This is a genomic window from Nocardia sp. NRRL S-836, from assembly GCF_001279525.1.
GTDB lineage: Bacteria > Actinomycetota > Actinomycetes > Mycobacteriales > Pseudonocardiaceae > Lentzea.
The window spans coordinates 1-57671 of the sequence record NZ_LGDY01000036.1; the positions used below are offsets into that span (position 1 = coordinate 1).

Consider the following 57671-nt stretch of genomic DNA (forward strand, 5'->3'; position numbering starts at 1 on the left):
TGCGGTGATGGTGGGGTTGGCGGCGTTGTGGCGTTCGGTGGGTGTGGTGCCGTCTGCGGTGGTGGGTCATTCGCAGGGTGAGATCGCGGCTGCGGTGGTAGCGGGTGGGTTGTCGTTGGTCGACGGCGCACGGGTCGTGGCGCTGCGCAGCCTCGCCATTGCCGAGGAACTGAGCGGCAAGGGCGGCATGCTCTCGCTCGCCCTCTCCGCGCAGGAGGCCACCGAGCTGGCCGGGGGACTGGCCGAGGTGGCGGTGGTCAACGGCCCGACCTCGGTGGTGGTCGCCGGTACGCCCGACGACCTGGCCGTGCTCGCCGCGCGGTGCGCCGAACGCGGTGTCCGGCACCGGTTGCTGCCCGTGGACTACGCCTCCCACAGCTCCCAGGTCGAGTCGATCGAGACCCGCTTGCGGGGCCAGTTGGCGGATGTCGTTCCCGGACCGGGCACGACACCGCTGTACTCCACGGTGACCGGCGGCCTGGGCGACACGGCCGGGATGGACGCCGGGTACTGGTACCTCAACCTGCGCCGTCCGGTGCTGTTCGCCGACACCGTGCGCGCCGTCGCCGCGGCGATCGGACCGGCGGTGTTCATCGAGGTGAGCGCGCACCCGGTGCTGGTCGCCGCGATCGAGGACACCCTGGCGGACGCGCCGGTGGCCGCGCTCGGCACCCTGCGGCGCGACCACGGTGACCAACGCCAGTGGCTGATGGCGGTGGGTCGCGCACACGCGTGCGGCGTCACCCCGGACTGGCCGGCCCTGCTGGGCCAGGCGGCCCGCGTGGAGCTGCCGACCTACGCCTTCCAGCGGCAACGCCACTGGCTCGCGGCTGTGCGCCCCGCCGACCCCTCCGGCCTGGGACTGACCCCGGCTGAACACCCGCTGCTGGGCGGCGTGCTGCACCCGGCCGAGGGCGACGGGGCGGTGTTCACCGGCCGGATCGGTCTGGCGACCCACCCGTGGCTGGCCGACCACACCGTGCTCGGCACCGTGATCCTGCCTGGTTCCGCACTGGTCGACCTCGCCTTCCACGCGGGCGACCAGCTCGGCGCGCCGGTGGTGGAGGAGCTCGTCACGGAGGCGCCCGTGGTGCTGCCCGCCGACGGGGCGCTGCAGCTCCAGCTCGTGGCCGTGCCGGCAGAGGACGGCGGGTGGACCGTGACCGTCCACTCCCGTGTCGACTCGGCGGACACGCCGTGGGTCCGGCACGCCTCGGTGACGCTCGGTCCTGCGGCCGGCGCCCCCAGCGGGGCCGTCGCCGATCTCGCCGCCTGGCCACCGCCGGGCGCCGAGGCGGTCGACATCGGCGACGTCTACCCGGACCTCGCCGGGCACGGCCTCGACTACGGGCCGTTGTTCCAGGGCCTGGTGGCGGGCTGGCGGCGGGGTGAGGAGCTGTTCGCCGAGCTGGAGCTGCCTGCGGAGGCAGGCGGCTTCGGCCTGCACCCCGCGTTGCTCGACACGGCGCTGCACCTGTACGCGCACGAGGAGCTGGGCTCCGGGCAGGCCGCGCTGGCGTTCGCGTGGTCGGGCGTCCGGCTGCACGCCACCGGCGCCACCGCTCTGCGCGTCCACCTGGTCCCGCAGGGCCCGGGCCGCGTGCGGCTGCACGCCGCGGACCCGACCGGCGCCGCGGTGTGCACGGTGGAGGCGTTGACCACGCGACCCGTGGCGGCGGACCGGTTGAAGGCTCCCACCGCCGCCCGGCCGTCGCTGTTCCGGATGACGTGGTCCCCGGTGCCCACAAGCGCCGAACCGGTCGGCGAGCACACCGTCTTCACCCCCGACACCACCGGCGACACGCTGGCCGCCACCCACGCCGCGACCCGCGAGACCCTGGCGGCGTTGCGGGAACTGCTCTCCGGCGACGGGCTCGTCGTGGTGCGCACGGAGAGCGCGGCGGCCGTGCACGCGGGGGAGACGGTCAACCCCGCCGCGGCCGCGGTGGCCGGACTGGTGCGCACCGCGCGCACCGAGCATCCCGACCGCATCGTCCTCGTGGACACCCTGCCGGGTGCGACCGCCGACCTCGATGCCGCGGTGGCCACCGCGCTGGCGCTGGACGAGCCGCAGGTGGCGATCCGGGCGGACGCCGTGCTCGTGCCCCGGCTGGCCGCGCACGACGCGACCGGCAGCGGCACAGGCGTGGTCGATCGCGGGACGGCCGGACGTGGCACCGGTGAGGGGCGGGGGCCCGGCTCCGGCCTGGACGCGCGTGGCGCCGGCAACGGGCGGGCGCTCGACCCCGACGGCACCGTGCTGGTGACCGGTGGCACCGGTGCGCTCGGAGCCATCACGGCCCGCCACCTGGTGGCCGAGCACGGCGTCCGGCACCTGGTGCTGACCAGCCGGCGTGGCATCGATGCCCCTGGCGCGACCGAGCTGGTGGAGGAACTGGCCGCGTTCGGCGCGGAGGTCGCCGTGGCCGCCTGCGACGTCACCGACCGGGCGGCTGTGGCCGAGCTGCTGGCCGGTGTTCCCGACGCGCACCCGCTCACCGCCGTCGTGCACGTCGCGGGCGTGGGGGACAACGCCCTCGTCACCGCCATGACCGAGGAACAGCTGACCAAGGTGTTGCGGGCCAAGGCCGACGCCGCCTGGCACCTGCACGAGCTGACCGAAGGGCACGACCTGGCCGCGTTCGTCCTGTACTCCTCCACGGCGGGTGCGATGGGCAACCCCGGCATGGGCAACTACGCCGCGGGCAACTCCTTCCTGGACGCGCTCGCCGCCCACCGGGTGGGTCTCGGCCTGCCCGGTCTGTCGCTGGCCTGGGGCCTGTGGGACGTCGCGGAGGGCATGGTCGAGGCGTTGACGGCGGCCGATCACGCCCGGATGGCCAGGGACGGGCTGCGGCCCGTCACCGCAGGGCTGGGCATGGCGATGCTCGACGCCTCCCTCGACACGGCGGAACCGGTGCTCGCGGCGGTGCCGGTGGACCTCGCGGCGCTGCGGGCCCGCCCGGACGTGCCCGCGCTGCTGCGTGGCCTGGTACGCGGTGCGAGGCGGACGGCGGCCGGTCGTGGGCCCGGTGGTGGCGCGCTGGCCGAGCGGCTCGGCCGGCTGGCTGAGGCGGAGCAGCGCGATCTGCTGCTCCGGCTGGTCACCGAGCACATCGGCGCGGTCCTCGGCCATGCCGACCACACGGCGATCCGGGCCGACCAGGCGTTCGGGCAGCTCGGTTTCGACTCGCTGACGGCGGTCGAGCTGCGCAACCGGATCGGTGGCGTCACCGGGCTGCGGCTGCGCGCCACGATCGCGTTCGACTACCCGACACCGGCCGCGCTGGCCGACCACCTGCGTGCCGTCCTGCTCGGCGAGCAGCGACCCGAGCAGCAGACCGCCACGACGACCGCGGGTGCCACCGGCGAACCCATCGCCATCGTCGGCATGGCGTGCCGTTACCCCGGCGGTGTGCGCAACCCGGACGATCTGTGGGTGCTGGTGTCGGAGGGGATGGACGCCATCGGCGAGTTCCCCGCCGACCGCGGCTGGGACGTCGAGGGCGTCTACGACCCCACCGGTGAACGTCCGCGCACCACCTATGCCCGCACCGGCGGATTCCTGTACGACGCGGCCGACTTCGACAGCGACTTCTTCGGCATCAGCCCCCGTGAGGCGGCGATCATGGACCCGCAGCAGCGGGTGCTGCTGGAGTCGGCCTGGGAGGTGCTGGAGTCCGGCGGGATCGACCCCGCCGGCCTGCGCGGCAGCCGCACGGGTGTGTTCGTCGGCCTGATCCAGCAGGAGTACGGCCCGCGGTCGGACGTGATCGCCGACCAGCACGAGACCCACTTCCTCACCGGCGGCGCGGCCAGCATCGCGTCCGGCCGCATCGCCTACGCGCTCGGGCTGAGCGGCCCGGCCATGACGCTGGACACGGCGTGCTCCTCCTCGCTGGTCGCGACGCACCTGGCGACGCAGTCGCTGCGGACCGGCGAGTGCGACCTCGCGCTGGCCGGCGGTGCCACCGTGATGGGCACGCCCGGTCTGTTCACCGGGTTCAGCAGGCAGCGCGGCCTGTCACCGGACGGCCGCTGCAAGGCGTTCGCCGCCGCCGCGGACGGGACCGGGTTCGCGGAGGGTGTCGGCTTCCTGCTGCTGGAACGGCTGTCCGACGCACGGCGCAACGGCAGGCGGGTCCTCGCGGTGATCCGGGGCAGCGCCATCAACCAGGACGGTGCGAGCAACGGTCTCACCGCGCCCAACGGTCCCGCGCAGGAACGGGTGATCAGCCAGGCGCTGGCCGTCGCGGGCCTGCGGCCCGAGGACGTGGACGCGGTGGAGGGGCACGGCACCGGTACGACGCTGGGTGATCCGATCGAGGCGCAGGCGTTGTTGGCGACCTACGGGCAGCGCCCTGCGGACCGGCCGTTGTGGCTCGGCACGGTCAAGTCCAACATCGGTCACACCCAGGCCGCGGCCGGTGTTGCCGGGATCATCAAGATGGTGCAGGCGATGCGGCACGGCGTGCTGCCCCGCACCCTGCACGTCGACGAGCCGACCCCGCAGGTCGACTGGACCGCGGGCGAGGTGGCGCTGCTGACCGGCAACCGGGAGTGGCCGGAATCGGGTCGTCCGCGCCGGGCGGGGGTCTCCGCGTTCGGCATCAGCGGTACCAACGCGCACCTGGTGCTGGAGCAGGCGCCGGACCAGCCCGCACCCGAGGCCCCAGACGAGCGGGAACAGCCGGGACCGGCGCTGTGGGTGCTCTCGGCCCGCACCGACGACGCGGTGCACGCCCAGGCCGCCCGGCTGGCCGACCACGTGCGGCGGCATCCGGACCTGCGGCCGTCGGACGTCGGCTGGTCGCTGGCGGCCACCCGCACGTCTTTCGACCGCCGCGCGTTCGTGGTCGGCGATGACGTGGATGAGCTGGTGGCGAACCTGGCCACCGTCACGCCCACCACCCCGGTTTCCGGTGGGCTGGCCTTCCTGTTCTCGGGGCAGGGCGGGCAGCGGGTGGGGATGGGGCAGGGGTTGTGCCGGGCGTACCCGGTGTTCGCGCGGGCGTGGGACGCGGCGCTGGACGCGGTGGACGACGAGCTCGGCTACCCGGCCGAACACTCGGTGCGCACCGTGTTGGCGCAGCGGCCGGACCTGCTCGATCGCACGGACTACACCCAGACCGGGTTGTTCGTGTTGCAGACGGCGTTGTTCCGGCTTTTCGAGTCGTGGGGTGTGGTTCCGGACTGGCTGGTGGGTCATTCGGTGGGGGAGATCGCGGCGGCGCACGTTGCCGGGGTGTTCTCGTTGCAGGACGCGGCTCGGCTGGTGGCGGCGCGTGGTCGGTTGATGGCGGCGTTGCCCGAGGGCGGCGCGATGATCGCGGTCCAAGCCACCGAGGACGAGGTACGAGCAGCGCTCGACGGCGTCCGCGGAGCCGCTGTCGCGGCGGTCAACGGCCCGGACTCGGTGGTGTTGTCCGGCGACGAACAGGCGGTCACCGCCATCGCCGCGACCTTCACCGCACGGCGGACCAAGCGCCTGCGGGTCAGCCACGCGTTCCACTCGCCGCTGATGACGCCGGTGCTGGACGAGTTCCGCACCGTCCTCGAAGGACTGTCCTACGCAGAACCGCGGCTGCGCATCGTGTCCACGGTGACCGGTGACCTCGCCACGGAGGGCCTGCTGACCGGACCGGACTACTGGGTCCGGCACGTCCGCGACACCGTCCGCTTCGCCGACGCGGTGCGCGTGGTGGCCGACGCCGGCGGCACCAGGCTGCTGGAGCTGGGGCCCGACGCCGTGCTGACCGCGCAGGGCGAACGTGTCCTGGACGGCGGTGACCACGTCCTGACGGCCGCGTTGCGCGCGGGCCAGGACGAGCCGCGCACCGCGCTCGGGGCGCTGGGCACGCTGCACACCGCCGGGGTGCTCCCGCGGTGGCGCGCGGTCTTCGGCGAGGACTCCGCCGTTGTTCCGCTGCCCACCTACGGATTCCGCCGCAAGCGGTTCTGGCTGGACGTCGACGGGCTGCCGGTGCCGGCGAGTGGCTCGGTACCGCGGCAGCGGCGGGCAGCGGCGGACGGGGTGACCGCGGCGGAGGTGGCGGACTATGCCGGGGAGCCCGAGCCGGCACCGGCCACACCGGACCTCGCGGCCCGTCTCGCCGGGCTGTCCGTGCCCGAACAACGCGACCTCGTGCTCGCACTGGTGCGCACGCAGGTGGCGGACGTCCTGGGGCACGACGGCGCGGCCGACGTCGACCCGGACCTCCCGTTCCAGGACCTCGGGTTCGACTCGGTGACAGCGGTGGAGCTGCGCAACCGCCTCAACGCTCACGCGGGCGTGCGGCTGCCCGCCACCACCGTGTTCGACCACCCGACACCCAGCGCGGTCGCCGAGCACCTGCGGGTGCTGCTGGTGCCCGACGCCGACCCGCTCACCGGCTTGAGGACCGGCCTCGACGAGTGGGCGACCAGGCTCACCGGCGCCGAGTTGGAGCCGGACGACCGCGCGGCCATCGCGGACCGGTTGCGCGACGTGCTCACCGTGCTGACCGGCGAGCGGGCCGTGCCGGGTGAGCTCGCGACGGCGTCCACCGACGAGATCTTCGACTTCATCGACAACCAGCTCGGACGAGCGACCCACTGACGAGCCAGCCAGAAGGAGAACGTGCCCGGTGTCCGATGACAAGAAGGCCGTCGAGTACCTCAAGTGGGTGACCGCGGACCTGCAACGAACCCGTGAACGCCTGTCCGACCTGGAGAACGCGCGAAGCGAACCGATCGCGATCATCGGCATGGGCTGCCGGTTCCCCGGCGGTGTCACCGGACCCGACGAACTGTGGCGGCTGGTGGCGGACGAACAGGACGCGATCACCGAGTTCCCCGCCGACCGCGGCTGGGACGTCGCCGGGCGGTACGACCCGCAGCCGGGTAAACCGGGGAAGACCTACACCAGGCACGGCGGCTTCCTGCACGACGCCGCCGAGTTCGACGCCGAGTTCTTCCGGATCTCACCGCGTGAGGCCACCGCGATGGACCCCCAGCAGCGGCTGCTGCTGGAGGTGGCCTGGGAGGCGGTGGAGCACGCGGGCATCGACCCGAGGTCGTTGAGCGGCAGCAAGACCGGCGTGTTCGCGGGCATCGCCGCCCAGACCTACAACCAGTCGCTGGACCAGCAGGACTACGCGGGATACCTGGCGACGGGCGTCGTCAGCAGCATCGCCTCCGGGCGCATCGCGTACTCGCTGGGACTGGAGGGGCCCGCCGTCACCCTCGACACCGCGTGCTCGTCGTCCCTCGTGGCCATGCACCTGGCCGTCCGGGCGCTGCGCGCGGGCGACTGCGACCTGGCGCTCGCGGGCGGTGCGTCGATCACCGGCAGCCTGGACGGCTGGCTCGAGTTCAGCGCTCAGGGCAACCTCGCACCGGACGGCCGGTGCAAGTCGTTCGCCGGCGCGGCGGACGGCACCGGCTGGTCGGAGGGCGTCGGCCTGGTGCTGCTGGCCCGGCTGTCCGACGCGCGGCGGCTCGGTCACCCGGTGCTGGCGGTGCTGCGCGGCAGCGCGGTCAACCAGGACGGCGCCAGCAACGGACTGGCGGCCCCCAACGGTCCCGCACAGGAACGCGTCATCCGTGCGGCCGTGTCCGACGCCGGGATCACCACCGCCGACGTGGACCTGCTGGAGGCGCACGGCACCGGCACCACCCTGGGCGACCCGATCGAGGCGCAGGCGCTGCTCGCGACCTACGGCCGGGACCGGGCTGCGGACCGTCCGCTGTGGCTGGGCTCGCTGAAGTCCAACATCGGCCACACCCAGGCCGCGGCGGGCGTCGGTGGCGTCATCAAGGCGGTGCAGGCGATGCGGCACGGCGTGCTGCCCAGGACCCTCCACGTGGACGAGCCGACACCGGAGGTGGACTGGTCCACCGGCGCCGTGGAGCTGCTGACCGAGGCACGGCCGTGGCCCGAGCTGGACCGGCCCCGGCGGGCGGGTGTGTCGTCGTTCGGCATCAGCGGCACCAACGCGCACATCATCCTGGAACAGGCCTCCGAACCTGAGCCGCGTGAGCGGAAGCCGGGCCCCGCCGTCGTGCCGCTGGTGCTGTCCGCGCCCACGGACCAGGCCCTGCGCGCGCGGGCAGGCCGCCTGGCCGAGCACCTCACCGGGCGGGACGTCAGCCCGGTCGACGTGGGCTTCTCCCTGGCCACCACCCGGACCCACTTCGACCGGCGGGCCGCGGTGGTGGGCGGCGACCGTGCGGCTCTGGCCGAGCGGCTGCGGCAGGTGGCGGAGGACTCGCCGGAGGCGTTGACCGGCAACCGCAGGGCGGGTGGACTGGCGTTCCTGTTCGCCGGTCAGGGAGGCCAGCACGCGGGCATGGGACAGGGCCTCCGCTCCGCCTACCCGGTGTTCGCGCGAGCGTTGGACGACGCGATCGCCGCGCTGGACGCCGAGCTCGACGGCCACGTCGAGCACTCGGTGCGTGACGCGCTGGTGGACCGCGACGACCTGCACGACCGCATGGTGTACGCGCAGACGTCGTTGTTCGCCTTGGAGACCGCTCTGTTCCGGCTGGTCGAGAGCTGGGGACTGCGACCCGACTGGCTGGCGGGCCACTCGGTCGGTGAGATCGCCGCGGCGCACGCGGCCGGCGTGCTGTCGCTGACCGACGGGGCGCGACTGGTCGCGGCCAGGGGCCGGTTGATGGACGGCCTGGCGCCCGGTGGCGGCATGATCGCCCTGGAGGCGACCGAGGCGGAGGCCGAACGCGCACTGGCCGACGAGCCGCTGGTCGGCATCGCGGGCATCAACGGGCCGCGCTCGGTCGTGATCTCCGGTGACGCGAGGCGTGCCGAGGCGGTGGCGGCGGGGTTCGCGGCCACGGGCCGCCGGGTCAAGCGGCTGCGGGTCAGCTGCGCGTCGCACTCACCGCTGATGGAGCCGATGCTGACCGAGTTCCACCGGGTGGCCGAAAGCCTGTCCTACTCCGCGCCGCGCATCCCCATCCTGTCCACGGTGACCGGCCGGCCCGTGGGCGAGGGCCTGATCGGACCCGGCTACTGGACCCGGCACGCACGCCATGCCGTCCGGTTCCTCGACGCGGTGACCGCACTGGACTCGGCGGGCGTGACGGCGCTGGTGGAGCTGGGCCCCGACGGTGCGCTGACCGCTCAGGCACAACGGGTCCTGGACGACTCGCCCCGCGACGGGTACCTGGTGGTGCCGGTGCTGCGGGCGGGCCAGGACGAGCCGGACACCGCCGTGGGCGCGCTGGCCGCTCTGTACACGGCCGGTGTCACACCGGACTGGCGTGCGGTCTTCGGCGACACCGCAGCCGTCGTCGACCTGCCCACCTACCCGTTCCAGCGGAAACGGTACTGGCTGCCGGTCAGCGGTTCCGCGGTCGAGGCGGGCGATCTCGGCCTGGTGCCGGCCGAGCACGCGCTGCTCGGCTCGCTGGTGCAGCCGGAGGGGGACGGTGTGCTCCTCACCGGGCGCCTGTCCACCGCCGCGCACCCGTGGCTCGCCGAGGTGCCGGAGTCGGCCGACGCCGTCGTGGCCGACCTCGCACTGCACGCCGCCGACCAGACGGACTGCGACCTGGTGCGGGATCTCGTCCTGCACAGCCCGATCCGGTTGTCCGCCCAGTCCGCCGCGGGCATCCGGCTGTCCGTCGAACCGCCGGGTGAGCTCGGTGAGCGGCGTTTCACCGTGCACACGCGTGAGGACACCGTGGACGGCACGTGGGAACCGGTCGCGAGCGGCACGCTGGCGAGGCAGGTGGCGCTGGCGGAACCACCGGCCGCCGAGTGGCCCCCCGCGGGCGCGGTCGCACAGGAAACCGACCCGGTGTCGGCTGAGCTGGGCGTCACCGCCGTGCTGCGGCGGGAAGGCGAGCTGTTCGTCGAACTGGCCCTGCCCGCCGACCACCTCGGCGCGATCGGCGGCTTCGGTGTCCACCCGCTGCTCCTGCACGCCGTGCTCCGCACCTACCTCGGCGGTTCCGCGCGGATGCCGCGCGGCTGGCGGGGTGCCCGGTTGCACGCGGCGGGCGCGAGCACCCTGCGGGTGAGCCTCACACCGACCGGCACGAGCACGCTGGCGCTGCGGGCCACCGACTCCGCCGGGCAGACCGTGCTCACCGTCGAGGAGATCGACATCGCCCCCGTCCCGGCACGCCGGGGACGGGAGCGGGACGCGATGTTCCGGTCGACCTGGGTGCCGACAGCACTGCCACGCCCGGCGCGGCAGCCCTCCTGGGCAAGGCCATCCGACGACGGAGTGCTCGCCGATCCACCGGAGGTGCTGCTGATCGGGCCGTACCGCGCGAACCCGGCCGACCCGGTCGGGTCCACGCACACCGTGCTCCAGCACGCGCTGTCCCGGCTGCGGGACCTGCTGACCGAACCAGGGCTCGCCGCCACCAGGCTGGTCGTGCTCACCGAGGGCGCGGTCGCCACCGGGGCGGACGAGGAAGTGGATCTCACCGGTGCGGCGCTGTGCGGAATGGTGCGGTCGGCGCAGGCGGAACACCCGGATCGGATCGTGCTGGTCGACCTCGAGCCCGGCAGCTGGTCGGGGACGGAGGGTGTGGTCCCCGACGAGTTCGGTGAAGGCCTGGACGGGGAGCGCGTGCTCGCCGGTGGGTCCGGTGGCGGCCCGGACGGCGAGCGGGTGGCCGCCGTCGAGCCCGGCCGCTCCGACATCGAGCACGTGCTCGCCGCCGCGCTGGCCGTCGGTGAACCACAGTTCGCGCTGCGGGCCGGCCGGGCGCTGGTGCCCAGGATGGTGCGGCTGGAGCTGCCACCGTTGCCCGCCGCCGCTTGGCGAACCGACGGCACGGTGCTGATCACCGGTGGTACCGGCGCGCTGGGCGCGACCGTGGCCAGGCACCTGGTGACCCGCCACGGCGTGCGGCGCCTGGTGCTGACCAGCAGGCGCGGCCCGGCCGCGGCCGGTGCGGCGGAGCTGGTCGCCGAGCTGGAGGCGGCCGGTGCACAGGTGACCGTGACCGCCTGCGACGTCAAACGGCGGGAGTCCGTGCGCGAGCTGCTGGCCGGCATCCCGGCCGAGCACCCGTTGTCCGCCGTCGTGCACACCGCGGGTGTGCTGGCGGACGGCCTGCTCACCTCCATGACGGCCGAGGACCTGGACGTGGTGCTGCGGCCCAAGGTGGACGCCGCCTGGCACCTGCACGAGCTGACCGAGGGGATGGACCTGTCGGCGTTCGTGCTCTTCTCCTCGGTGACCGGGGTGATGGGCACGCCGGGACAGGCGAACTACGCCGCGGCCAACAGCTTCATGGACGCGCTGGCGGTGCGCCGGCGTGCACGGGGCCTGCGGGCGGTGTCCGTGGCCTGGGGCCTGTGGGAGGGCGCCAGCACCATGACCGAGCACCTGACCGAGGTGCACCTGCAGCGCATGGCCAAGGAAGGCCTGCTGATGCTGCCCGTCGACCTGGGCATGGCGGTGCTGGACGCCGCCGCGGCGCAGCCGGAGGCCGCGGTGATCGGCATGCCGGTGGACCTGGCGGCCACCCGCACCCACCCGATGCAGCCCGTGCTGATGCGTGGCCTGACCAGGACCAGGGTCCGGCCGGAGTCCGCCGCGGCGGACTTCGTCAGCAGCGGCGCGCTGGTGGACCGGTTGTCCTCCCTGGACGACGCGGGCCGGCGCGAGCTGCTGCGCGGCATCGTGCTGGACCACGCGACGGCGGTGCTCGGCCGCGACGAGCGCCTCGCGGCCGACCAGGTCTTCCAGGAGGCGGGCTTCGACTCGCTGACCGCCGTGGACCTGCGCAACCGCCTGGCCAAGGCTGTGCCCGTGCAGCTGCCCGCCACCGCGGTGTTCGACCACCGCACACCCGACGCGCTCGCCGAGCGAATGCTCGCCGACCTGCTCGGCACGCCGGCCGCGGACACCGGCGGCATCGACTTCGCCGCCGAGGTCGTCCTGGCACCGGACGTCGTCCCGGCGACGCCCGTGCACGTCGTGGCCGAGCCGGAGCACGTGCTGCTGACCGGGGCGACGGGCTTCCTCGGGTCGTTCCTGCTGCGCGACCTCCTGCGGCACACCGGCGCCAGGGTGCACTGCCTGGTGCGCGGCGCCGACGACCGGGAGGCGGAGGCCCGGTTGCGCCGCGCCGCCGAGTCGTACGGCACCGGGGTCGAGCTGGACGACCGCGTCCGGATCGTCCGCGGCGACCTGGCCGAGCCGGGCCTGGGGCTCACCGCGGAGGTCTTCGAGGAGCTGGCCCGCACCGCCGACGTGGTCGTCCACGCGGGTGCGCACGTCAACTGGCTCTACCCGTACCCCGAGCTGAAGGCGGCCAACGTCGGCGGCACCGAGGAGGTCTTGCGACTGGCCGCGCGCCACCGCACCGTGCCGGTCCACTACGTGTCGTCCACCGGTGTGTACGACCAGCGGCCCGGTGCTCACCTCACCGAGCTCGACCCCATCGGCCCGCCGGAGGTCCTGACCAACGGTTACCGCCGCTCCAAGTGGGTGGCGGAGGGTGTGATCGGTCTGGCCAGGGAACGCGGCATCCCGGTGTCGGTCTACCGGGTCGACTCGATCTCCGGCGACCGCGAGCAGGGCACCTGCCAGACCCAGGACTTCGTCTGGCTGAGCGTCCGGGGCATGATCGAGGCAGGGGCGGTTCCCACCGGTGCCGCGGTCGCCTTCCACCCCACCCCCGTCGACTTCGTGAGCCGGGCGATCGTGGAGCTCCTCGGCAAACCGGAGAGCGTCGGCGAGACCTACAACGTGTCGAACCCGGACACGCTGACGTTCACCGAGGTCATCGACCGGTTGCGGGAGATGGGCTACGACATTCCGGAGCTGCCGCAGCAGGAGTGGAGCCGGCTGATCCGCCGCGACCCGGCGAACGCGCTGACGCCTCTGCTCGACGTGTTCGAGACCGCGTTCACCGGTGCCGGTGGCTACCCCCACATCGACACCAAGAGGCTGGACGCGGCACTGGCGGGCACCCCGGTCAGCTGCCCACCGGTCACCCGCGACCTGGTGACCACGTACCTGGAGTACTTCATCCGCAGCGGCTACTTCCCGCCACGCCCACAGCAGTCCATCCACAATGGATGAATATGACCGGCCGGTTATCTGTCCAAATGGGACTAAAACCCGCGCGGGATGTGCAGGTTCCTGAGTGTCTTGCGGACGTTTTTTCCTTACATATCAACGCATAATGGACGTGCGCACTTCGGACGGCCCGTCTCGCGGGCCCAGCGAAAGGTGGACATCGTGCAGCAGAGCAGGAAGGTAGTGCTGACCGGCGGGCCACGGGTGCTCGACGGTGAGGTGGTGGAACTGGCGGACGGGCTGGACGCGAAGGTCCGCGTCTGGCACGGCGCCGGCCACGAGCACTTCACCCGCAGCGCGGAGAGCAGGCTGGTGGAGGGGGAGCACCTCCCGGTGTTCACCTGGTCGTACCGGACGAAGATCGCCGAATGAGCCTCGCGGCCTCGCCGGGAGTCGGCGGGGCCGGCGGGACGGACCGCGGCGGACGGGTCTTCCCGGGGGCCGGTCGCCGCGGTTTCCGCTGCGACCGGCGCCTCAGGCGTCGACGGGCGTGTACACCACGAGGTGGCACTCCCCGTGGTCGTCCGTGCCGAGCATCACCCTCCGCAGCCGGACGTGGGTGCCGTCCTCGCGGCGGATCTCGACCACGGCGTCCGCGCCGTCGGCTATGCGTTGGCCGCGCCACAGTTCGTGGAACACCGTGCTCGCCGTGGTCAGCTCGTGCACGAGTGCGGCCGTCTCCTCGTCGTCGGGGAAGCGGGCCTTTCGCACGCGGAACTCGCCCAACAGCAGTTCGGCCGTCTCCCGCCAGCGCGGGTGCCGTTCGGCGAACGCCGGATCGGTGAAGAACTCGGCGAGGCGGTTGCGGTTCACCCGCACCCCCAGCGCGTCGCAAGCCTCGGTGTTCGCGGCCACGACGGTCCAGTGGCGGTCCAGCACGTAGGCCGGGCCCAGGTGCCAGTCGTCCGTCAGCCGACCGAGTGCCGGGTACCGCCTGCCGGCTGCGGCGGAGTGCGGCGGGTTGCGGCCGGTCAGCCGGTACAGGTGGGCTCGTTCGGCGGGAGTGAGTCTGAGCGCGTGACTCACGGCGTCGAGCACCGCGTCGGAGACCTTGATGTCGCGGCCCTGTTCGAGCCACGTGTACCAGGACGCGCTGACGCCGGCCAGCGCCGCCACCTCTTCTCGCCGCAACCCCGGTGTGCCGCGCCTGCCGGTGGACACCAGGCCGACATCTTCCGGTGAAAGGCGCGCCCTGCGTGAATGCAGGAACTCCCTGCGCATCTTCTTCTTCAGCGGATTGTTCAGCAGGACCACCGGCATCCCCCGAGTCGACGTGGCCTATCTCCACCCAGCCTATTGGTCACCGCAAGACCTGGCCTCCATCCGTTCGACCCGGCTTTGTGTGATGAGGGTCACATTTGTTTCCGGAGTGGTAAGAAAGTCTCTTCACGGAACGTGACCTGCCGTGTCTGTTGCCCATCTACCCAGGTCAGGGCGTGATCCGGGGTTCGATTATTGCTCTTGCGCGATCTCGATCAGAGTAATCGCTTCGCGCTTCACCGCTGGTATATGCGCGCTCCGTGATCATTCAAGGCCGACAATGATTTGCGTTCGGCCGTCCGAGTGAAGGTGTCGTGGCGCGCCTTTCCGCATCTCTTCCGCATCAATCTCAAGATATGCCCGGCGCTTCCTGGGACGTTGCTGTGGTGTCGGCGGGCGCCCTACTTTCGAAGTATGAACCAGACGACTTCACGAACACGGGGTGCGCACGTCCGCAGACAGGAGTTACGTGATTTCCTCCGCTCTTGCCGGGCCAGGCTGGCCCCCAGTGACGTGGGGCTGCCGGTCGACGGACGCCGCCGCACACCGGGCCTGCGCCGCGAGGAGGTGGCCGTGCTGGCCGGCGTCGGGCTGTCCTGGTACACGTGGCTGGAGCAGGGCAAGGACATCAAGGTGTCCGAACGCGTGCTCGACTCCGTGAGCCAGGCGCTCAGGTTGTCCCACGCGGAACGGGTGCACCTGTTCCACCTGGCTGGCCTGGCACCGCCGACCGGCGCCGGCGAGCCGTTCGAAGGCGACGTGAACGGGCTGAGCCCGCTGGTCGACGGCTGGTTGCCCAACCCCGCGTACCTGCTGGACCGCTACTGGAACGTCGTCATCGCCAACGCGGCGGCGCACAAGTCGTTCCACGTCGCCGCGTCGCACGAGAACTGCTTCCACTCGTTCTTCCTCGACCCCAGGACCACCGAGTTCTACCCGCAGGAGGAGCAGCTGGCGCGGGAGCTCGTGGCGCAGCTGCGCGACCAGATCGCGCGTTATCCGGACGACCCGGTGCTCCAGCGCCTGGTGCTGGAGCTGTCCGCGGCCAGCGACCGCTTCGTGTCGTTGTGGCAGCTCCAGGAACTCGTCGAGGTGCCGTTGCGCTCCCTGCAGTTCTGCCACCCCGTCGTGGGCGTCCTCACCCTGGAGCAGGTGGTGCTGTCCCCGGCCGACCGGCCCGACCACCGGCTCGTCATCCACATCCCCGACCCCTCGACCGACACGGCCCAGCGGCTGAGCTGGCTGGATCGGCTGGTGGTGCCAGTACCACGATAAGAAGACACTGGTCGTCCTCACACCTGGTCAATACGTTCGACGATGGGGTCTGCGCTGGACTGGCGGCGCACCACTGGGGACAGATCCGCTCGCGATGAGGTGTGTGCCGCCGCCCCCTCCCTCGACGACGCGGGCGCACGGTGGGTCTTCTGTCCGCGCGGACCTCTCCGGCTCCGGCGAGTCTTCTGGACCGCGCGGAGCACACGTGTGTCTTCGGGGGAGAGGACGTGATGATGGTGTGGACCTCGCGTCGCAGGGCTGTCCGGCCCGCGACCGGATCCGCGGCGACGGCCATCGGGCCGGCTTTCGTGGTGGCGGTGGCCTATGTGGACCCCGGCAACTTCGCGACCAACACCGCGGGCGGTGCCACCTACGGCTACCTGCTGCTGTGGGTGATCGTGAGCGCCAGCGCGCTGGCCATGTTCGTGCAGCACCAGTCGGCCAAGCTCGGGGTGGCGACCGGGCGGAACCTGGCCGAGCTCTGCCGGGAGCACTACCCGCGACCGGTGACCCGCCTGCTGTGGGTGCAGGCGGAGCTGGTGGCCATGGCCACCGACCTGGCGGAGTTCGTGGGTGCCGCGGTGGCGCTGAACCTGCTGTTCGGCGTGCCGTTGCTGCACGGCGCGATCATCGCGGCGGTGGTGTCGGCCGGGCTGCTCGCGCTGGCGCCGTCGAGCCGCAGGCGCTTCGAGACGGTGATCGGCGGGATGCTGGTGGTCGTGCTGGCCGGCTTCGGCTACCAGGCGCTCGCGCTGGGGCCGCTCGACGGTCTGGCGGGTGGGCTGGTGCCGGGCTTCGCGGGCGTGGACAGCGTGCTGCTGGCCACCGGCATGCTCGGCGCCACGGTGATGCCGCACGTCATCTACCTCCACTCGGCGCTCACCCAGCACCTGCACTCACCCGACGTGGCCGCGCAACGGCGGCTGATGCGCGCGGCCAAGGCGGACATCGGTGTCGCTCTGGGGCTCGCGGCGCTCGTCAACGCCACCATGCTGGTGGTGGCGGCGGGCGCGCTGCACGGCACCGGCGTCGGCGAGTCGCTGGAGGAGGTGCACGCCGGGCTCGGTAGCGCGCTCGGATCCGGGGCGGCGCTCGCGTTCGCACTGGCACTGCTGGCCTCCGGTCTGGCGGCGTCCAGCGTGGGCACCTACTCCGGGCAGGTGGTGATGGAGGGCTTCCTGCGCAGGCGGATACCGCTGTGGTCGCGCAGGTTGCTCACGATGGCGCCTCCGCTGGCGGTGCTGGCGTTCGGCGTCGACCCGACGCGCGCGCTCGTCCTCAGCCAGGTGGTGCTGTCGTTCGGCATCCCGTTCGCCCTGGTCCCGCTCGTGCTGCTGGGCAGGCGGCGGGACGTCATGGGCGCGTTGACGAACCATCGCGCGACGACGGTCGCCGGTGTGGTGGCGGCGCTGCTGGTCTCGGGGCTCAACGTGTTCCTCGTGGTCCGGGCAGTCACCGCATGACCGGGGCGCACGACATCACCGGGAGGACCGCGGCGGACTGGGCCGCGGGTCTCCCGAGGGCGCTGGACGGGAGTTGCGCGGCCTACCGGTGGGCGGTCGGCCACGGCGGCGAGTTCACCTGCGCGGAGGCGGCGGCCGCACTGGGACTGACCCCTGAGCAGGGTGAGCGGACGATCGCGAACCTGCTCGCGTTCAGGATGATCAGGCAAACGAACGAGGGCCGGTACCTGCCGATCGAACCGGATGTCGCGATGAACACCGTGTTGCCACTCGCGGAACTGGAGGTGCTGGAACGGCAGGCCGAGCTCTACCGTTTGCGAGAAGAGCTGAGAAATGCCTCCGAACAATTCTGTGAGAACCGTTCCGGCTCATCCGGGTGGGGGGTGGTGCAGGACGTCGTCACGGTCCGCGCGCTGCTCAGGGAGGCGGCCGCCAACGCCTCCTCCGAGGTGCTGGCCATCCAGCCGGGCGGCCCCCGCTCGACCCACGAGCTGCGCGAAGCGGAGGAGCGCGACCGGCGGATGCTGGCACGGGGGGTGCGGATGCGGGTGCTCTACCAGCACACGGCCCGCTTCGACTCGAACACCCGCGAGCACGCCGCGAAGCTCATCGGCGAAGGCGCCGAGTTCCGCACCGCGGAGGCGCTGTTCGACCGGCTCATCATCTTCGACCGGGCCACGGCGTTCGTGCCGGCACGAGGAGAGGGACCGGGAGCTGCGACGGTCGTGCGCGACCTCGCACTGGTGAGCTTCCTGCACTCCTGCTTCGAACACGCCTGGATCAGCGCCAAGGAGTTCGACACGCGGCGCGTGGTGCCGCACGTGATCAGTGACGACCTCAAGGACGAGATCGTCACGATGCTCGTGGCCGGCGCCAAGGACGACGCCATCGCCCGCAGACTGGGCCTGTCCGTGCGCACCTGCCGCAAGCACATCGGCCGGCTCATGCAGAGGTTCGGCGCGACGAGCCGGTTCCAGCTGGGCTACGCCGTGCGGGAGATGCAGCAGGACGAGTCCTGACGAATTCCCGGACCCGGCCCGTGGCGGGGCCGCGATTCGTCGTGCCCTCAACCGGACGGCTCATTTCGGCCGGGTACGACAAAGGCGCTCCGGAACAGGAAGTGCAGCTACATGTCCGGGTGGCCGGTGGAGTTCGGGCTGATTTTCCGTTTAGGCTCGGAAATGACCGGAACAAGCAGATTTGGGGGAAAGAAGATGCTGGTTCAACGTGGTGGGCACCTTTCCGTGCACGACACCGGATGGGGCCGGCGGAGGTGACCGGCTGCCCCTGCGGCACTGCCCTTCCCGGCACGAACGAGGCGGACACCCGACCGAGGTGAGTCATGTGGTTTGAAGTGCTGGGCCCGTTGCGGGTCCACGACGGCGGTCACGGGGTGCGGCTCGGCGGGGTGCGCAGGTCCGCAGCACTGGGCTACCTGCTCCTGCACCACAACGAGGTGGTGCCGGTGGGCAGGCTGATGGATGCGATCTGGCCGACGGCGGCGCCGCGGACGGCCAGGCAGGTCCTGCACAACGCGGTCTTCCGGCTGCGTGCGGCGCTCGCGAGCACGTCCCGTCCGAACCCGCCCCGGCTGCTGCGGCACGGTCCCGGCTACGTCCTCAGCGTGGAGGACGACCGGGTCGACCTCGCCCGCTTCCGCGCTCTGACCGAGCGGGGCAGGGCGGAGCTGGCGGCCGGGCACTGGGACCGGGCGTCGGCCACCCTGCGTGCGGCGCTGGACCAGTGGCGTGGACCGGCACTGGCCGACCTCGTCGAGCACGGCTACGCCTGGCCGGAGATCAGGGCCCTGCACAACGCCCGGATCGCGGCGGTCGAGCTCCGCGTGGAGGCGGACATGGCGGCGCACCGCTACCGGGACGTCATCGGCGACCTGGAGGCGCTGGTCGAGGCCGAACCGCTGCGCGAGCGGACGTGCGGCAACCTCATGCTCGCGCTGTACCGGTGCGGTCGGCAGGTGGACGCACTGGCCGTCTACCGGCGCACACGGGCGGCCTTGGCCGGTGAGCTGGGAGCTGAACCCGGTCCCCGGTTGCGCGAGCTGGAGCGGGCGATCCTCACACACCGGCTCGAAGCCGACGGCGGGCTCGCTCTGCGAGGCGTTCGCAGCGGGCGATGACCCCGTCTCCGCGGACGGCGCGGGGCGGCCGGTGACACCGCCGCCGCGCCGTCCCGGGGACGCTGCCGGCGTTCTCATGTCACCGCGCGGGGTCGAACGCGGCGAACGAGCCGTACCGGCCGCGGTGGAACACGAGCGGCTCCGCGGCGGTCTCACCGATCTCCAGTGACAGCGCCCTGGCGACGACGATCACGTGGTCGCCGCCGGGGTGCTCCGCCTCCACCTCGCACCCGATGCTCGCGACCACGTCCGCCAGCCTCGGCCCGGCCGGCGCCGACGTCCACCGCACACCCGCGAAGCGGTCCACGCCGCGTGCCGCGAACTGCCTGCTCAGGTGCTCGTGATCGCGGTCGAGAACGTTCACCCGGAACGCGCCGGCCGCCTGGACCACCGGCCACGTGGACGAACCGCGCTTGACGCAGAACAGCACCAGCGGGGGATCCAGCGACACCGACGTGAACGAGTTGCACGCCATGCCGACCGGACGCCCGAGCGGATCGGTCGCGGTGATCACCACGACCCCGGTCGGCAGATGCCCCAGCGTCTGCCGGAAACGCGTGGCGTCGATCGTCTCCACGTTCGATCCCCGTTCTCCTCGTGCGGTCGAGGGGAACGTTAGGCGCACATTCGCCCTGATGGCTGTGACCGCGGCACCAAATGTCCGCCACGGATTTGGACCCTGGGCGCATCGGTCTGCGTCCGTCGTGTCTCCGCAGCTCAGCGGCATGACCGGCGCTACAAGGAAGGCTGTGCGGCTAACTCTCATCAACGCGCGGAACGCGTTATCCGTCGATTAGTGGCGTGTTATCCCGCCTGCGCAGAATGAGGATCGGACACGGCAGGGGGCCCGCCCGTCCGCACCCAGAACGGGGGACACATGAGCGCACCGATCACCCGGACCAACGCCATCGCGGTCGTCGGCGCGGCCTGTCGCCTGCCCGGCGCCGACGACCCCGCCGGCTTCTGGCGGTTGCTGGCGGAGGGCCGCAGCGCGGTGGTCGAGGTCGAACCCGGCCGCTGGGCGGGCGTGGTGCCCGGCACCGACCGGTTCGACGCGGAGTTCTTCGGCATCCCGGCCCGGGAGGCCGCCGCGCTGGACCCGCAGCAGCGGCTGGCGCTGGAACTGAGCTGGGAGGCCGTCGAACGGGCGGGCGTCGCGCCCACCGCGTTGCACGGCACGGCGACCGGCGTGTTCGTCGGCGCGATGGCCGACGACTACGCGGTGCTCACGGCGCGCGGCGGTACCGGCGCGATCACGCGGCACACGTTGACCGGCCTCAACCGGGGCATGCTCGCCAACCGCGTGTCCCACGCGCTCGGCCTGCACGGCCCCAGCCTGACCGTCGACTCGGGGCAGTCCTCGTCGCTGGTCGCCGTGCACCTGGCTTGCGAGAGCCTGCGCAGGGGCGAGTGCGAACTGGCACTGGTGACCGGCGTGAACCTCAACCTCGCACCGGACAGCACGATCCGCGTCGAACGGCTGGGCGCGCTGTCCCCGGACGGCCGCAGCTACACCTTCGACGCCCGCGCCAACGGCTACGTGCGCGGCGAAGGTGGCGTGGCCCTGTTGCTCAAGCCGCTCGCGGCGGCCGAGGCGGCCGGCGACCGGGTGCTGGGCGTGCTGCTGGGCAGTGCGGTGAACAGCGACGGCGCCACCCCGGGGCTCACCACCCCGGACGTGCGGGGACAGGCCGCCGTGATCACCGCCGCGCACCGCAGGGCGGGTGTGGACCCGGCCGACGTCGGCTACGTGGAGCTGCACGGCACCGGCACCAGGATCGGCGACCCGGTCGAGGCGGCGGCACTGGGCGCGGTGTTCGGGCGCGCCGCCTCCCAGCCGCTCGCCGTCGGATCGGTGAAGACCAACACCGGCCACCTGGAGGGCGCGGCAGGCATCACCGGCCTGCTCAAGGTGCTGCTGTCGCTGGCCAACGGCGGGCTGCCGCCGAGCCTGAACTTCGACCGGCCGAACCCGGACGTGCCGCTCGACGAGCTGGGACTGACCATCCAGCGCGAGTTCCGGGAGCTGCCCGGTCCCGCTGTCGCCGGCGTGTCCGCGTTCGGCATGGGCGGCACGAACTGCCACGTCGTGGTGGCGAGCCCGCCGCGCAGCCCGGCGCCGCAGCGCGTACACCGCCGCCCGACCGCGTCGGCCTGGCCGGTGTCGGCCGCCTCCGCCGCCGCACTGCGCGGCCAGGCCGCCCGGCTGCACGACCACGTCGCCGCGAACGAGCACCTGCCGCCGCACGACGTCGCCCTGTCGCTCGCGGTGGACCGCACGCACTTCGACCACCGTGCCGTCGTGGTCGGTGACGACCGGCAGGCGCTGCTGGACGGGCTCGCAGCCCTGCGCGACGGTGGGCAAGCGCCGGGACTGGTCCGCGGCAAGCGCCGGGACGTCACCGGCGGCACCGTGTTCGTCTTCCCGGGGCAGGGCACCCAGTGGCCGGCCATGGCCCGCACCCTGCTGAACGACGAACCGGTGTTCGCCGCCGCACTCGTCGGCTGCGCGGACGCGTTGGCCAGGCACGTCGACTGGTCGTTGTTCGACGTGCTGCGAGAACGGCCGGGCGCGCCGTCGCTCGACCGGGTGGACGTGGTCCAGCCGGTGCTGTTCGCGGTCATGGTGTCCCTGGCCGCGCTGTGGCGCTCGGCCGGCGTGCGGCTGGACGCGGTGATCGGCCACTCGCAGGGCGAGATCGCCGCCGCGCACGTCGCGGGCGCCCTGTCACTGGCCGACGCGGCGGCAGTGGTGGCGTTGCGCAGCAAAGCGCTCACCGGCATCACGCGTGCCGGTGGCATGGCGTCCGTGCCGCTGCCGGCGACCGTGGTGCTGGACCGGATCGCCGGTGAACCGCTGTCCGTGGCCGCGGTCAACGGTCCGTCGTCCACCGTGGTCTCCGGCGACCGCGAGGCGCTCGAGCGGGTGGTCGAGGCCTTGCGCGCGGAAGGCGTCAACGCCAGGACCGTGCCCGTGGACTACGCCTCGCACTGCGACCACGTCGAGGAGATCCGCGACGAGCTGCTGCGGGTGCTGTCCGGTGTCCGGCCACGCCCGAGCGAACTGCCGTTCTACTCGGCGGTGACCGCCGAACCGCTGGACACCACCGAACTGACCGCCGAGTACTGGTACCGCAACCTGCGCGGCACCGTCGACTTCCAAGGTGCGGTGAACCGGGCGGTCGACGCGGGACACCGCACGTTCGTCGAGATCAGCGCCCACCCCGTGGTGGGGGTGGGCATCGAGGCGCTGCTCGCGGAAAGGGGCGTGGACGGGTTCGTCACCGGCACGCTGCGCCGCGACCACGGCGGGCGGGCCGCGTTCCTGGCCTCGCTGGGCCGCGTGCACGCGAGCGGTGTCGAGGTGGACTGGCGCGCGACCGTGCCCGCCGACGCCCGCCGGGTCGAACTGCCGACCTACGCGTTCGACCGGCGGCGGTACTGGCTCGCCGATGGGGTCGATCCCGTGGCGCCCGGCGGCGAGCCCGCCGCGGTCGTGGAGCGGACCGGAGTGGTGGAGCAGGCGGGCGAGCCGGAGTCCGGCCGGATCGACCTCGAAGCGCTGGTGCGGCAGACGGCCGCCGTCGTGCTCGGCGGCACCGCGCCCGCCCGCATCGACCTCGGCCGGTCGTTCCACGACCTCGGGTTCGACTCGGCGGGCGTGGTCGAGTTCCGCGACCTGCTCGGTGAGGCCATCGGACGGCGGCTGCCCGCCACCCTGACGTACGAGTTCCCGACGCCCGGCGCCGTGCTCCGCCACCTCGCCGGCGACACCTCCGCACCCGAACCGGCGCCCGCCGCGCCGGTCGCTGAGGGCGAACCGATCGCGATCGTGGCCGTGAGCGGCCGGTGGCCAGGCGGCGCACGCACGCCCGGCGCGCTGTGGCGGCTCGCCCTCGACGGCATCGACGCGATCGGGCCGTTCCCGGACAACCGCGGCTGGGACCTGGACGCGCTGTACGACCCGGACGGCGCCCCCGGCACCACCTACACCCGGCAGGGCGGCTTCCTGTACGACGCCGACCTGTTCGACGGCGACTTCTTCGGCGTGCCACCGCGCGAGGCGGCCGTCATGGATCCCCAGCAGCGCCTGCTGCTGGAGTCGTCCTGGGAGCTCCTGGAGAACGCGGGCATCGAGCCGGGGTCGTTGCGCGGCAGCCGCACCGGGGTGTTCGTCGGCCTCACGCCCCAGGACTACGGACCGCCGCTGCACCGCACGCCGAGCGGTCACGAGGGGCACGCGCTCACCGGCGGCACCGCGAGCGTCGCCTCCGGCAGGCTGTCCTACGTCCTCGGCCTGGAAGGCCCCTCGCTCAGCATCGACACGGCGTGCTCGTCGTCGCTGGTCTCGCTGCACCTGGCGGTGCGGTCGCTGCGCGGCGGTGAATGCGACCTCGCGATGGCGGGCGGGGTGGCGGTGATGTCGTCGCCCGGCATGTTCACCGAGTTCAGCCGCCAGCGCGGACTCGCTGCGGACGGCCGGTGCAAGCCGTTCTCCGACCGGGCCGACGGCACGGCGTGGGCGGAGGGCGTCGGTCTCGTGCTGCTCGCCCGGCTGTCCGACGCACGGCGGCGCGGACTGCCCGTGCTGGCACTCGTGCGTGGTACCGCGATCAACTCCGACGGCGCGTCCAACGGGCTGACCGCGCCCAGCGGACCCGCGCAGGAGCGGGTGATCCGCGCCGCGCTGGCCGACGCGGGCCTGCGTCCGTCCGATGTGGACGCGGTGGAGGCGCACGGCACCGGCACCGCGCTCGGTGACCCGGTCGAGGCACGGGCACTGATCAAGGCCTATGGCGCCCGGCCGGCAGACCGGCCGTTGCTGCTGGGGTCGGTCAAGTCGAACATCGGCCACACCCAGGCCGCGGCCGGTGTGACCGGCGTGATCAAGATGGTGCGCGCCCTGAGCGAGGGCGTGCTGCCGGGAACCCTGCACCTGGACACGCCGTCCCGGCACGTGGACTGGTCCTCGGGCCCGGTCGAGCTCCTGACCGCCACCAGGACGTGGCCGGAGGCGGACCGGCCGCGCCGGGTGGGTGTGTCGTCGTTCGGGATCAGCGGGACCAACGCGCACGTGGTGCTGGAACAGGCGCCGGACGCCCCGATCCTGGACGAGGTCACCGAGGTGGTGCCGCTGGTGCTGTCCGGCCGCACCGACGAGGCGGTGCGCGAGCTCGCCGCCGGCCTGGCGGACCACGTCGATGCGCATCGGCCGGCGGACGTGGGCTTGAGCCTGGCGTCGCGGGCGGTGTTCGACCGGCGCGCGGTGGTTGCCGGCCGGAGCACGGACGACCTGGTCGCGGGGCTGCGCGAGCTCGCGGCCGGCGGTCAGGTCGGCGCGGCGACCGCCGGAGGGCTCGCGTTCCTGTTCTCCGGTCAGGGCGGGCAGCGCGTCGGCATGGGCTCCGGGCTGGCCGCGGCGTTCCCGGTGTTCGCTGCGGAGTTCTCCCAGGCCGTCGACGCCGTCGACGCCGCGCTGGAGGGGCAGGTCGAACGTCCGCTGCGCGAGGTGGTCGCCGGTGACGCCCCGCGACTCGACCGCACGCTCTACGCCCAGGGCGCCCTGTTCGCGTTCCAGACCGCGCTGTTCCGGCTGTTCGGCTCGTGGGGCGTGGTCCCCGAGGTGATGGTCGGGCACTCGGTGGGCGAGATCGCCGCCGCGCACGTGGCCGGCGTGATGTCGCTGCAGGACGCGGGACGGCTGGTGGCTGCCCGCGGCCGGTTGATGGACGGGCTGCCCGAAGGCGGGGCCATGGTCGCCGTCGAAGCCACCGAGGAGGAGGTTCTGCCGCTGCTGGACGAGCTGCTGGCGGTGGCGGCCGTGAACGGGCCGTCGTCGGTGGTCGTCTCGGGGCAGGAGCGGCGGGTCCGCGAGCTCGCCGAGCACTTCACGGGCGCGGGCCGCCGGGTGAAGCGGCTGCGGGTGAGCCACGCGTTCCACTCGCCGCTGATGGACCCGGTGCTGGCGGAGTTCCACGAGGTCGTTTCCGCGATTCCCCATGCGGCACCGGCGATCCCGATCGTGTCCACCGTGACCGGTGAACCCGCGGCCTTCGACGCCGGCTACTGGGTGCGGCACGTGCGCGACACGGTCCGCTTCCACGCTGCTCTGTCCACTCTGGACTCCGGCCGGTTCCTGGAGATCGGGCCGGACGGTGCGCTGACCGCCCAGGTGCGGCGGTTCGCGCAGGACGCCGCGGTGGTGCCCGCCTCACGAGCCGGCCACGACGAGGCGGTGGCCGCGACCCGCGCGCTCGGTGAGCTGTGGGTGGCGGGTACCGGGTTCGACCCGGCGGCGGTGTTCGGCACCGGCGCGGCACACGTGGTGCTGCCGACCTATCCGTTCCAGCGCCGCCGGCACTGGCTGGACGCGGGCACGGCAGCGTCCGCCGACGCACACCCGTTGCTCGACGGGTCCGTCGAGCTGGCCGGCGGCGGTGCGGTGCTCACCGGACGGCTCTCCCTCGCCACGCACCCGTGGCTCGCCGACCACGCGGTCCTCGGCGGCCCGCTGCTGCCCGGCACCGCGTTCCTGGACCTCGCCCTGCGCGCCGCGGCCGACGCGGGATGCGCGGTGGTCGAGGAGCTGACCCTGCTGCGCCCGCTGGTGCTGCCCGAGGACGGGGAGGCGCGCATCCAGGTCGAGGTCGGCGATCCGGACGACGACGGCAGGCGGCCGCTGGCCGTGCACGCCCGCGCAGCGGACGGCGAATGGGTCCGGCACGCCGAGGGCCTGGTGACGCCGGATCCGCTGCCCGGATCGGCTGACGCCGGGGTGTCGGCGGAGGTGCCGCCCGGCGCCGAACGACTCGACGTGGACGCGCTGTACCGGGACCTGGCAGCGCGCGGCTACGACTACGGGCCCGCGTTCCGCGCGCTGCGCGCCGCCTGGCGGCACGGCGACGAACTGTTCGCCGAGGTGGCCCTGCCCGACGGCGTGCCGGACGGGTTCGTGCTGCACCCGGTGCTGCTCGACGCGGCCCTGCACCCCCTGGTGGGCGTCGGGGAGGGCGTGGCACTGCCGTTCTCCTGGTCGCAGGTCGCGGTGACGGGCCGGCCGGGCGCGGTGCTGCGCGCGAGGCTGACGCCGGCGGCGGACGGAGTGGCACTCGTCGTGGTGGACGACGGCGGCCGACCACTGGCCTCCGCGCGGTCGCTGCGCCTGGTACCGGTGACAGCCGACCAGGTCGCCGCGGACCGCGTCCGCCCGCACACCGTGATCTGGTCGCCGGTGCCCGCCGCGGGCGCCGTTCCGTTCGAGCTGGTCCGGCTGGGCGACCCGGTACCGCCGGGCCGTTCGGTGCTGGTGCTCGACACCCGCGGTGCACGGGCCTCGTCGGACGACGTGCCCGCCGAGGCGCGGGACGTGCCGGCTGCCGCGGGTGACGCCGTGTCCGGCGTGCCTGACGGTGTGCCGGCCGCGACGCGGCGTTTGCTCGCCGCGGTGGTCGGCGCGCTTCGGGCCGCGGCCGAACACGACCGGCCGGTCGCGGTGCTGACCGGTGGCGCGGTGGCGACCGCGCCGGGGGAGGACGTGAGCGACATGCCGGCGTCCGCGCTGTGGGGCCTGGTGCGCGCGGTGCAGGCCGAGGAACCCGGGAGGGTCGTGCTGGTGGACGTGGACGACCACGGCGACCGGCACGTGGCGGCCGCCCTCGCTTCCGGTGCGGCTCAGGTGGCTGTGCGGCGCGGCGCCGTGCTCCTGCCCCGCCTGGCCCGTGCGACCGCGACTGCCCAGGGGCGGCCGCTCGACCCGGACGGCACGGTGCTCGTCACCGGCGGCACCGGCACCCTCGGCGCGCTCACCGCCAGGCACCTGGTCAGCCGGCACGGCGTGCGTCACCTGCTGCTCACCAGCCGCCGTGGCCCGGACGCGCCGGGAGCGGCCGAGCTGGTCGCGGAGCTGGCGGAGCAGGGCGCCCTGGCACGGGTGGTCGCCTGCGACGTGGGCGACCCGGACGAGCTGGCCGCCCTGCTGGCCGGAGTTCCGGCCGCGCATCCGCTGACCGCCGTCGTGCACACCGCGGGTGTGCTGGCCGACGCCACGTTCGACCGCCTGACCGGGGCTGATGCGGACGCGGTGCTGCGCCCCAAGGCCGACGCCGCCTGGTACCTGCACCGGATGACCCGCGACACCGGCCTGGCGGCGTTCGTGCTGTTCTCGTCGGCCGTCGGTGTGCTCGGCAACCAGGGCCAGTCCGCGTACGCGGCGGCCAACTCGTTCCTCGACGCCCTGGCTCACCACCGGCTGGCACTCGGCTTGCCGGCCACCTCGCTGGCGTGGGGTCTGTGGAGCGAGGCGGGCGGAATGGCGGACGGGGTGTCGGCCGCCGACATCGCCCGGCTCGGCCGGCGGGGAGTCGCGGGCATGTCGACCGCCCAGGGCCTCGCGATGCTCGACTTCGCACTCGAAGCACCGGGACCGCTGCTCGTGACCGCCCGGCTGAACACCGCCGGGTGGACCGCCGAGACCGGCTCGCCGTTGCTGGGCGAACACGCGGGGCGCGCGTCGGGACCCGCGGCCCCCGCCGGGCGGGTGCTGGCCGACGAGCTGGCCGGGCGTTCCGCGCAGGAGCGGCAGGCGCTGTTGCTGGACCTGGTGTGCCGCACCGCGGCAAGCGTGCTCGGGCACGACGACCCCGGCGCCGTGCGCACGGACGTCGGTTTCCTCGACGACGGGTTCGACTCGCTGACCGCGCTGGAGTTGCGCACCCGGCTCGCCGCCGCCGCGGGCACCCGGCTGTCCACGACGCTCGTGTTCGACCACCCCACCCCGCGGGCGGTGGCCGCGCACCTGGACGAGCTGCTGGCGGGCGACCGGCAGGAGACCGGCGTGGACCGGATCGACGCCGCGGTCGACGCCGTGCTGGCCGATTCCGCCACCGACCCGGCGGAGGTCGTCGCCCGGCTGACCGGCCTCCTGCGCCGCCTCGACCCGGAGTCCACGGCCGTCGCCCACCTGGCAGAGGCCTCCGACGACGAGCTGTTCGCGTTGATCGACCAGGAACTGCGGGCGCCGTGACGGCACGCGCGACCACCGGCGGGCAGCGGCACGCTCCCCGCCGGTGGCCGCGCACCATGCGATCAGTGCGCGATGGCGATGGCCTGCGTCGCGGCCCGGAACCCCGACTCCAGCGCACCCTCCACGAAACCGGCCCAGCCGCTCGCGATGTCGCTGGTGGCGAACGCGAGGCGGCCGTGCGGCTGCTGGACCGAGTAGAGCTGTGCGGTCAGCTGGCCGGGGCGGCGCAGCGCCCAGCCACCGCGCGAGTACGCGTCGGCGCCCCAGTCCTGCGCCCGGTAGCCGACCAGAGTCGTCCCCGGCAGCACCTGCTGCACCGCGGCGTTCACGGCCGAGTAGCTGGTGACGTCGAGCGCGGGCAGGTTGTTGATGGCGAACATGAGCTGCCCGCCGTCGGCGGTCTGGCTGTTCGACACCACGGCCATGAAGGTGTCGCCCTCGGCACCGTTGGCGATCACGGGCTGGGACAGGCCCCGCACGTGCAGCCACAGCTTGCGGCAGTTGCGCACCCCCACGCCCTGTGCGGCGGCGGTCGCCTGCACGGCGGGCAGGCCGGGGGAGAACGAGATGGTGCTCCACAGGTTCACCGGCACCGCCACCACGACTGTCTTGGCGATGACGCGGGTGCCCGAGCGCGTGGTGACGGTGACCTGGCCGCTGCCCTCGCTGATCGCGGTGACCGGCGTGCCCAGCCGCACATCGGCGCCTGCCTCGGTGAGGATGGCCCTGACCAGGCTGGACATGCCGGTCGAGACCTGCTGGCTCTGCGCCTCGTACCAGGAGGACGCGTTGTACCCGGCCAAAGCCCACCACTGCATCAGCGAGGTCATCGCGCCGTAGGAGCTGGAACCACCCGACTGCCCGGCCGTCGTGCCGCTGAGCCAGCTGCGTTCCTCCGGGGTGAAGCCCAGCTGGTCGAGCCGGTCCTTGAGCGTGAACCCGTCGATCTGCTCCACCATGCTGCGGCGCAGCATGGGGTCGTGCGGCGCGGGGAAGTAGTCACGGGTACCCGCGAAGAACCGCTCCAGCAGCGCACCTTGCCGCGTGGCCATCTCCTCGATCGTGAACGTCGAGAAGCCGCCGGCCGCGGGCATGATCGCCTGCGTCGCCGCCATGCCGGTCGAGGTGGCGATGTTGTAGCGCTGCAGCTCCGCCATGACGAGTTGCTGCTGGGGGGAGACGTACTGCCCGCCCAGCTCGATCCGCTGGCCCGCGAACGTGTCGGACCACGTCCGGCCGCCGATGCGGTTGCGCGCCTCCAGCACCAGGGTGCTCAGACCCGCGGCACGCAGCTGCCGGGCCGCGATCGCGCCGGCGAACCCGGCACCCACCACGACGGCGTCGTACTGCGCCGGCTTGGAGGAGGGCTGCGCGGCGGCGGTACCGGCACCGGTGGCCGCGCCGGCGACGGCGAGACCACCCGCCTTCAGCAACCACCTCCTGGACAATGCGCGGTCGGCGTGCCCAGCCCCCGTGTTTTCTCTCACTGCTCGTTCCTCATCTCGACGACGCTTCACTGGAATAGGGGAAATGCACTGGTCGTCCCTGGACGTGCCGCCGGTGGTATGCCATAGTGATTACTGCGTAGCCGGACGGACACGGAGTGTGTGCAGCAGGTAGACCCGAGGCATCTCGTACTGCATGGATGTCTGGTTCCCGCGTTGCCGGACGGCCCTGTCCGGCAACGCACGAAACCGTGCACGTAGGCCGCTGAGCAGCGGAAACAGACGTCATCCCCTGTGTGTGGCATGGCGTTGGCGCTGTTTCGCGAACCTAGCGTAGAGCTGGTTTATGGTGACGCGACAACCGTCGGCAATGTCGCCGGTAATGCGACCGACAAAAGCTGCCGACGTGCGTCACGCGGATTGATCGCCGCGCTGTGGTGAGCCCCCTGGTGGTCGTTCGTCATGTTGATGCAAATGCGGTGGCTGCCCTACCGGTCAACCTCGCCGCGTCCCCCTGCGGCAACAACCTCGAATCGCGGCACTTCTCCCACGAACTGGGCTGCGACCGGGCCCCCGCACACGGCCGCGCCTGCAACTGGGATCAGGTGTCGAGGCATGTCCAAGTGAAGCCGCCTTCCGCGAGGTGGGCCATGTCTGAGGCGCGCTGATCGATGTTCGAGCGTCTGCGGCGGCCCCGGTCCGCTCCCGGCCGGCGGCACCCGACGACCCGCCGCAGGCCTCCGCGATGGCGTGGGTCTCCGTGCACCGCTGCTGAAGGTGAAGTCTCCACGTCACAGGGACGTGATGGGTCATGATCGACTCATGGCGACGGTGGCGAGTGATCTTCTGCTGCGACGGTTCCGGTGGGTCGGTGGTCATGCCGACATGTGGCCCGTGTTCCGTGACGCTGCCGTCTTCGCGGAGGTGGTCAAGGCGTTGGTGGAGCCGTTCCGGACGGAGGGAGTCACCGCTGTGTGCGGGGTCGAGTCCAGGGGGTTCCTGCTCGGCGGGGCGGCTGCGCTGGAACTGGGGGTCGGGTTCGTCGCGGTCCGGAAGGGATCCGGGATGTTTCCCGGCGAGAAGCTCGTCTGCGATACAGCGCCGGACTACCGAGGACTGCGCCACGTTCTGCGGATGCAGCGGTCATCGCTGGGGCGTGCCGATCGGGTGCTGCTGGTCGACGACTGGATCGAGACGGGCAGCCAGGCGTTGGCCGTGCGACAGCTGGTAGCGGAGGCGGGCGCGGAGTTGGTTGGTTGCGCTGTCGTCGTGGACCAGCTCCGGTCGGATGTGCGGCCCCTGGTCGGACGGGTTCACGCGCTGGTGGCCAAGGACGAGCTCCCTGACGAGTAACTGCGGAAATCCGGTCGGCTCAATGGGTACATCGGCCGACCTCGGCGGAACCTCGGACCTGCGGTCGAATCCGGCGTCGCCCGATCGACGGACAGGTGGGAGTGGTGAGCCCGGCGGCTGAGAGGGAGTGCCGATCCACGTGCTCACCCGCCACATCGGCCCGGCCGACAAGCCGCCGGGCAGCGCGAAGTTCTACACCGATGTCAACGCGTGTGCCGACGAAGCCCGAGAAGCAGCGGGAGATCGAGCCGTGCTGGTCCACGGCGCGAGTGCCGCGCAGGCGTTGCTGGCACGTCGTTCCTGTGCTGATGGGCGACGGACGGCGGCTGTTCGCGCCGACCGGGCACGACCACATCGAGCTGGAACTCGTGCGCCGACTCGAAGGCCGCGACGCCACACATCTGCGTTACCGCGTAGTCCATCGAGACGGTGAACAGCCGTGACCACCGCTCGCCGACCGCGGGGTGGCGGCCGGGGGACGGGCCTCTTCAGACCCGGCCCCTGGCCGCCAGCACAAAACCGATCAGTACCCCTGAACCCAGGGCGTGCAGGCGACGAACGCGTCGCCGAACTGGTTGTAGAACCACGAGCACCCGCGCCAGCGCAGCGGCGTGCCCGAGTAGCGGTACTCGGTGTATCCGCGGCCGGCGGCGAGGTGGTTGGTCCTGTCGCTGTCGATCCACACGTCGACGTTGCGGCTGTTGTTCAGGGCAGCCTTGATGATCCCTGGGTAAGCGGTGACGCTGACGAAGTCTCCGTTGTAATCGTAGCGGCAGTTGCGGTACCCGCTGCCCTGGCTGCAACCGGTGGCCGACGCGGCCGGTGCGGCGACAACGGCAGCCCCCAGCAACAATCCGGCCGCGGTCAGTGCAGTGGCAAGACGGTTGAACATGTTCATGCCGGAAACGCTATCCAGTCGACCTTGCAGCGATCTTGCACAGCAGGTCGTCGCCAACACGCTCCCTGACCGCGAGGGCGCCGCCGACGGTTGATTTCGTCGCCGATGTGCGTCCCAAAGCCATGAACGGGTAACGGGCCGATCTGAGTGGCCGATCCACAAAACGGGCGGCTTAATGTCGCCTTCGGATTCCCGCGCACCTCATCCTCGGAGCGACGAATGCGTGCACACAAGGTCCTGACCGGTCTCCTCGCCATTGCGGCCACCATCCTGGGCTTGGTGGCCCCCGCCACCCCGGCCACAGCGGGCGCGCTCGACGTGACCTGCCTGCCGACCAGCAGCCAGACCGCATCCTTCAGCCCGCCGCTGACACTCACGCCGGGGCCGACGACGGTGACCGCGTCCACCCAGTACGGACCGTGCACCTCCACCAGCGTGCCGAGACTGACCTCCGGCTCCCGCAGCGCCACCATCCCCTACCCGGCCCTGTCGTGCCTGGACCTGCTCACCTCGGCGCCGCTGACCTTCAGCATCACCTGGAACACCGGCCAGACCTCCACCATCTCCGGCAGCACCACCGTCACCACCGCCGGCGCCGCACTGGTCGTCACCATCACCGGCAACGTCACCGCCGGACTGTTCGCCGGCGGCTCGGTCGTCCAGACGATCACCGGACCGTCCACCGCCGTCACGCTGTGCACGCTGGGCCTGGGGACGGTGCCCAGCATCTACGCGGCCGTCACCCTCACCATCACCTCGGCGCCCTAACGCCGAGCCACCCACGGTCGGCGGTACACCGGTCGGAGACCCGATCACCGCACTGCCGTCGTGGGTGCCCGATGACGGCGCGAACGGGCAACAACGTTCGGCCGTGAGGATTGAGTGCGAACCAGCGCATGGCCGTTGGGTTGTTCCGATCCTGTGGCGCGCGTCGGCCTGCCGGAGCTGTTCAGGTGCGCAGCGAGTCGGGCTCGCGAGGGTGCCGCGCGGATCTTCTCGACGCGGACTCAGGACGTTCAGAAGCCGTCGGGATGGAGTGAGAGAGCCAGTCGGTGTGACGGTGTTTCATGGCGTCGCGGTCGACGGTGGAATCGGGCAGGCTGTGAAAGCGCACCCATCGATCGCGGTAGACATGCTTCAAGTTGCCGGCCAGCGGAGGACACGCGGGCCACTGTTGTTGCCACAGCACTGACAGGTCGTCACACACATGATTGTTTTCTCTGCTGCATGGTGGACCTGTCGGATTCAGTCGACGAGGTTTGCCGAGCCTACGCGCGGAGTTCTCTACGTGCAGTTCATTTCCAGTGCCGTCGGCGTCTGCTCATCAGCATGAGCGTGCTTGAGCGGCACGACCAGCGGCGTGAGCGAGCGGCAAGGCGTTCACGTCACAGCCCAGCGACCTTGACCAGATTGGCACGTTCGTAGTCGCGCAACTTGGTTCTCGCCAACAGGACGGGATCGGCCAGCAGCCGGCTCACCCAGTTCGCGTTGGCCGCGAACGCCAACCGGCACGAGGATCGTTCAGGGTGGTCTTCCTCGCGACCCCAGATTGCCAGCGCCGCTGCGTTGTCGGGATCAACGGGTTCGGACAGGGCCGCGGCCACCAGCAGCAGATCGAACAGTTCGCCACGACGGGGCACCAAGGGATCGGCTGCCAAGCGCAACAGGAACGGCACGACCACCGGCATCACGGGGCTCATGTGCACGGGAGCCGTGAACGGAATCCTGGCCGACGAGGCTCCGCGGTGAGTCCCAGACGGCAGACGGAGGTGCGCTCGCGCACCGATCCAGATCGCACGAGCAGGGCATGGCGAGCTGTCGACAACACTCAACTCCGCGGTCCTTCGAAGCGGTGGAGTTGGGGGTGTTTGGCCGTGCGCTGGTCCCCGGAGGACTGGCCGCGCAGACGCCTGCCGAGCCAAGGGCCGAGAAAGGTGGTTGCCCAACGCAGTTCAGCGGTGGCGCGCCATTGTGCTGACGGGGGGACGGGCAACGGTGGTGCGGGTTCGGTCCAGGAGTCGTTGCTGCCCGGCACCTGCAGGGCGTGCGCGACCGCGGCGGCGATCAGTTCATGCCCCAGGGGGCTGCAGTGCAACCGGTCCTCGCTCCAGAACCGGCGGTCGGCGACGGAAGGGTGCCGGGCGATCTCCGCGACGGCGACTCCGTGCCGGGCGGCCGCGGCCCGGATCCGGTCGTTGATGTCGAGGATGCGGGAGCGAACCGGGCGGGCGAGGGGGATGATCCTGGTGATGTCGGGAAAGGTCACGGTCGCCACGCGGGCTCCGGAGTCGGTGAGTGCGGCGAACATCGCTTCCAGGTGATCGGCCACCGTGGAGGTCTCGACTCGGAACCGGAGCAGGTCGTTGACTCCCGCGACAACGGTGGCCACGTCGGGACGCAGTGCGAGAGCCGGCCCCAGCTGCTCGGACCGGACTTCGCCAGCGCGGCGGCCACGGACGGCGAGGTTGGCGTACTGGAGATCGGGGTTGTCGATGGCGAGGTGTTCGGCGAGCCGGTCAGCCCATCCCCGAAGGCCCACGACGTCGTCACCGTCACCCACGCCTTCGGTCTGGCTGTCACCCAAGGCGACGTAGCGCAGGTACTTGCCGCTCCGAACGGGTTCCCGGGTGCCGCTCTCCTCGGACTGTTCAGTGACTGCCACGCCATCCTCCTAGTCAGAATGATGACTAATCATAGCCATGCCTATCATGGCGCTTGTCCCCATGCCGTCGATAACGAGGAGATGCGCCGGTGACCCTGCGGCATGCCGTGCTCGCGGCGTTGCTGTCCGGCGAGTACAGCGGCTACCAGTTGGCCAAGGCGTTCGACGTGGGCGTCGCCAACTTCTGGTACGCCCAGCCGCAACAGCTCTACCTGGAGCTGTCCAAGCTCGAGAACGACGGGTTGATCAGCGGCCGGGAGGTGGTCCAGCAAACCCGCCCCACCAAGCGGCTGTTCATGGTCACCGACGCCGGCCTCGCCGAACTGGCGCACTTCGCCGCCGCCGCGAGCAAGCCGTCGTTCATCCGCGACGACCTGCTGGTGAAGGTCCAAGCCGTCGACCACGTCGACGCGGCGCCGGTGATCGCGCAACTGGACCAACGAGCCGCGGCAGCCGCGGCCAAGGTGGAGATCCTCGACAAGATCCTGCGGCGTTACCGCGGGGATCTCGACGAGGAGACCTACCTGCGTCATGGATCTCCCATCGGGCCCTACCTGACGTGCTTGCGCGGTCGGCGGTTCGAGCAGGAGCACCACGACTGGTGTGTGCGGGCCGCCGCACTCCTGCGTGATAGGGCGACTCGGAACGGTCGTCCGGCGCCTGCCTCGGATTGATCCCGAGTGCGGAGACCGCGCACGCTTCGAGCTGGCGTGGATACCCGGAAACGAGCATTTGCTGACCGATGATGAGCCATTTGGCAGACTGGCCGAAATTGTTTGTGCCAATCAAGAATGTGAATGACGAGCGCGACTGATCGCTCGAGCCATGTGCACGGTGTCGTCGGGTTGTTAGCATCGATCAAGCCCCATACCGACTCTTCATGCGTGGAGTGTGCTATGGCGAAAACTCGCCCGGTGACAAACCTGTTGATTGCCGCCGCCGTTACGGGGACGGCGCTCCTCGGGTTCACACCCACGGCCGCCGCGGACAACCCGCTGTGCCCGGCGAACACGATCTGCGTTTACAAGCATGCCAACTACGCTGGAGGGCGATTCACCTACCCGGCTTACACGACCGGATACGACCGATTTGCACTTCGTTCTTACAACACCGGTGGCACAATCGACAACTCGATCAGTTCGGTGATCAACAACACGGACTACCGGATCGAGTTCCGAGAGAACTGGTACATCCCGTGCAACGGCGCCATGTTCACGGTATTTCCGCACACCGAGGTCAACGACCTGAGCCAACGCAGCACGTTCCCGCCCGAGCGGATCGTGAACGCGAACGACATCTTCAGCTGCGCATCGATCTACGTGTAGTGAGCCGTACCTGACCCAGGCGGTGCGGGGAGTCGGGCGGCGGGCTACGCGGCTGGTTCCGAGCGCCTGGCCGGTGCCGCGGGCGGTTCCTCCGCGGCGACCGGCGGCCGGTTCGCCTGGATCGGCGCCCAGAGCGGGTAGGCGATGCCCGTGAGCCGGTTGAACATTGCTCCGAACGCGGTGAGCACGAAGACTCCCACCAGGACGTCCAGGAGCTGCATGGGAGTGCGCAGGATGCCCAGCGCCACGATCAGCGTGGTGGCCCCGGCCGGTGGGTGGGCCCAGCCGGTCCACACCATGCCTCCGCACGTCAGCGTGAGCGCCAGGGTCGCGGCACCGGCCCTGGCCCACGTCATGTGCTCGATGTCGGCCGGCGTGTGCCAGAGCCCGAACGCGGCCAAGCCCGCCGCGCCGGACAACACGCCGACCAGGTGCCCGCTGAGCGTGTTCCGCGGACTGGCGGCCGGCTGGGTGGGGGTGGCGAACAGCAGGTAGGCCGTCGGACCGAGGGACGGGAAGACCAGCGGCTGGCCGGTGAGCACGGCGATCGCGGCCATGATCGGCGTGGTGATGGCCGCTCCGGCGGCGACGCGCAGAACAGCGCGCGGAACGGCGCGCGGAACAGCGGGCGGAACGGGCCGCCTCACGGCTCGTCCCAGCCGGGCCGAGGCGGTCGCGCGGCCAGCCGGTCGTCGCGCGTGCGGTACACGATGTACGGCCGCACCAGGTAGCCCAGCGGCGCGCTGAAGGCGTGCACCAGGCGGCTGAAGGGCCACAGCGCGAACAGCGCCATCGCCATGAGCGCGTGCAACCTGAACGGCAGCGGCACGTCGTGCATCAGCAACGGATCCGGTTGCAGCAGGAGGATTCCCCGCACCCACGGCGAGACGGTGGCCCGGTAGTCGTAGCCGCCTCCGACGCCGTTGGCGAGCACGGTGGCGGTCATGCCGAGCAGCAGCGTCGCCGCGAGCAGCGGGTAGGTCAGGCGGTCGTCGCGCGTGGTCGCCGCGCGGACCGCCGGGGTGCGCAGCCGCCGGTACAGCAGCACGGCCAGGCCCACCAGCGCGGCGGTGCCCGCGAGGCCGCCCGCGATCAGCGCCGAGAGGTGGTAGACCTCGTCGTGCACGCCGAGCCACCGCGTCACCGACGCGGGCACGAGCAGTCCCGCCACGTGACCGCCCAGCACGAGGAACAGTCCGAAGTGGAACAACGGGTTGCCGAACCGCAGCAGGCGCGACTCGTGCAGCTGGGAGCTGCGGGTGGTCCAGCCGAACCGGTCGTGCCGGTAGCGCCACACCGTGCCGCCGACGAGCACGGCGAGCGTGACGTAGGGCAGCACCGCCCACAGCAACAGGTCCAGGGTCGTGGTCATCGTCGTCACTCCGGGAAGGGCCTGCGGGAGGGGTAGCCGAGCAGCACCGGTTCGAGGCCGACGCGCTCGACCGGCGCGTCCGCGGCGACGGGACGGGCCTGGTCGCTCACCGGCACACCGGCCAGCACCGCCGCGACCGCGGGCGCGTAGGGCGTGCCGAGCGGGATCAGGTTGCGGTGCAACAGCACCAGTGCCGGCCGGAAACGGGCGAGCAGCCGCCGCCCCGGCTCGCCGGTCAGTGCCGCGAACTCCAGCAGCACGGGCAGGTAGTCGGGCAGTTCACCATCGGTGAGCCGGAAACCGTGCCGCCGGTACTCCTCCTTCACCGCGGCCAGGGAGGCGCCGCGCCGACGGGTGTCGCCGTCGGTGTACCAGGTGAGGTGCAGGCAGCGGTCGGCCTTGGTGTCGAACACGTCGACGTAGTGGCGGGCGGCGTCAACGGGCGGGGTGCGTTCGAGGTGCTCCAGCAAACCGGCCAGCCCCTGGTCGGGAGCCTCGTCGAGGCACTGCCGCAGCAGGGGCAGCCGGTCGCGGACGTCGTCGGGGTAGTGCAGGCAGTGCGACGCGATCTGGTGCCGCAGCCTGGTGTCGCTGTCGCCCTTCACGACCGCTTCTCCCGCAGTGTGGGGAAGAGTCCGGCCGGGCGTTCCCCGTCGCGCCACACGAACAGGTCGGTCGTGCCCGGCCCGCCGTCCTCGTCGCCGCCGACGCTGCACGTGGTCGCGATGCCCTCCAGGTCGTGCGCCTGACCGGTGGCGGCGGTGGGGATGACGTACCGGTCGTCGTACTTGGCCAGCGCGAGCAGCCGGTACATCGCCTCCAGCGAGTCGGCGGTCATGCCGACGCGACGCGGCCCGGCCGGGTCCGGCGGTTCGCCGAGGTTGACCGATCGCAGGTGCGACCGCATGGCGGCGAGCCTCCGCAGGGCCAGCCGCACGGGTTCGGGATCGCCGGCGGTGAACAGCCCGGCCAGGTAGTCCAGCGGGATGCGCAGGGCGTCGATGGCGCCGAACAGGTTGTGGGTGTCCTCGCCGTCGAACCCGGTGCCGGCCAGCGCGTCCACGACCGGCGACAGCGGCGGCACGTACCAGACCATCGGCATGGTGCGGTACTCCGGGTGCAACGGCAGCGCGACGCGGTACTCCTTGATCAACGCGTGCACCGGCGACCGCTGGGCGGCGGTGATCCAGTCGTGCGGGATGCCGGCCCGCTCGGCGGCGCGCACGACGTCCGGGTCGCGGGGGTCGAGGAACACGTCGAGCTGTGCCTGGTAGAGCCGCTGCTCGTCGGGCGTGCTCGCGGCCGCCCCGACGCGGTCGGCGTCGTAGAGCAGGACGCCGATGTAGCGCAGCCGGCCGACGCACGTCTCGGCGCACACCGTGGGCAGGCCCACCTCCAGCCGCGGGTAGCAGAAGGTGCACTTCTCCGCCTTGCCCGTGCGGTGGTTGAAGTAGACCTTCTTGTACGGGCAACCGGACACGCACATCCGCCAGCCGCGGCAGCGGTCCTGGTCGACCAGCACGATGCCGTCCTCGGCGCGCTTGTACATCGCGCCGGACGGGCAGGAAGCGACGCACGACGGGTTGAGGCAGTGCTCGCAGATGCGGGGCAGGTAGAACATGAACGTCTGCTCGTACTCCAGTTTCATCTCCCGTCCGAGCTTCTCCGCGACGGGGTCGGCGAGCGCGTGCTCGGGAGCGCCGCCGAGGCTGTCCTCCCAGTTGGGGCCCCAGCGCACGTCGACCGGCGCACCGGTGAGCGCCGACACCGGCCGGGCCACCGGGGTGTCGTCACCGAGCGGAGCGTCGGTGAGCGTGCGGTAGTCGTACGTCCAGGGCTCGTAGTAGTCGTCCAGCGCGGGCAGGTCGGGGTTGGCGAACAACGACAGCAGCCGCCGCACCCGGCCGCCCGCGGCGGGCACGAGCCGGCCGCGTCGCAGGGTCCAGCCGCCGCGCCACCGCTCCTGGTCCTCGTACCGCTTGGGGTAGCCGATGCCGGGCTTGGTCTCGACGTTGTTGAACCAGGCGTACTCGACGCCACCGCGGTTGGTCCACGTCTGCTTGCACGTGACCGAGCAGGTGTGGCAGCCGATGCACTTGTCGAGGTTCATCACCATGGCCAGCTGTGCCATGACCCGCATCAGTACTCGACCTCCTGGCGGCGCCGGCGCAGCACGGTGACCTCGTCGCGCTGGTTGCCGGTGGGCCCGTAGTAGTTGAGGGCGAAGGAGAGCTGCCCGTACCCGCCGACCAGGTGGGTCGGCTTGATCTGCAGCCGGGTCAGGGAGTTGTGGATGCCGCCGCGCTTGCCGGTGGTCTCGCTGCGCGGCACGTTCACCGTGCGTTCCTGGGCGTGGTACAGGAAGACCGTGCCGGTGGGCATCCGGTGCGAGACGATGGCGCGGCCGACCACCACGCCGTTGCGGTTGACGGCCTCCACCCAGTCGTTGTCGCGCACGCCGATGGCGGCCGCGTCGGCGGGACTGACCCAGAACGACGGCCCGCCGCGCGACAGCGTCTGCATGATGGGGTTGTCCTGGTACTCGGAGTGGATGGACCACTTCGAGTGCGGGGTGAGGTACCGGACGGTCACCTCGGGACCGTTGGGGCCCAGGCGGGGTTCACCGAACAGCCGGTGCAGGTCCAGCGGCGGCCGGTACACCGGCAGCTGCTCGCCGATCTCCGCGACCCAGTCGTGGTCGAGGAAGAAGTGCTGGCGCCCGGTGAGGGTGTGCCACGGCTTGAGGCGCTCGACGTTGATGGTGAACGGCGCGTACCGCCGGCCGCCGGACTCGTCGCCGGACCACTCGGGGCTCGTCACCACCGGCGCCGGCCGGGAACGGGTGTCGGCGAACGTGACGCGGTGCGCGCGGTGGTGCTCGACCAACGGGCGCAGCGGCTTGCCGACGCGTTCCTCCAGCGCGCGGAACGCTTCGTCGGCGAGGCGGCCGTTGGTGGTGCCGGACAGCGCGAGGACGGCGTCGGCGGCCTTGCGGTCGGTGTCCAGCGCCGGTCGTCCCGCCGCCGGGCCGTCAGTGACGACGCCGTTGTGCTCGGCGAGCCAGGCGAGCTCGGGGGCGACCTCGGCGGTCCACCCCTTGGTGCTCACGCCGAGCTTGTCCACCAACGGTCCCAGCGCGGCGAGCTTCGCGGCGATCGCGGTGTAGTCGCGCTCGACGACGGTGAGCACGGGGAAGGTCCGGCCGGGTACCGGCTCGCCGTCGCCGTCGCGCCAGTCGCGCACCACGCCGCCGGGCTGAGCGGTCTCACCGGGTGTGTCGTGCTGCAACGCGGTGACGACGAGGTCCCGGCGGGTGCCGAGGTGCGTGGCGGCCAGTTCGCTCAGTTTCGCGGCGATGGCGTGGAAGGTGTCGAAGTCGGTGCGGGCCTGCCACGGCGGGTCGATGGCGGCGTTGAACGAGTGCACGAACGGGTGCATGTCCGTGCTGGACAGGTCGTGCTTCTCGTACCAGGTCGCCGCCGGCAGCGTCACGTCGGCGAACAGGGTCGTGCTGGTCATGCGGAAGTCCAGCGCCAGCAACAGGTCCAGCTTCCCCTCCGGCGCCTCGTCGCGCCAGCGCACCGAGCGCGGCCGTTCGCCGGGCGGAGTCTCGCTCGCACGCGGGTTGCCGTCGGCGCCGAGCAGGTGCCGCAGGAAGTACTCGTTGCCCTTGGCCGACGAGCCCAGCAGGTTGGCCCGCCACACGGTCAGCACCCGCGGCCAGTTCTCCGGTGCGTCCGGGTCCTCGCACGCGAAGCCGAGCGCGCCCGACCGCACCTGGTCGAGCACGTGTGCCACCGGGTCGCGGCCGGCCGCCGCCGCCTCGTCGGTGAGGTCGAGCGGGTTGCGGTCGAACGTGGGGTAGGACGGCATCCAGCCCAGCCGCGCCGACTGGGCCAGGCAGTCGGCGACGGTGCGGCCCGCCAGCGATCCGGCCGAGCCGGGCCAGGTCAGCGTGTCGGTGGTGAGCCGGTCGTAGCGCCACTGGCCGGTGTGCGTGTACCAGTAGGCGGTCCCGATCATCTGACGCGGCGGGCGGTGCCAGTCCAGCGCGCCGGCCAGCGTCGCCCAGCCGGTGAGCGGACGGACCTTCTCCTGACCGACGTAGTGCGCCCACCCGCCGCCGTTGCGGCCCTGGCACCCGGTGATCAGCAGCAGCGTGAGGAACGACCGGTACACGAGGTCGGAGTGGAACCAGTGGTTGGTGCCCGCGCCCATGACGATCATGCAGCGCCCGCTGGACCGCATGGCGGTGTCGGCGAACTCGCGGGCTATGCGCGTCGTCCGCGCCGCGTCCACCCCGGTCAGCCGCTCGGCCCAGGCAGGGGTGCCGGGCGAGTCGGCGTCGTCGTACCCGGCCGGCCACTGACCGGGCAGGCCGGGCCGCGCCACGCCGTACTGGGCCAGCAGGAGGTCGAACACCGTGGTGACGAGCCGGCCGCCCACCCGGCGCACGGGCACGCCGCGCACCACCGCGTCGGCCCGGCCGTCCGGCGCGTCGAACCGGGGCAGCAGCACCTCGGCCGTTCCCTGTCCGTCGTGGACGGTCAGCTCGGGGGTCACGGCACCGAGGTCGAGGTTCCAGCGGCCGGGCTCGTCGGCCCAGCGGAAGCCCAGGGAACCGTTGGGCACCACGGGTTCCCCGGTGACGCGGTCCAGCAGGACGGTCTTCCACTCCGCGCCCGGTCCGGTGGCGCCGAGGTCGGCGGCGGTGAGGAACTTGCCCGGCACCAGGCCGCCGGCCCGTTCGGTCAGCGTGACCAGGAAGGGCAGGTCGGTGAACCGTCGGGCGTAGTCGCTGAAGAACGGCACGTCCTGGTCCACGAAGAACTCCCGCAGCACCACGTGGCCCATCGCGATCGCCAGCGCCGCGTCGGTGCCGGGGTGCGGGGCGAGCCACTCGTCGGCGAACTTCGTCGCGTCGGAGTAGTCCGGCGAGCACACCACGACCTTCTGCCCCCGGTACCGCGCCTCGGTCATGAAGTGCGCGTCCGGCGTCCGGGTCACCGGGACGTTGGAGCCCCACAGCATCAAGTAGGCGGCGTCCCACCAGTCGGCCGACTCGGGCACGTCGGTCTGGTCGCCGAACACCTGCGGCGACGCGGGCGGCAGGTCGGCGTACCAGTCGTAGAAGGACAGCATCGGGGCGCCGATCAGCGCCATGAACCGCGAGCCCACCGCGTGCGAGACCATGGACATGGCCGGGATCGGCGAGAACCCGGCGATCCGGTCGGGGCCGTGGCGGGCGATGGTGTGCACGTGGGCCGCGGCGACCATCTCCACCGCCTCGTCCCAGGACACGCGGACGAGGCCGCCCTTGCCGCGGGCCCGCTGGTAGACGCGGCGTTTGAGCGGGTCGTCCACAATGGACGCCCACGCCGTGACGGGGTCCTCGTGGACGCGGCGCGCCTCGCGGTACATCTCCACCAGCACGCCACGGGCGTATGGGTAGCGCACGCGCAACGGCGAGTACGTGTACCAGGAGAACGAGGCGCCGCGCGGACAGCCGCGCGGCTCGTACTCGGGCCGGTCGGGACCGGTGGACGGGTAGTCGACGTCCTGGGTCTCCCAGGTGATGATGCCGTCCTTGACGTAGACGTTCCACCGGCAGGAGCCCGTGCAGTTGACGCCGTGCGTGGACGGGACGACCTTGTCGTGACTCCACCGGTCGCGGTAGAACGCGTCGCCCTCACGACCACCGCGGTGGAAGGCGGCGCGGCCGTCGGCGGACACCTCGCCCGCGCTGAGGAAGCGGCCGGCCGACAGCACGAGCTCGCGCGGAGACGCAGGGACGGTGCGGTGGAATGCCGCGCACATGGCTGCCGTCCTTTCTCAACGGTGCAGCTTCAATAGGCGGATAATTTGCATGTAACTCTTCCCAATGCATCTGCGAAAGTACGATGTGACGCAGATCACGCCACTTTGTTTCTGCTTTAGGTTATTTTTGCTATTCCATTTGAACTGTGCCGGAAGAACCGATTCACTCGAATTGGCGACGCGACAGGTGCAACCGAGCGGATTATGGTGGGGTTGGTGCAAAGGGGGTCGGTCATGGGCGCCACATGCCTGCACGTCCGGGCGGCTGTCTGGGGCAGCGCGGACAACCGCATCGCGGTCCTGCTGGTGGAAATCGGTGGAGCGGATGACGAGGTGCTGCTCACCGCGCTCACCGCGCAGGGACTGAAGGTGATCACCGAGCTGGACCGGCTCGCACTGCCGGTGGCCGGCGCCTGGCGCGTTCGCGCTGGTGAGGACGCCCGAATCACGCTGACGTTCGCGCGGCGGACGGTGCTGCTCGACGCACCGGTGGAGCTGCCCGGTGTGTGGCGGTGGGCGGCCCGCCGCAGAGGGGCTGTCCTGCTGCTGGTCGGCGCGGATCTGGATCTCGCCGATCCAGACCCGGGACGCCGCCGGGACCGGCTGGCCGCCATCGCCGCCCGCGGCGCGCTCCTGGGTGCCGCAGTCTCTTTCGAGAGCGGAACCGCGAAGATGAGTACCGGGCTGCGCGAAGCCCGTCGAAAGATGACGTCTCGCGGTGTGAACGCAAGGTGAACTGCGCCTGAATTGTGTCCCGTCATTTGCCGTGCGGCGTGCTGGCCGACATTTCTGCTCCCATGTCAGTCGCGCACCGTGATATGACCGCCCCGATGGTGCGGGAGTTGATCCGAATGAGCGAACCCGATCGGGAACGACGCCGGGTGTCCATGTCGGCGGTCGACTCTGCGCGACCGAAACCGCGTCGTCGCTGAACCGCTCGAAGTAGCGGCTCAGCGACGACGCGGAGATCTCCGCCTATCTGTTCGAAGCGGGGGAGGGGACCGCGCTGGGAGGTGACGTGACCGTGGTCGTCGGCTCCGCGGACGACGGTGGCGTGGTCGTCACGCTGCTGGTCGATGGCGTGGTCGTCGTGGGTGCGTCGGACGAGGTGGTCGGACGGGGACTGCCCGTCGACGTGGCGCTGGGCGGTGGTGTGGTGGCCGGCGCGGTACCGGGCAGGGGGACGCCTTCCTGCCGGAGCACGTCGAGGATGCGGGACTTGGCATTCTCCAAGGCCTGTTGGATCTGCTGCGCGGTCATGCTCGGCACGTCTGCGGCCAGGCGGGACAGCTCGGCCCACACCGCTTCGAGCCGGGCTTTCGCCTGGGGGCTCAGATCTTCGGGAAGGCTGACGACCAGTTGTGAGGCCAGCGCGTACGTCACGCACTCGACACACGAGTGGTTGACGGCGACGGCGATGTTCTGCGGTACCACCACGTTCGCCTGGCCCACCACGAGGAGCACCTGGAAAGCGACCGCCACCGTCGTGCAGCCGCGGCACGAGGCCAGCGCGTATGCCTCGTTCCTGTTGTCCACCACGCCATCGGTCTCCCACACCAGGGCGAAGGACACCCTGTAGCGGACCGCGCCGTCGGTCGTGTTGACGGCCAGGACCTGGTTGTCACCCGGACGTGGGGGTTCCGGTCGGTCGAACGGGAAGACCCACGTCGGGGCGCCCGGCGAGACCGGCTCCAGGACCATCGCCAGGAGCGGCTTGTCCCTGCTGGGCAACGGTTTGCCGGCGGGCCACACGGTCTGGACGGACACCGGTTGCGCCGGTGTGGCAGGACCCGGACCCGACGCGGCGGCGGGCGCGACGTCGCCGACGGTGCCGCGCTCGCCGGGACTGATCGGCCGGTACCGGTCGGGTTGCGGCCACCACGCCCACGCCAGGCCCGCGAGCACAGCGATCGCGCACAGCACCACGAGCGCGCGCCGGCCGGGCTTGCCCTCGGTGGAGCGCCGGGCGCGGGTGACCAGCCGACCCGTGAGCCGGGCCAGCAGCAGGCCGGTGCCGAGCACGGGCAGCGCGATGGCGGCCACCCCGAGCACCCGCACCAGCACCAGCGCGAGGTCGCCCTCGCCCAGCGCCGAGTGCGCCGACCGCCACTGCTCACCGGCGCTGTGCCAGGCTGTCCCCGCCACTCGCGGGAACGCCAGCACCATCAGGACCGTGCTCGCCAGCAGGACCGGCACGACGACGAGCACCCACGTCGTCACGACCGCCCGCGCCCACGGCTTGAGGACCTTCGACTCCGGCTTGCCCCAGCGGTGCGGCAACAGGCCCAGCAGCGTGGGCTTGATGTGGTGGAACAGGTCGGGGACGCCGGTCAGGTCGGCGAGCACGTGGTAGCCGTCGTAGCGCACCGTGGGCGCGAGCTGGCGCACCATCTGGAGGATCTGCGTGGCGATCACCAGCAGCAGCGCGTCCCAGCCGGTCAGCCACCAGACACCGTGGACGGCGACCGCGACGAGCGCGTTGAAGTACAGCCCGCCCAGGTCGGTGCGCAGCCGGCCGGCCCGGCCGAGCCGGTAGCTGTCGGTGACGTCGGTGTAGAAGGCGGGCCACAGCAGGTAGAGGCCGAAACCCATCGCGCCGGGGGTCGCGCCGCCGTACCGCGCGGCGGCCGCGTGGCCGAACTCGTGGAAGCCCGCCGAGAGCACCGTCACCCCGAAGACGAGCAGCAGCAGGGCGGGTTGGTAGAACGCCTGGTGCGTGGCGCCGGCCAGGCCCTTGACGAACAGCACCCAGAACGACACCGCCGCGAACGCCACCAGCACCGGGGCCACCACGAGCGGGTGGAACAGCCGTGCGAACGGCGCGGTGACCCGCCGGGTGACGCCGGGCTCGCTGATCACGCGGCGCAGGCGCAGGCCGAGCAGCGGCTCGGCCTTGCGGTGCGTGGGTTGGGAGCCGTCGGGGAGCTCGAGCACGCCGAGCGGGCGAAGCTTGGTCTCCAGCAGGGCGCGCACGTCCTCCGCGGTGACCGAGCGGCCGATGGCCGGCCCGACGGCGGCGGCGATCGCCGCGTGGTCAGAGCGCCCGTCCACGGCTTCGAGAACCCGGTACAGCAGCGGGGTGAGCTGGAGGACCTGGCCGTCGGCGCGGCGGACCAGGGCCGGTGGGCGGCGGTAGCCGGAGCCGCGCATCTCGCCGATCAGCTCGACGTCGCGCGCCCGGCGCGGCGGGGTCGTGGTGAGCACGTCCGCGCCGGCCGGGTGTGGTGAGGCGTTCACGGGATCGCTCACTGGTCGATGTCGGACCTCTGCGCGGCATTCGCCTCGGCGGTGCCGTCGATGGTCTGGTGGATGATCGCCTGCTGCTGCGCCACGGCGGTCGCCTCCGAGCCCACGGAGCCGAGGTTGGCGGACACGGCGGCGTCGATCGGGGCGGCCACGTTGGCGTTCAGGGCCACCGCGCCGTTGATCGGGGCGGCCAGGTCGAGGTCGGCGGCGAGGTCGACGTCCACGTTGAGCAGGCCACCGTCCAGCGCGCCGGACAGGTCCGTGGGCGTCGGGACCTGCGCCCCGCCGGCCGGCGGCTGCGGGGCGGGGGCCGGGGACGCGCCCTGGTCGATGGCGCTGTCCTGGTCGGAGTTGGCGACCGCCTCGCCGGTGATGCCCTGCTGGATCGCGACACCCTGGTCGGCCATGGCCTGCGCGGTGGACCCGTCGGACAGCACGTTCGCGCCGACGGCGGCGTCGATCGGGGCCGCGATGTTGGCGTTGCCCGCGACGGCCAGGCCGATCGGCGCCGCGAGGTCGAGGGCGAGGTCCAGGTCGACGTTCAGGTCGAGCAGCGAGTACACCTCCTTGTCCGGCAACGCCGTGCCGCCCTCGGCGGCCAGCTCGTCCATCGACAGCGGGGGCAGCTTCGCCTCGCTCATCCGTCACTCCACTCCGTCGGCACGCCGACCGGACCTCGGCCGGCTGGTTGGTCCAGACCTTTGCCGTTCGCCGTGGCCCTGAAACGGCCGGAGCCCGTTGTGAGGAGGAAATCGTCCTGGTGGCGGCTGTTCATTACGCCGAATGACAGACGGTGAAAATGAAAGCCTTTCAGGACAGCGTGATTGCGTCGGCTGGTCGCGGTGCAGCTTGACCGTGCCCCAAGGGCAGGGGTTGCGATGGGTTTGCACATCACCGGATCAAACGTGCGGGGAACGACTATGCACTGGAAACATCGACTCGGCCGTGGCTGGGTTTTCGCGGCCGTGCTCGGCTTGAGCGTCCCTCTGGCCGCGCCCGCGATGGCCGACGCGCCGGCGGCCCGGCTGCAGTGGACCGCCTGTCCCGACGACGTGGTGGCAGGGGCCGCTCCGCGTCAGCTGCGGTGCGCCGTGGTGCCGGTTCCGCTGGACTACACCGACCCTGGCGGTGTCCAGATCAACTTGATGATCTCCCGGCTCGCCAGCACGAACCCGGGCAAACGCCGAGGCGTGCTGATCCTCAACCCCGGTGGTCCCGGCGGTTCGGGGCTGGTCCTGTCCGCGCAGCTGGCGAACAGAGGGCTGCCGACCGGTGTGCTGGACAGCTACGACCTGATCGGTGTGGACACCCGTGGTGTCGGCCGGTCCGCACCGGTGAGCTGCGCTTTCACCACCACCGGGCCGTACGTGGCCAACATCCCGCCCTACGCGGTCAACGACGCGGCGGTCACCGCGCAGGCCGCCGTGGCGAAGCAGGTCGCAGAGCAGTGCGCGGGCAACGACCGCGACAACAGGTTGCGCCACTTGACCACCGCGAACAACGCTCGCGACATGGACCGCATCCGGGCCGCGCTCGGTGAGCGGAAGACCAGCTTCTTCGGCCTCTCCTACGGTTCAGCCCTGGGAGCGGCCTACGCTTCGATGTTCCCCGAGCGGTCGGACCGGATCGTGCTCGACAGCAACGTCGGCGACACCCACCTCGACCAGGACGGCATGCGCCGCTACGCATTGGGCATGGAGCAGACGTTCCCGGACTTCGCCAAATGGGCCGCGGAACGACATGATGCCTACGGTCTCGGCAGGACACCCGAGCAGGTGCGCCGAACCTACTTCGACATTGCCGAAAAACTCGACAGGCAACCCGTGGACGGCCTGGACGGGTCACTGTTCCGGCTCAGCGTCTTCGGCCACTTGTTCGGCAAGTCGCTGTACACGAAGGCGGCGCAGCTGTGGCAGGCCCTGCTCCACGACACCCCGGCTACGCCGGGCCTGCTGGCAACCGCTAAAGCCGAGTTGCTGCCCACAGACAACTTCCTCACCGTGTTCCTCGCCGTGACGTGCAACGACGTCCAGTGGCCCACCGACATCGGCACCTACCGGCGCGCGGTGGCCGAGGACCGCCAGCGGTACCCGCTCTTCGGCGCGTCCGCTGCGAACATCAGCCCCTGCGCCTACTGGCCACACCGGCCGGTCGAGCCGCCGGTGCCGGTCAACGACGAGGGTCCGCGGAACGTGCTGATCCTGCAGAACCAGCACGACGTCCCCACTCCGCACCGCGGCGGCGAACTGCTGCGGGAGAAGTTCGCGAAGCGGTCTCGGATGGTCAGCGTCGAAGGCAGCGGCCACGGGGTCTACGTCGTGGGCGGCAACGCCTGCGCGTTGAACGTCACCACCACGTACCTGGTTGACGGCAGCTTGCCTCGAGACCAGCGTTGCAAGGCGTCCACGGACTAACGCGATGCGGCGCCCGGCTGAGCTCGCGACGGGAGACCCGAGCTCAGCCGGGTCGTCGACCGGCGAACCCCCCGGCCGACTTCCCGTTCTTGCCCGGCCACGGTCTGCGGGGGCCTGCTCACGCCACTCGGTGAGGAGGCGCTGTTCCGCGGCGTGTTCGCGAACTTCCTGCTCCGGTGGGGTTCCTGGGTCGGTGTGCCGGTCAGCGCGGCGATCTTCGCCGTCGCGCACGGCATCAACGACGTCATGCCGATCGCGTTCGTCGTCGGGCTCGGCAACGGGCTGCTGCTGCGGTTCTCCGGTTCCCTCTGGCCGGCCGTCATCGTCCACGTCGTCCACAACAGCCTGGGCATCCTCTACCACGGCGTCGTCAGAAGCTGAGCGGACTGCCGTCAGTTCTGCGCCTGCATCTGTGCGTGTGCGAGAGCGAGGGCCTTGAGCTGGGCGGTGTTGAACCGCTCGACGACAGCGGATCCGATCGCAGCCCCGGCGAGCTCCCGGACCCGCGTCACCTCGGAGCGCGGGTCCTTCATCCACGGGAACCGGTCGTGGCTGCGCTGGATCGACTCGGCCAGACGGCCCGCGAGGGACGTGATCGTCGCGTCGTCGGCGTCCTCGGGAAGACGGTCGAACTCCTCATCGGTGACAGGGTCGGTGGGCTCCGCCATCAACCGGCGGAGGTCGTCGACGGCGTGGTCGGGCAAAGCGCTGGAGCACACCGTCAACACCGCCCAGTCCTGCTCCGACAGCCCGTCGGCGACGCTCCCGAACGGTGCCGGCGAATCCAGTGGAGCACCATGCTCGTGCAGGACCGCAAGCTCTCCGCGAATCCGTTGCAGACGCTCGATCGTCTCCGCCAACTTGGCGTCGAGCGCGCGGAACGTCTCATCCGGATCACCGTCGTCACCTCCCATCGCCCGGATCTGGGCGAGTGGAAGGCCGATGTCGGTCAAGCGCTTGATGCGAAGCAGCCGTACCAGGTGAGCCACGTGGTACTGCTTGTACCCGTTGGGCGTCCGCTCAGGCAGGTCGAGCACGCCGATCCGGTGGTAATGCCGCACCGTTTTGACGGTCGTGCCAGCCAGCTCCGCCAGCTGCCGCGTGCTCCACACCGCACTCACCCTCCGCCGCCCGCTGTCGCACCGGACAGTCTAGAGACGACTGCCGGACAACGGCCGCAAGTCATCCGGCGGCAACCCGAGTCCGTCGTCGATCGAGTTCGACTGTCGATCGCGTCGAATTTCTCCGTCATTCGACACAATCGATCGACGTTCACCTTGACCGTCCGTTACAGCGCTGTTACGACTGATTTTGGGAGCGCTCCCAGTGTTTGGTGGCGGGTCAGGCACCGGGAGTGTCCCGAGCCCCTGCATGAAATCAACTTCCTGGAGAAGTCATGACAGAGCGCCAAGACCACTCGGAAACCGCCGGTTCGCAGCCCTTCCGGCGGCGGACCTTGCTGGCGGCGGGTGCCGCGCTGCCGGTGCTGGCGGTGGGGACGACGCCCGCCTCAGCGGCCACCTCGGTGGTCGTCGAACCGTCGAACGTGCAGCAGACGATCCTGGGCTTCGGCGGGATGAACCACACGATCTGGATCAGCGACCTGACCGCCGCCCAGCGTGAAACGGCGTTCGGCAACGGTGCGGGACAGCTCGGGTTCACCGTGCTGCGCATCCCCGTCCACGAGGACCGCGCCAACTGGAGCCGCGAGGTCGCCACGGCCCGGCGCGCGGTCGAGCTCGGCGCCAAGGTCATCGCCTCGCCGTGGAACCCGCCGGCCTCGATGACCGAGACCTTCTCCGGTGGCAAGCGGCTGCGTTACGCCTCCTACGGCGCCTATGCCCAGCACCTGAACGACTTCGTCGCGTTCATGGCGAGCAACGGGGTGAACCTGTACGGCATCTCGGTCCAGAACGAACCGGACTACGCGCAGGAATGGACGGCGTGGACCGCCAGTGAGATCGTCAGGTTCCTCCGCGAGAACGCGGGCTCGATCAACGCCAGGGTCATCGCTCCCGAGTCGTTCCAGTACCGCAAGAACCTCTCCGACCCCATCCTCAACGACCCCGTCGCGCTGGCCAACGTGGACATCATCGGCGCGCACCTCTACGGCACCCGGTCCGCTGACCTCCCGTACCCGTTGTTCCAGCAGAAGGGCGGCGGCAAGGAGCTGTGGATGACCGAGGTCTACCACCCGAACAGCACCGACTCCGCCGACCTGTGGCCGCAGGCGCTCGACGTGGGTGAGCACATCCACCGCGCGCTGGTGGACGGCCGGTTCCAGACCTATGTGTGGTGGTTCATCCGCCGCTCGTACGGCCCGATGCGCGAGGACGGGCAGATCAGCAAGCGCGGCGCCAACATGGCGCACTTCTCGAAGTGGGTGCGCCCCGGCTACTCGCGGATCACCGCGACCGCCAACCCGCAGTCGAACGTCTACATCTCGGCGTTCAAGAGCGGGGCCAGGATCGTGATCGTCGCCATCAACAAGAACACCTCACCGGTGGACCACGTGTTCACCATCCGCGACACCGCTTCCGCGCCGGTCTCGACCTGGCTGACGAGTGCGAGCGCGACCCTCGCGCACTACAACGACTTCACCATGTCCAACGGAACCTTCAACGCCCAGCTGCCGGCCCGCAGCATCAGGACGTTCGTCCTGAACTGAGGCTGTCCCTACGAGCCGACTCGCAGCGGCTCTCGTCGGGCGGCAACGGCCGGAAGTCCACAGTGAACACACGCTCGCCGTCGTGAAACTCGTCGAGTGCCTGGCGGGAGAACATGGTGTCATGGGGTCATGACGACGGAGGGCGAGCCGCTGACCAAGCAGGACTTCGAGGCACCGGCGCCCAAGGGCCTTCCGGAGTTCCGCCGCCGCGATGCCGAGATGCTCCGGGTGCCTCGATGACCCCCGGCGCGCGGCGCAGAAGCCGGAAGACGGGCCCGGATGTCGATGACGCCTGGCTGGCCGGGGTCGCCCAGGACGTGAGTGCTGCGGCGGGGGACGTGCCGGTTGACCTGCTGGGTGACTTCCTGCCGTTGCTCGCCGACGCCGCCGTGAACGGGCGCCGGCCACGGCGTTCGGAGCTGGAGGCGGTCGAGGCGCTCGGACGCCGTGCCGCGGAGCTGGGGGTGTCGGCCGGTAGTGCGGTGCAGCTGTACCTGTCGGCGTCCTGGCGGCTGTGGCGAGAACTTCCGGTGGTGGTCCGGTCGACCGACAGCGAGGTCGTGCGTGCCGCCGCCGAGGCGGTGATGCACGTGGTCGCCGACGCGGTCGCGATCCTCGCGGAGGGGTACAACTCGGCGCGGCGGCAGATGGTCAGGCGCGAGGAGACGTTGCGGCGGGAGCTGGTCGACGACCTGTTGCGCGGTGATGCCGACGTCGGTGGTGTCGTGGAGCGCGCGGAACCGTTCGGTCTGGACCTGGCCCGGCCGCACCAGGTCGGCCTGGCCGCACCGCGGCGGCGGCTGCCGGACGTCGACGCGGCGACCAGCTCGCTGGAACGCATCGTGCTGGACCGTCTCGGCGACCGCGACGTCCTCGTCGCCACGAAGGACGGACTGGTGGTCGTGCTCGCGCCGGGGGAGTCCGAAGCTCCGGGCCGGATGGATCTGGGTTCGCTGATGCGCGCCGAACTCGATCGGTTGCCGCGGGGGAGGCCGTGGCAGGTGGCCGTGGGCCGGGCGTATCCGGGGTCCTACGGCATCGCGCGTTCGTATGAGGAGGCGCGCGAAGCGCTGGCGATGGCGTCGCGGCTGCACCTCGACACCCCGGTGATCCGCGCCGAGCAGTTGCTCGTCTATCGCGTGCTGGTGCGTGACCAGCCGGCGATCGTCGACCTGGTGAACGCCGTCCTGGGGCCGCTGCGGACGGCCCGCGGCGGGGCGGAGCCGTTGCTGGCCACCCTGGAGACCTACTTCGCCACCGGAGACGTGGCGACCGAGACCGCTCGGCAGCTGCACCTGTCCGTGCGCGCGGTCACCTACCGGCTCGGCCGGATCAAGACGCTGACCGGCTACGACCCCACCGACCCCGGCCACCGGTTCACCCTCCACACCAGCGTGCTGGGAGCGAGACTGCTCGGCTGGCCCGGTGACGGGACCACCGACGGGGCGTGACCAGGTTGCCGATGACCGGCAACCTGATCAGGGACCGGTTGACCGGCCGGAGACGCTGCCGAACCCGGGGTGCGCGGGGCAGAGTTGAGGTCAACCAGCCGAAGTCCTCGACGAAGGAGGTTGACGTGCGTCGTGCTCCCATTGGCGCGGAACGGGACCTGCGGAGACGTGGCGCCTGCTACCTCCGGGAGACCGCGCAGCGGAACCGGGTCATCGACCACCTGCCCGCGTTGAAGGAACGGCTGGAGCGCGAACGAGCGTTCCGGATCGAGCAGCTCGCGGAGCTCGACGCATCGGCCTCCCAGCCCGGCGACCACGCCCTGCGCGAGGTGACCGACCAGATCACCGCCGCCGCCAGGATCGCGCTCACCGACATCGAGATCGCGCTCCTGCGCATCGACATCGGGTCCTACGGCCGCTGCCAGACCTGCCACGCGGACATCCCGTTCCGGTTGCTGGAGGCGATTCCCCAGCTGCGGCGCTGCCCGGCCTGCCAGCACGACGGCACGAGCGAGCTCTCCCGTCGTGGCCGGCCGCTCAGCCGGCGGCGTCATCGAGCACGTGCCTCTGCTCGACGGGGCTCGCCGACCGCGGCACAGCACAGGCAGGTGTGCCGTGCTCAGTGACCGCGAACGCCAGACGCAGTGCGAACGCACCCTCTCCGCCGAGGCCCCGAAGCTCGCCGAAATGTTGACGCGCGGTGGCAACGCCGCACCACACCTGGCGCCAGCGGAACCACGTGACTGACTGATCTCTGGCGGACTCGGCGGAGATCGCGCCGCCGTCGCGGGCGGCCTGCCCGCTGTCGCGACGTGTTCGGCGTGGAACCCGTGCTCGCGAGGCCGGGCTCGGCGCCGTGTTCCTGAGCCCCGCCCCGTGTCCAACGCACATCTTCGGCCTCGGCAGAGGAAAGGGAGTGACCATGACAGACGCAGCTGCGAACAAGCCGATCCTCGTGGGAGTGGACGGATCCCCGTCGGCCATCCACGCGGCGCGCTGGGCCGCCGCGGAGGCCGCCCGGCGCGGCACCCGGCTCGTGCTCGTGCACAGCGGCCCACCTCCTCCCGTGCACTCGCCACGGGTGGCCATGTCGACCGCGGAGTTCACCGCGGCGGTCCACGACCAGGGCCGTCACTGGCTGGCCACCGCGGCGGCGTCGGCGAAGGTCGTGGCACCGCACGTCGAGGTGAGCACCGACCTGGTGACCGGTGGGGCGACCGAGCAGCTCGTCGGACGGTCGGCCTCCGCGCAGCTCGTGGTCCTGGGCTCGCGGGGACTGGGCGGGTTCACCGGACTCCTCGTCGGATCGACCGCGGTCGCGGTCAGCACCACGCGCTCTGCCCGGCGGTCGTGGTGCGCGAAGCACAACCGCAAACTAACCGAGCGGAAGGCGCGCCGGTCGTGGTCGGCGTCGACGGCTCCGCTGCCAGCGACGCGGCGCTCGGGTTCGCGTTCGAGGCCGCCGCACTCCGCAACGCACCCGTGCTCGCCGTACGCGCCTGGCGTGACGACCTGGCCGATGCGATGCGGCTCACCGTGCTGACCGCGGCGAGCGTCGAGGCGATCGAAGCCGACGAACGACGGCTGCTGGCCGAGCAGGTCGCCGCCTGCGCCGAGGCCCACCCCGGCGTGCCGGTGCGGCGCCTGCTCACCCGCGACGGCTCGGCGGCCGCCCTGATCGCGCAGTCCGCGTCGGCACGGCTGGTGGTGGTCGGCACACGGGGCCGTGGCGGTTTCCGCGGCCTGCTGCTCGGATCCACCAGCCAGTCGCTCATCTACCACGCGGAGTGCCCGGTCGCGGTCATCCCACCGGCTCACCGGTGACCTTTGTGGAGGTGTCGGATGAAGGAGTTCTCCAGCACCACGAAGAGCCCGCCGCGTGGCACCTACCGGCTGCGGCTCGCCTCGCACGAGGTGCACGAACTGGGCAGGTACCTGTCGGCCATCGCCGCCAGGGTGCGGGCGATGACTGACAGGCCGGAGGGGCACCCGATCGAGAAACTCACCGTCGATCTGGCCGGTGCTCCCGCCGCCCCCGTGGCGCAGCTGGTCCTGCTCGGCAGGCTGCTGCGCCAGGCCCTCGGCGGTGGTGTCCTCCTCGAACTCGCGGGCGTGACACCGATGATCTACACCTCGCTCGTCGCGTTCGGCGTTCCACGGGACGTCACCGTGATCGACACGCGGGGCCGCCGGTGGGCCGCCTGAGCTCCGCGGCTGTCGCACCCGCTCAGCGGGGTTCGCCGAACCAGTGGCCGAGCGCCGGTTCGAGGTCGTCCGGCTTGCCCGCCCAGCACACGTAACCGTCCGGCCGGATGAGCATCGGCTCGGCATCGGCGCCCTGCCCCGTGCGGTCCACGCGGTCCTGCCAGGGGGCGGCGACGTCGGCGAACCTGTCGTCAGGGTCGATCAGGACGCCGCGTCCGCGCCGGAGCAGCTCGTGCGACCGGGTCGAGCCGAGATCGTGGTCCGGCGCGGGCAGACCGACGAGCGACTGCCCCTCGGCGCCCGGCATGGGGTAGCGGATGCCCATCCCGGACAGCATGTCGTCGAGGTGGTACTGCACGGCGGGCAGTTGCGTCAGGGCGGTGAACAGTTCCTTGAAGGCCATCAGATCGGGGTCGCGGGTGCCCTGCAGGTCCATCAGCAGGCTCTGCGCCTGGACGTTGTGCAGAACGGCGGCCGCGACGGGGTGTCGTTCGGCGTGGTAGGTGTCGAGCAGGTGGCCGGGGGCCCAGCCGTGCACCGCGGCCGCGAGCTTCCACCCCAGGTTCAGCGCGTCCTGGATCCCGGTGTTCATGCCCTGCGCGCCGAGCGGGAGGTGGACGTGGGCGGCGTCGCCCGCGAGGAACACCCTGCCGTGCCGGTACTTTGCGGCCTGCAGGGCCGCGTTGGTGATGCGGCGGGCGTAGCGCAGTTCGAGCAGTCGCACCTGAGAGCCGAAGACGGCACGTAGCCCGTCGCGGATCTCGTCCTCGGTGACCGGGACCTCGCGGGGCAGCGACCGGCCGGGTCCGCCCAGGGCGAGCCGGTGCAACGGCCTGCCCTGCGGATCGGTGCCGAGCGGGAACAGCGACACCCAGTGCCCGTCCTCGCTCCGGGCGTGCGTCATCGGCTGCTCGCAGCCGTCCAACCGCACGTCGGCGGCGACAGTGGTCATCGTGCCCGGCCGGCCGAGGAACTCCGCTTTCAGCAACGACCGCACGGTGCTGTGGCCGCCGTCGGCGGCGACCAGGTAGCGGGAGCGGACGACGGCGCCGCTCGCGAAGGTCGCGGTGACCCCGTCGCCGTCCTGGGCGAGGCCGGTCAGCTCGTGGCCACGACGTACGTGGAGGTCCTGTGCGGCAAGGTGTTCCTCGAGGAATCCCTCGATCACCACCTGCGGGATGGACCGCCACGGATACCGGTGCCGGTCCCGGGTGAGCGCGAGCGTCACACCGGCGAAGTGGGCGGTGCCGATGGGGTGATTTCCGGTGGCCAGCAACGGTTCCAGCAGCCCGCGCTGGTCGAACGCCTGCTGCGTGCGGGACTGCACGCCGCCCGCCTTCGACAACGTGCTGCGCTGCGACAGCTTGTCGACCAGCACGACAGGCACATCCGCCAGCCGCAGTTCGTTGGCCAGTGTCAGGCCGGTCGGGCCCGCACCGACGATGAGCACCTCGGTGTCCATGGTTTCTCTCCTCGTTGTGTCGATCACGACGAGAGCGACGCTCCGCCTGCCGACGCCGTCGCGCCAGAAACAAGCTCGATCACGTTGAGATCCGACATCCATTACGCTTTGGCCGGTGAAAAACGACTACGACGAGCTGGATCGTCGGCTCGTGCACGCCCTGCAGATCAACGGCAGGGCCCCGTTCAGCGTGATCGGCGAGGTTCTCGGCGTGTCGGATCGCACCGTCGCCCGCCGGTACGCCCGGTTGCGGGCGGCGGGGGCGGTGCGGGTGCTCGGCGGCGTCGACCCGACAGCGCTGGGCGCGGTGCTGTGGTTCCTGCGGGTGCGCTGCGCGCCCGCCGCGTCGATCCCCGTCGCCGAGGCGCTCGCCCGCCGCCCCGACACGTCGTGGGTGAGCATCACCTCCGGAGGCACGGAGATCACCTGCACGGTCCGCACCGAGAGCGAGGCGGACAGCGAGGCCCTGCTGCTGGCCAAGCTCCCGCGCACGCCCCGCGTGGAGGGAGTGACCGCGCACTCCGTGCTGCACATGTTCTACGGCGGCCCGGACAGCCTGGTCGCCAAGCTCGGGTCGCTGGACGAGGCGGCGGTCGAGCGGCTGCGGCCGCACCCGGTGCCCCATCGGCCGGGGCCGGTGCGGCTCGACGACGGGGACCGCAAGCTCATCGCCGCGCTGGCCGCGGACGGCCGGGCCGAGTTCGAGAGGCTGGCCGCGGCGACCGGCTGGTCACCGACGACGGTCCGGCGCAGGATGACCGAGCTCCGCGAACGCGGGGTGCTGTACCTGGACATCGACGTCGACGGAACCATGTTCGGCGTCGGCCCTCGCACCCTGCTCTGGCTCTCGGTCACCCCCGCGCACCTGGAGGAGGCCGGCGCGGCGCTGGCCGGGCATCCGGAGATCGCCTTCGCCGCCGCCACGACCGGGCCGACGAACCTGTTCGCGAGCGTGGTGTGCGCAGACCAGCGGGAGCTGTACCGGTACCTGACCACCCAGGTGGCCAAGCTGCCGGCCATCACACACGTCGAGACCGCGCCAGTGATCAAGACCGTCAAACGGGCCGCCACCTGGACCTGACGACCGAGCGGTGCGGCGGCCGGTTACGTCTGCCGGTCCCGAAGCCAACGGTGCCAGGTCTTC

36 protein-coding genes and 2 pseudogenes (1 of these 38 running past the window's edge) are annotated in these 57671 nt (G+C 71.6%); 22 read left to right on the forward strand and 16 right to left on the reverse strand.

Annotation, left to right across the window (positions count from 1 at the left end; all coding sequences use genetic code 11):
- The first annotated feature begins 7 nt into the window (after positions 1–7).
- From ADL03_RS05630 to ADL03_RS05640, 3 genes are all read left to right on the forward strand, one after another.
- Positions 8–6598 (forward strand): type I polyketide synthase, encoded by a 6591-nt coding sequence (locus tag ADL03_RS05630; protein ID WP_255353335.1) that lies wholly within the window; start codon positions 8–10, stop codon positions 6596–6598.
- A 28-nt stretch (positions 6599–6626) separates the two neighbouring features.
- Positions 6627–13055, forward strand: a complete 6429-nt coding sequence (locus tag ADL03_RS05635) for a type I polyketide synthase (protein WP_053732298.1) — start codon at positions 6627–6629, stop codon at positions 13053–13055.
- Positions 13056–13214: 159 nt separating this feature from the next.
- Positions 13215–13424, forward strand: a complete 210-nt coding sequence (locus tag ADL03_RS05640) for a DUF5988 family protein (protein WP_157528052.1) — start codon at positions 13215–13217, stop codon at positions 13422–13424.
- 102 nt (positions 13425–13526) lie between these two features.
- On the opposite strand, the gene ADL03_RS05645 is transcribed toward ADL03_RS05640, so the two are convergent.
- Entirely contained in the window at positions 13527–14312 is a 786-nt protein-coding gene (locus tag ADL03_RS05645; RefSeq protein WP_053732300.1) for a helix-turn-helix transcriptional regulator, read from the reverse strand.
- 414 nt (positions 14313–14726) lie between these two features.
- Between ADL03_RS05645 and ADL03_RS05650 the strand changes: the two genes are divergently transcribed.
- From ADL03_RS05650 to ADL03_RS05665, 4 genes are all read left to right on the forward strand, one after another.
- Positions 14727–15587 carry a helix-turn-helix transcriptional regulator gene (locus ADL03_RS05650; RefSeq protein ID WP_063798482.1) on the forward strand — a complete coding sequence of 287 codons (861 nt, stop codon included), beginning with the start codon at positions 14727–14729 and terminating at the stop codon, positions 15585–15587.
- Positions 15588–15820: 233 nt separating this feature from the next.
- The gene (locus tag ADL03_RS05655) at positions 15821–17050 is read left to right on the forward strand and encodes an Nramp family divalent metal transporter (RefSeq protein WP_053732394.1); all 1230 of its coding nucleotides are present in this window, start codon (positions 15821–15823) and stop codon (positions 17048–17050) included.
- Entirely contained in the window at positions 17047–18069 is a 1023-nt protein-coding gene (locus ADL03_RS05660) for a helix-turn-helix transcriptional regulator (protein ID WP_053732302.1), read from the forward strand. The genes ADL03_RS05655 and ADL03_RS05660 overlap by 4 nt, the downstream gene beginning before the upstream one ends.
- A 323-nt stretch (positions 18070–18392) precedes the next feature.
- Positions 18393–19187, forward strand: a complete 795-nt coding sequence (locus tag ADL03_RS05665; RefSeq protein ID WP_082372911.1) for an AfsR/SARP family transcriptional regulator — start codon at positions 18393–18395, stop codon at positions 19185–19187.
- Positions 19188–19266: 79 nt separating this feature from the next.
- Here the strand turns inward: ADL03_RS05665 and ADL03_RS05670 are convergent, their stop codons facing one another.
- Complete coding sequence (locus ADL03_RS05670) at positions 19267–19764, reverse strand: flavin reductase family protein (protein WP_053732304.1); 498 nt, start codon at positions 19762–19764, stop codon at positions 19267–19269.
- 300 nt (positions 19765–20064) lie between these two features.
- Between ADL03_RS05670 and ADL03_RS05675 the strand changes: the two genes are divergently transcribed.
- Entirely contained in the window at positions 20065–28209 is an 8145-nt protein-coding gene (locus tag ADL03_RS05675; RefSeq protein ID WP_053732305.1) for a type I polyketide synthase, read from the forward strand.
- A 62-nt stretch (positions 28210–28271) separates the two neighbouring features.
- On the opposite strand, the gene ADL03_RS05680 is transcribed toward ADL03_RS05675, so the two are convergent.
- Positions 28272–29696, reverse strand: a complete 1425-nt coding sequence (locus ADL03_RS05680) for an NAD(P)/FAD-dependent oxidoreductase (RefSeq protein ID WP_063798483.1) — start codon at positions 29694–29696, stop codon at positions 28272–28274.
- A 780-nt stretch (positions 29697–30476) separates the two neighbouring features.
- Here ADL03_RS05680 and ADL03_RS05685 point away from each other — a divergent pair.
- Positions 30477–31007 (forward strand): phosphoribosyltransferase family protein, encoded by a 531-nt coding sequence (locus ADL03_RS05685; RefSeq protein ID WP_053732307.1) that lies wholly within the window; start codon positions 30477–30479, stop codon positions 31005–31007.
- A 523-nt stretch (positions 31008–31530) separates the two neighbouring features.
- Here the strand turns inward: ADL03_RS05685 and ADL03_RS05695 are convergent.
- Complete coding sequence (locus ADL03_RS05695) at positions 31531–31905, reverse strand: hypothetical protein (protein ID WP_053732308.1); 375 nt, start codon at positions 31903–31905, stop codon at positions 31531–31533.
- Between the two features lie 219 nt (positions 31906–32124).
- Between ADL03_RS05695 and ADL03_RS05700 the strand changes: the two genes are divergently transcribed.
- Positions 32125–32673 (forward strand): hypothetical protein, encoded by a 549-nt coding sequence (locus ADL03_RS05700; protein WP_053732309.1) that lies wholly within the window; start codon positions 32125–32127, stop codon positions 32671–32673.
- Between the two features lie 617 nt (positions 32674–33290).
- Here the strand turns inward: ADL03_RS05700 and ADL03_RS05705 are convergent.
- Positions 33291–33593, reverse strand: a complete 303-nt coding sequence (locus ADL03_RS05705; RefSeq protein WP_053732310.1) for a hypothetical protein — start codon at positions 33591–33593, stop codon at positions 33291–33293.
- Positions 33594–33733: 140 nt separating this feature from the next.
- Positions 33734–34567, reverse strand: a complete 834-nt coding sequence (locus tag ADL03_RS05710; RefSeq protein ID WP_053732311.1) for an SGNH/GDSL hydrolase family protein — start codon at positions 34565–34567, stop codon at positions 33734–33736.
- 89 nt (positions 34568–34656) lie between these two features.
- Here ADL03_RS05710 and ADL03_RS05715 point away from each other — a divergent pair, with 89 nt between their 5' ends.
- Positions 34657–35241, forward strand: coding sequence for a PadR family transcriptional regulator (locus tag ADL03_RS05715; protein ID WP_053732312.1), 585 nt, complete (start codon positions 34657–34659; stop codon positions 35239–35241).
- A 240-nt stretch (positions 35242–35481) separates the two neighbouring features.
- Complete coding sequence (locus ADL03_RS45075; protein ID WP_197288118.1) at positions 35482–35892, forward strand: peptidase inhibitor family I36 protein; 411 nt, start codon at positions 35482–35484, stop codon at positions 35890–35892.
- Between the two features lie 44 nt (positions 35893–35936).
- On the opposite strand, the gene ADL03_RS05725 is transcribed toward ADL03_RS45075, so the two are convergent.
- From ADL03_RS05725 to ADL03_RS05745, 5 genes are read right to left on the reverse strand one after another with little or no spacing between them, the layout of a single operon-like run.
- Positions 35937–36539 (reverse strand): HPP family protein, encoded by a 603-nt coding sequence (locus ADL03_RS05725; protein ID WP_197288119.1) that lies wholly within the window; start codon positions 36537–36539, stop codon positions 35937–35939.
- Positions 36536–37264 carry a respiratory nitrate reductase subunit gamma gene (gene narI, locus ADL03_RS05730; RefSeq protein WP_053732314.1) on the reverse strand — a complete coding sequence of 243 codons (729 nt, stop codon included), beginning with the start codon at positions 37262–37264 and terminating at the stop codon, positions 36536–36538. The genes ADL03_RS05725 and narI overlap by 4 nt, the downstream gene beginning before the upstream one ends.
- 5 nt (positions 37265–37269) lie before the next feature.
- Positions 37270–37869: a nitrate reductase molybdenum cofactor assembly chaperone gene (narJ, locus tag ADL03_RS05735; protein ID WP_053732315.1), complete on the reverse strand. Its 600-nt coding sequence runs from the start codon at positions 37867–37869 to the stop codon at positions 37270–37272.
- A complete protein-coding gene (narH, locus tag ADL03_RS05740; RefSeq protein WP_053732316.1) occupies positions 37866–39404 on the reverse strand; it encodes a nitrate reductase subunit beta in 1539 nt (512 codons plus the stop codon). Before narH ends, narJ begins: the two co-directional genes overlap by 4 nt.
- The gene (locus ADL03_RS05745) at positions 39404–43081 is read right to left on the reverse strand and encodes a nitrate reductase subunit alpha (protein ID WP_053732317.1); all 3678 of its coding nucleotides are present in this window, start codon (positions 43079–43081) and stop codon (positions 39404–39406) included. The genes narH and ADL03_RS05745 overlap by 1 nt, the downstream gene beginning before the upstream one ends.
- Before the next feature lie 234 nt (positions 43082–43315).
- On the opposite strand from ADL03_RS05745, the gene ADL03_RS05750 reads away from it, so the two are divergent.
- A complete protein-coding gene (locus ADL03_RS05750; RefSeq protein WP_053732318.1) occupies positions 43316–43816 on the forward strand; it encodes a hypothetical protein in 501 nt (166 codons plus the stop codon).
- Positions 43817–44056: 240 nt separating this feature from the next.
- On the opposite strand, the gene ADL03_RS05755 is transcribed toward ADL03_RS05750, so the two are convergent.
- Both ADL03_RS05755 and ADL03_RS05760 read right to left on the reverse strand, forming a co-directional pair.
- Positions 44057–46330, reverse strand: a complete 2274-nt coding sequence (locus ADL03_RS05755; protein WP_231641555.1) for a hypothetical protein — start codon at positions 46328–46330, stop codon at positions 44057–44059.
- Positions 46327–46968: a hypothetical protein gene (locus tag ADL03_RS05760; protein ID WP_053732319.1), complete on the reverse strand. Its 642-nt coding sequence runs from the start codon at positions 46966–46968 to the stop codon at positions 46327–46329. The genes ADL03_RS05755 and ADL03_RS05760 overlap by 4 nt, the downstream gene beginning before the upstream one ends.
- A gap of 324 nt (positions 46969–47292) precedes the next feature.
- Here ADL03_RS05760 and ADL03_RS05765 point away from each other — a divergent pair, with 324 nt between their 5' ends.
- Together ADL03_RS05765 and ADL03_RS05770 are read left to right on the forward strand one after the other, a co-directional pair.
- On the forward strand, positions 47293–48741 hold the full coding sequence (locus ADL03_RS05765; protein ID WP_369808942.1) for an alpha/beta hydrolase: 1449 nt from the start codon (positions 47293–47295) through the stop codon (positions 48739–48741).
- Between the two features lie 105 nt (positions 48742–48846).
- Positions 48847–49122, forward strand: a pseudogene (locus ADL03_RS05770) (lysostaphin resistance A-like protein); the annotation flags it as partial.
- An 11-nt stretch (positions 49123–49133) separates the two neighbouring features.
- Here ADL03_RS05770 and ADL03_RS05775 read toward each other — a convergent pair.
- Positions 49134–49853, reverse strand: a complete 720-nt coding sequence (locus tag ADL03_RS05775) for a MerR family transcriptional regulator (protein ID WP_053732321.1) — start codon at positions 49851–49853, stop codon at positions 49134–49136.
- A gap of 284 nt (positions 49854–50137) precedes the next feature.
- On the opposite strand from ADL03_RS05775, the gene ADL03_RS05780 reads away from it, so the two are divergent.
- The 6 genes and pseudogenes from ADL03_RS05780 to ADL03_RS05800 all read left to right on the forward strand — a co-directional run bounded on the left by ADL03_RS05780 (position 50138) and on the right by ADL03_RS05800 (position 55065).
- Positions 50138–51409, forward strand: coding sequence for a glycoside hydrolase family 30 beta sandwich domain-containing protein (locus tag ADL03_RS05780; RefSeq protein WP_053732322.1), 1272 nt, complete (start codon positions 50138–50140; stop codon positions 51407–51409).
- Positions 51410–51645: 236 nt separating this feature from the next.
- Entirely contained in the window at positions 51646–52860 is a 1215-nt protein-coding gene (locus tag ADL03_RS05785; RefSeq protein WP_053732323.1) for a CdaR family transcriptional regulator, read from the forward strand.
- A 125-nt stretch (positions 52861–52985) separates the two neighbouring features.
- A complete protein-coding gene (locus ADL03_RS05790; protein WP_157528055.1) occupies positions 52986–53486 on the forward strand; it encodes a TraR/DksA C4-type zinc finger protein in 501 nt (166 codons plus the stop codon).
- 296 nt (positions 53487–53782) lie between these two features.
- Positions 53783–54124: pseudogene (locus tag ADL03_RS50685) on the forward strand (universal stress protein); the annotation flags it as partial.
- Positions 54125–54261: 137 nt separating this feature from the next.
- Positions 54262–54684 carry a universal stress protein gene (locus tag ADL03_RS48160; protein ID WP_197288121.1) on the forward strand — a complete coding sequence of 141 codons (423 nt, stop codon included), beginning with the start codon at positions 54262–54264 and terminating at the stop codon, positions 54682–54684.
- Between the two features lie 18 nt (positions 54685–54702).
- Positions 54703–55065 carry a hypothetical protein gene (locus tag ADL03_RS05800; protein WP_053732325.1) on the forward strand — a complete coding sequence of 121 codons (363 nt, stop codon included), beginning with the start codon at positions 54703–54705 and terminating at the stop codon, positions 55063–55065.
- A gap of 22 nt (positions 55066–55087) precedes the next feature.
- Here ADL03_RS05800 and ADL03_RS05805 read toward each other — a convergent pair whose 3' ends face one another.
- On the reverse strand, positions 55088–56527 hold the full coding sequence (locus ADL03_RS05805) for an FAD-dependent monooxygenase (RefSeq protein WP_053732326.1): 1440 nt from the start codon (positions 56525–56527) through the stop codon (positions 55088–55090).
- Between the two features lie 115 nt (positions 56528–56642).
- Between ADL03_RS05805 and ADL03_RS05810 the strand changes: the two genes are divergently transcribed.
- Positions 56643–57608 carry an Lrp/AsnC family transcriptional regulator gene (locus tag ADL03_RS05810; RefSeq protein WP_053732327.1) on the forward strand — a complete coding sequence of 322 codons (966 nt, stop codon included), beginning with the start codon at positions 56643–56645 and terminating at the stop codon, positions 57606–57608.
- A 23-nt stretch (positions 57609–57631) separates the two neighbouring features.
- On the opposite strand, the gene ADL03_RS05815 is transcribed toward ADL03_RS05810, so the two are convergent.
- Positions 57632–57671, reverse strand: partial view of a hypothetical protein gene (locus ADL03_RS05815; RefSeq protein ID WP_157528058.1) — the final stretch only. Its footprint extends 605 nt past the window's final position; the window shows 40 of its 645 coding nt (coding positions 606–645); the start codon falls outside the window, past its right edge; it ends in the stop codon at positions 57632–57634.

Coding starts and splice junctions, on each gene's coding strand:
- ADL03_RS05630 (WP_255353335.1), top strand. CDS start 8: ATGGTGGGGTTGGCGGCGTTGTGGCGTTCGGTGGGTGTGGTGCCGTCT.
- ADL03_RS05645 (WP_053732300.1), bottom strand. CDS start 14,312: ATGCCGGTGGTCCTGCTGAACAATCCGCTGAAGAAGAAGATGCGCAGG.
- ADL03_RS05650 (WP_063798482.1), top strand. CDS start 14,727: ATGAACCAGACGACTTCACGAACACGGGGTGCGCACGTCCGCAGACAG.
- ADL03_RS05655 (WP_053732394.1), top strand. CDS start 15,821: ATGGTGTGGACCTCGCGTCGCAGGGCTGTCCGGCCCGCGACCGGATCC.
- ADL03_RS05660 (WP_053732302.1), top strand. CDS start 17,047: ATGACCGGGGCGCACGACATCACCGGGAGGACCGCGGCGGACTGGGCC.
- ADL03_RS05665 (WP_082372911.1), top strand. CDS start 18,393: ATGTGGTTTGAAGTGCTGGGCCCGTTGCGGGTCCACGACGGCGGTCAC.
- ADL03_RS05675 (WP_053732305.1), top strand. CDS start 20,065: ATGAGCGCACCGATCACCCGGACCAACGCCATCGCGGTCGTCGGCGCG.
- ADL03_RS05685 (WP_053732307.1), top strand. CDS start 30,477: ATGGCGACGGTGGCGAGTGATCTTCTGCTGCGACGGTTCCGGTGGGTC.
- ADL03_RS05695 (WP_053732308.1), bottom strand. CDS start 31,905: ATGAACATGTTCAACCGTCTTGCCACTGCACTGACCGCGGCCGGATTG.
- ADL03_RS05700 (WP_053732309.1), top strand. CDS start 32,125: ATGCGTGCACACAAGGTCCTGACCGGTCTCCTCGCCATTGCGGCCACC.
- ADL03_RS05705 (WP_053732310.1), bottom strand. CDS start 33,593: ATGCCGGTGGTCGTGCCGTTCCTGTTGCGCTTGGCAGCCGATCCCTTG.
- narI (WP_053732314.1), bottom strand. CDS start 37,264: ATGACCACGACCCTGGACCTGTTGCTGTGGGCGGTGCTGCCCTACGTC.
- narH (WP_053732316.1), bottom strand. CDS start 39,404: ATGCGGGTCATGGCACAGCTGGCCATGGTGATGAACCTCGACAAGTGC.
- ADL03_RS05745 (WP_053732317.1), bottom strand. CDS start 43,081: ATGTGCGCGGCATTCCACCGCACCGTCCCTGCGTCTCCGCGCGAGCTC.
- ADL03_RS05750 (WP_053732318.1), top strand. CDS start 43,316: ATGGGCGCCACATGCCTGCACGTCCGGGCGGCTGTCTGGGGCAGCGCG.
- ADL03_RS05760 (WP_053732319.1), bottom strand. CDS start 46,968: ATGAGCGAGGCGAAGCTGCCCCCGCTGTCGATGGACGAGCTGGCCGCC.
- ADL03_RS05780 (WP_053732322.1), top strand. CDS start 50,138: ATGACAGAGCGCCAAGACCACTCGGAAACCGCCGGTTCGCAGCCCTTC.
- ADL03_RS05785 (WP_053732323.1), top strand. CDS start 51,646: ATGACCCCCGGCGCGCGGCGCAGAAGCCGGAAGACGGGCCCGGATGTC.
- ADL03_RS05800 (WP_053732325.1), top strand. CDS start 54,703: ATGAAGGAGTTCTCCAGCACCACGAAGAGCCCGCCGCGTGGCACCTAC.
- ADL03_RS05805 (WP_053732326.1), bottom strand. CDS start 56,527: ATGGACACCGAGGTGCTCATCGTCGGTGCGGGCCCGACCGGCCTGACA.